Source organism: Deinococcus aquaedulcis (assembly GCF_019693445.1).
Lineage (GTDB): Bacteria > Deinococcota > Deinococci > Deinococcales > Deinococcaceae > Deinococcus > Deinococcus aquaedulcis.
Map to the genome: position 1 here is coordinate 56,710 of NZ_JAHRBL010000012.1, position 55,761 is coordinate 112,470.

Annotated in this window: 51 protein-coding genes (2 of these 51 cut by a window edge); 22 read left to right on the forward strand and 29 right to left on the reverse strand. The window is 66.5% G+C overall.

Annotated features, from left to right (window positions below; genetic code table 11):
- The 4 genes in view from KMW22_RS13760 to KMW22_RS13775 are tightly spaced (at most 45 nt apart) and all read right to left on the reverse strand, a layout consistent with a single transcriptional unit that may run on beyond the window.
- Positions 1–1,015: the 5' portion of a PASTA domain-containing protein gene (locus KMW22_RS13760; protein ID WP_221090618.1), read on the reverse strand. 614 nt of this gene lie to the left of the window's left edge; only the first 1,015 of its 1,629 coding nucleotides appear in the window; it begins with the start codon at positions 1,013–1,015; the stop codon falls past the left edge of the window.
- 45 nt (positions 1,016–1,060) lie between these two features.
- Positions 1,061–1,357, reverse strand: coding sequence for an AzlD domain-containing protein (locus KMW22_RS13765; protein WP_221090619.1), 297 nt, complete (start codon positions 1,355–1,357; stop codon positions 1,061–1,063).
- The gene (locus KMW22_RS13770) at positions 1,354–2,055 is read right to left on the reverse strand and encodes an AzlC family ABC transporter permease (protein WP_221090620.1); all 702 of its coding nucleotides are present in this window, start codon (positions 2,053–2,055) and stop codon (positions 1,354–1,356) included. The genes KMW22_RS13765 and KMW22_RS13770 overlap by 4 nt, the downstream gene beginning before the upstream one ends.
- 10 nt (positions 2,056–2,065) lie before the next feature.
- Positions 2,066–2,905 (reverse strand): AraC family transcriptional regulator, encoded by an 840-nt coding sequence (locus tag KMW22_RS13775; RefSeq protein WP_221090621.1) that lies wholly within the window; start codon positions 2,903–2,905, stop codon positions 2,066–2,068.
- Positions 2,906–3,074: 169 nt separating this feature from the next.
- Here KMW22_RS13775 and KMW22_RS13780 point away from each other — a divergent pair, with 169 nt between their 5' ends.
- Positions 3,075–3,824, forward strand: coding sequence for a MerR family transcriptional regulator (locus tag KMW22_RS13780; protein WP_221090622.1), 750 nt, complete (start codon positions 3,075–3,077; stop codon positions 3,822–3,824).
- A gap of 65 nt (positions 3,825–3,889) precedes the next feature.
- On the opposite strand, the gene KMW22_RS13785 is transcribed toward KMW22_RS13780, so the two are convergent.
- Together KMW22_RS13785 and KMW22_RS13790 are read right to left on the reverse strand one after the other, a co-directional pair.
- Positions 3,890–4,852 (reverse strand): helix-turn-helix transcriptional regulator, encoded by a 963-nt coding sequence (locus KMW22_RS13785; protein WP_221090623.1) that lies wholly within the window; start codon positions 4,850–4,852, stop codon positions 3,890–3,892.
- Between the two features lie 67 nt (positions 4,853–4,919).
- Positions 4,920–5,564 carry a hypothetical protein gene (locus tag KMW22_RS13790; protein ID WP_221090624.1) on the reverse strand — a complete coding sequence of 215 codons (645 nt, stop codon included), beginning with the start codon at positions 5,562–5,564 and terminating at the stop codon, positions 4,920–4,922.
- 1,499 nt (positions 5,565–7,063) lie between these two features.
- On the opposite strand from KMW22_RS13790, the gene KMW22_RS13795 reads away from it, so the two are divergent.
- A complete protein-coding gene (locus KMW22_RS13795) occupies positions 7,064–7,516 on the forward strand; it encodes a TlpA family protein disulfide reductase (protein WP_221090625.1) in 453 nt (150 codons plus the stop codon).
- Here KMW22_RS13795 and KMW22_RS13800 read toward each other — a convergent pair.
- Together KMW22_RS13800 and KMW22_RS13805 are read right to left on the reverse strand one after the other, a co-directional pair.
- Complete coding sequence (locus KMW22_RS13800; protein ID WP_221090626.1) at positions 7,513–8,679, reverse strand: permease prefix domain 1-containing protein; 1,167 nt, start codon at positions 8,677–8,679, stop codon at positions 7,513–7,515. The genes KMW22_RS13795 and KMW22_RS13800 overlap by 4 nt on opposite strands.
- The gene (locus KMW22_RS13805; RefSeq protein ID WP_221090627.1) at positions 8,676–9,005 is read right to left on the reverse strand and encodes a PadR family transcriptional regulator; all 330 of its coding nucleotides are present in this window, start codon (positions 9,003–9,005) and stop codon (positions 8,676–8,678) included. The genes KMW22_RS13800 and KMW22_RS13805 overlap by 4 nt, the downstream gene beginning before the upstream one ends.
- Before the next feature lie 189 nt (positions 9,006–9,194).
- Between KMW22_RS13805 and KMW22_RS13810 the strand changes: the two genes are divergently transcribed.
- Entirely contained in the window at positions 9,195–9,869 is a 675-nt protein-coding gene (locus KMW22_RS13810) for a hypothetical protein (RefSeq protein WP_221090628.1), read from the forward strand.
- A 218-nt stretch (positions 9,870–10,087) separates the two neighbouring features.
- Here KMW22_RS13810 and KMW22_RS13815 read toward each other — a convergent pair whose 3' ends face one another.
- Together KMW22_RS13815 and KMW22_RS13820 are read right to left on the reverse strand one after the other, a co-directional pair.
- The gene (locus tag KMW22_RS13815; protein WP_221090629.1) at positions 10,088–10,564 is read right to left on the reverse strand and encodes a hypothetical protein; all 477 of its coding nucleotides are present in this window, start codon (positions 10,562–10,564) and stop codon (positions 10,088–10,090) included.
- Between the two features lie 126 nt (positions 10,565–10,690).
- Positions 10,691–11,830, reverse strand: coding sequence for an NAD(P)/FAD-dependent oxidoreductase (locus tag KMW22_RS13820; RefSeq protein ID WP_221090630.1), 1,140 nt, complete (start codon positions 11,828–11,830; stop codon positions 10,691–10,693).
- 317 nt (positions 11,831–12,147) lie between these two features.
- Here KMW22_RS13820 and KMW22_RS13825 point away from each other — a divergent pair, with 317 nt between their 5' ends.
- Positions 12,148–12,528 carry an MliC family protein gene (locus tag KMW22_RS13825; protein WP_221090631.1) on the forward strand — a complete coding sequence of 127 codons (381 nt, stop codon included), beginning with the start codon at positions 12,148–12,150 and terminating at the stop codon, positions 12,526–12,528.
- Positions 12,529–12,618: 90 nt separating this feature from the next.
- On the opposite strand, the gene KMW22_RS13830 is transcribed toward KMW22_RS13825, so the two are convergent.
- Positions 12,619–13,512 (reverse strand): C39 family peptidase, encoded by an 894-nt coding sequence (locus KMW22_RS13830; RefSeq protein WP_221090632.1) that lies wholly within the window; start codon positions 13,510–13,512, stop codon positions 12,619–12,621.
- A gap of 259 nt (positions 13,513–13,771) precedes the next feature.
- On the opposite strand from KMW22_RS13830, the gene KMW22_RS13835 reads away from it, so the two are divergent.
- Entirely contained in the window at positions 13,772–16,900 is a 3,129-nt protein-coding gene (locus KMW22_RS13835; RefSeq protein ID WP_221090633.1) for a DEAD/DEAH box helicase, read from the forward strand.
- Between the two features lie 39 nt (positions 16,901–16,939).
- On the opposite strand, the gene KMW22_RS13840 is transcribed toward KMW22_RS13835, so the two are convergent.
- Positions 16,940–17,473 (reverse strand): hypothetical protein, encoded by a 534-nt coding sequence (locus KMW22_RS13840; RefSeq protein WP_221090634.1) that lies wholly within the window; start codon positions 17,471–17,473, stop codon positions 16,940–16,942.
- A 115-nt stretch (positions 17,474–17,588) separates the two neighbouring features.
- Between KMW22_RS13840 and KMW22_RS13845 the strand changes: the two genes are divergently transcribed.
- The gene (locus tag KMW22_RS13845; protein WP_221090635.1) at positions 17,589–18,638 is read left to right on the forward strand and encodes a hypothetical protein; all 1,050 of its coding nucleotides are present in this window, start codon (positions 17,589–17,591) and stop codon (positions 18,636–18,638) included.
- Between the two features lie 7 nt (positions 18,639–18,645).
- Here the strand turns inward: KMW22_RS13845 and KMW22_RS13850 are convergent, their stop codons facing one another.
- Complete coding sequence (locus tag KMW22_RS13850) at positions 18,646–19,239, reverse strand: DUF305 domain-containing protein (protein WP_221090636.1); 594 nt, start codon at positions 19,237–19,239, stop codon at positions 18,646–18,648.
- Positions 19,236–20,129, reverse strand: coding sequence for an oxygen-dependent tRNA uridine(34) hydroxylase TrhO (gene trhO, locus KMW22_RS13855; RefSeq protein ID WP_221090637.1), 894 nt, complete (start codon positions 20,127–20,129; stop codon positions 19,236–19,238). Before trhO ends, KMW22_RS13850 begins: the two co-directional genes overlap by 4 nt.
- 71 nt (positions 20,130–20,200) lie before the next feature.
- Between trhO and KMW22_RS13860 the strand changes: the two genes are divergently transcribed.
- Entirely contained in the window at positions 20,201–21,772 is a 1,572-nt protein-coding gene (locus KMW22_RS13860) for a choice-of-anchor I family protein (protein ID WP_328774707.1), read from the forward strand.
- A 129-nt stretch (positions 21,773–21,901) separates the two neighbouring features.
- Here KMW22_RS13860 and KMW22_RS13865 read toward each other — a convergent pair whose 3' ends face one another.
- Positions 21,902–22,246 (reverse strand): hypothetical protein, encoded by a 345-nt coding sequence (locus KMW22_RS13865; RefSeq protein ID WP_221090639.1) that lies wholly within the window; start codon positions 22,244–22,246, stop codon positions 21,902–21,904.
- A gap of 93 nt (positions 22,247–22,339) precedes the next feature.
- Here KMW22_RS13865 and KMW22_RS13870 point away from each other — a divergent pair, with 93 nt between their 5' ends.
- The 4 genes from KMW22_RS13870 to KMW22_RS13885 all read left to right on the forward strand — a co-directional run bounded on the left by KMW22_RS13870 (position 22,340) and on the right by KMW22_RS13885 (position 26,106).
- Entirely contained in the window at positions 22,340–24,448 is a 2,109-nt protein-coding gene (locus tag KMW22_RS13870) for an ABC-F family ATP-binding cassette domain-containing protein (protein ID WP_221090640.1), read from the forward strand.
- A 150-nt stretch (positions 24,449–24,598) separates the two neighbouring features.
- A complete protein-coding gene (locus KMW22_RS13875; RefSeq protein WP_221090641.1) occupies positions 24,599–25,054 on the forward strand; it encodes a hypothetical protein in 456 nt (151 codons plus the stop codon).
- A gap of 129 nt (positions 25,055–25,183) precedes the next feature.
- On the forward strand, positions 25,184–25,591 hold the full coding sequence (locus tag KMW22_RS13880) for an ArsR/SmtB family transcription factor (protein ID WP_221090642.1): 408 nt from the start codon (positions 25,184–25,186) through the stop codon (positions 25,589–25,591).
- Positions 25,588–26,106 carry an SRPBCC domain-containing protein gene (locus KMW22_RS13885; protein WP_221090643.1) on the forward strand — a complete coding sequence of 173 codons (519 nt, stop codon included), beginning with the start codon at positions 25,588–25,590 and terminating at the stop codon, positions 26,104–26,106. The genes KMW22_RS13880 and KMW22_RS13885 overlap by 4 nt, the downstream gene beginning before the upstream one ends.
- Before the next feature lie 124 nt (positions 26,107–26,230).
- On the opposite strand, the gene KMW22_RS13890 is transcribed toward KMW22_RS13885, so the two are convergent.
- Entirely contained in the window at positions 26,231–26,725 is a 495-nt protein-coding gene (locus tag KMW22_RS13890) for a hypothetical protein (protein WP_221090644.1), read from the reverse strand.
- Between the two features lie 93 nt (positions 26,726–26,818).
- The gene (gene clpB, locus KMW22_RS13895) at positions 26,819–29,377 is read right to left on the reverse strand and encodes an ATP-dependent chaperone ClpB (RefSeq protein WP_221090645.1); all 2,559 of its coding nucleotides are present in this window, start codon (positions 29,375–29,377) and stop codon (positions 26,819–26,821) included.
- A gap of 240 nt (positions 29,378–29,617) precedes the next feature.
- Between clpB and KMW22_RS13900 the strand changes: the two genes are divergently transcribed.
- The gene (locus KMW22_RS13900; RefSeq protein ID WP_221090646.1) at positions 29,618–30,292 is read left to right on the forward strand and encodes a hypothetical protein; all 675 of its coding nucleotides are present in this window, start codon (positions 29,618–29,620) and stop codon (positions 30,290–30,292) included.
- A gap of 66 nt (positions 30,293–30,358) precedes the next feature.
- Here KMW22_RS13900 and KMW22_RS13905 read toward each other — a convergent pair whose 3' ends face one another.
- The 8 genes from KMW22_RS13905 to glnA all read right to left on the reverse strand — a co-directional run bounded on the left by KMW22_RS13905 (position 30,359) and on the right by glnA (position 41,037).
- The gene (locus KMW22_RS13905; protein WP_221090647.1) at positions 30,359–31,795 is read right to left on the reverse strand and encodes a hypothetical protein; all 1,437 of its coding nucleotides are present in this window, start codon (positions 31,793–31,795) and stop codon (positions 30,359–30,361) included.
- Positions 31,796–32,068: 273 nt separating this feature from the next.
- Positions 32,069–33,037, reverse strand: coding sequence for a lipocalin family protein (locus KMW22_RS13910; RefSeq protein ID WP_221090648.1), 969 nt, complete (start codon positions 33,035–33,037; stop codon positions 32,069–32,071).
- Positions 33,038–33,130: 93 nt separating this feature from the next.
- Positions 33,131–33,853 (reverse strand): ABC transporter ATP-binding protein, encoded by a 723-nt coding sequence (locus tag KMW22_RS13915; protein WP_235692954.1) that lies wholly within the window; start codon positions 33,851–33,853, stop codon positions 33,131–33,133.
- Positions 33,846–34,655 carry an ABC transporter ATP-binding protein gene (locus KMW22_RS13920; protein WP_328774708.1) on the reverse strand — a complete coding sequence of 270 codons (810 nt, stop codon included), beginning with the start codon at positions 34,653–34,655 and terminating at the stop codon, positions 33,846–33,848. The genes KMW22_RS13915 and KMW22_RS13920 overlap by 8 nt, the downstream gene beginning before the upstream one ends.
- Positions 34,652–36,469 (reverse strand): branched-chain amino acid ABC transporter permease, encoded by a 1,818-nt coding sequence (locus tag KMW22_RS13925; protein WP_221090649.1) that lies wholly within the window; start codon positions 36,467–36,469, stop codon positions 34,652–34,654. The genes KMW22_RS13920 and KMW22_RS13925 overlap by 4 nt, the downstream gene beginning before the upstream one ends.
- A complete protein-coding gene (locus KMW22_RS13930; protein WP_221090650.1) occupies positions 36,466–37,479 on the reverse strand; it encodes a branched-chain amino acid ABC transporter permease in 1,014 nt (337 codons plus the stop codon). The genes KMW22_RS13925 and KMW22_RS13930 overlap by 4 nt, the downstream gene beginning before the upstream one ends.
- 357 nt (positions 37,480–37,836) lie before the next feature.
- Complete coding sequence (locus tag KMW22_RS13935; protein ID WP_221090651.1) at positions 37,837–38,994, reverse strand: branched-chain amino acid ABC transporter substrate-binding protein; 1,158 nt, start codon at positions 38,992–38,994, stop codon at positions 37,837–37,839.
- Positions 38,995–39,681: 687 nt separating this feature from the next.
- Complete coding sequence (gene glnA / locus KMW22_RS13940) at positions 39,682–41,037, reverse strand: type I glutamate--ammonia ligase (RefSeq protein WP_221090652.1); 1,356 nt, start codon at positions 41,035–41,037, stop codon at positions 39,682–39,684.
- Between the two features lie 325 nt (positions 41,038–41,362).
- Between glnA and KMW22_RS13945 the strand changes: the two genes are divergently transcribed.
- Both KMW22_RS13945 and KMW22_RS13950 read left to right on the forward strand, forming a co-directional pair.
- Positions 41,363–43,519, forward strand: coding sequence for a glutamine synthetase III family protein (locus KMW22_RS13945; protein ID WP_221090653.1), 2,157 nt, complete (start codon positions 41,363–41,365; stop codon positions 43,517–43,519).
- 194 nt (positions 43,520–43,713) lie between these two features.
- The gene (locus tag KMW22_RS13950; protein WP_221090654.1) at positions 43,714–44,526 is read left to right on the forward strand and encodes an AAC(3) family N-acetyltransferase; all 813 of its coding nucleotides are present in this window, start codon (positions 43,714–43,716) and stop codon (positions 44,524–44,526) included.
- A 143-nt stretch (positions 44,527–44,669) separates the two neighbouring features.
- Here KMW22_RS13950 and KMW22_RS13955 read toward each other — a convergent pair whose 3' ends face one another.
- Complete coding sequence (locus KMW22_RS13955) at positions 44,670–45,650, reverse strand: NAD(P)/FAD-dependent oxidoreductase (protein WP_221090655.1); 981 nt, start codon at positions 45,648–45,650, stop codon at positions 44,670–44,672.
- Between the two features lie 74 nt (positions 45,651–45,724).
- Entirely contained in the window at positions 45,725–47,086 is a 1,362-nt protein-coding gene (locus tag KMW22_RS13960) for an FAD-dependent oxidoreductase (protein ID WP_221090656.1), read from the reverse strand.
- Positions 47,087–47,395: 309 nt separating this feature from the next.
- On the opposite strand from KMW22_RS13960, the gene KMW22_RS13965 reads away from it, so the two are divergent.
- Positions 47,396–47,938 (forward strand): M66 family metalloprotease, encoded by a 543-nt coding sequence (locus tag KMW22_RS13965; protein WP_221090657.1) that lies wholly within the window; start codon positions 47,396–47,398, stop codon positions 47,936–47,938.
- A gap of 13 nt (positions 47,939–47,951) precedes the next feature.
- The gene (locus KMW22_RS13970; protein ID WP_221090658.1) at positions 47,952–48,677 is read left to right on the forward strand and encodes a hypothetical protein; all 726 of its coding nucleotides are present in this window, start codon (positions 47,952–47,954) and stop codon (positions 48,675–48,677) included.
- Positions 48,678–48,869: 192 nt separating this feature from the next.
- On the opposite strand, the gene KMW22_RS13975 is transcribed toward KMW22_RS13970, so the two are convergent.
- Both KMW22_RS13975 and gyrA read right to left on the reverse strand, forming a co-directional pair.
- Positions 48,870–49,475, reverse strand: a complete 606-nt coding sequence (locus tag KMW22_RS13975) for a helix-turn-helix domain-containing protein (protein ID WP_221090659.1) — start codon at positions 49,473–49,475, stop codon at positions 48,870–48,872.
- A gap of 273 nt (positions 49,476–49,748) precedes the next feature.
- Positions 49,749–52,184 carry a DNA gyrase subunit A gene (gene gyrA / locus KMW22_RS13980; RefSeq protein ID WP_221090660.1) on the reverse strand — a complete coding sequence of 812 codons (2,436 nt, stop codon included), beginning with the start codon at positions 52,182–52,184 and terminating at the stop codon, positions 49,749–49,751.
- Between the two features lie 220 nt (positions 52,185–52,404).
- Between gyrA and KMW22_RS13985 the strand changes: the two genes are divergently transcribed.
- The 6 genes from KMW22_RS13985 to KMW22_RS14010 all read left to right on the forward strand — a co-directional run.
- Positions 52,405–53,085 (forward strand): tyrosine-protein phosphatase, encoded by a 681-nt coding sequence (locus tag KMW22_RS13985; RefSeq protein WP_221090661.1) that lies wholly within the window; start codon positions 52,405–52,407, stop codon positions 53,083–53,085.
- Positions 53,086–53,170: 85 nt separating this feature from the next.
- Entirely contained in the window at positions 53,171–53,521 is a 351-nt protein-coding gene (locus tag KMW22_RS13990; RefSeq protein ID WP_221090662.1) for a roadblock/LC7 domain-containing protein, read from the forward strand.
- Complete coding sequence (locus KMW22_RS13995; RefSeq protein ID WP_221090663.1) at positions 53,518–53,859, forward strand: roadblock/LC7 domain-containing protein; 342 nt, start codon at positions 53,518–53,520, stop codon at positions 53,857–53,859. Before KMW22_RS13990 ends, KMW22_RS13995 begins: the two co-directional genes overlap by 4 nt.
- Positions 53,856–54,176, forward strand: a complete 321-nt coding sequence (locus tag KMW22_RS14000) for a roadblock/LC7 domain-containing protein (protein WP_221090664.1) — start codon at positions 53,856–53,858, stop codon at positions 54,174–54,176. Before KMW22_RS13995 ends, KMW22_RS14000 begins: the two co-directional genes overlap by 4 nt.
- 89 nt (positions 54,177–54,265) lie before the next feature.
- Positions 54,266–55,270: a porphobilinogen synthase gene (hemB, locus tag KMW22_RS14005; RefSeq protein ID WP_221090665.1), complete on the forward strand. Its 1,005-nt coding sequence runs from the start codon at positions 54,266–54,268 to the stop codon at positions 55,268–55,270.
- A 211-nt stretch (positions 55,271–55,481) separates the two neighbouring features.
- Positions 55,482–55,761, forward strand: partial view of a cyclin-dependent kinase inhibitor 3 family protein gene (locus KMW22_RS14010; protein ID WP_221090666.1) — the 5' portion only. It continues 260 nt past the right edge of the window; the window shows 280 of its 540 coding nt (coding positions 1–280); its start codon is at positions 55,482–55,484; the stop codon falls past the right edge of the window.

The following is a 55,761-nucleotide window of genomic DNA, read 5'->3' on the forward strand; positions in this document are numbered from 1 at the left end:
TGCCAGTGCTGACCATCAGCTGTACCGGCTGGCCCTGCTGGGCGCTGGACCCCGCTTCGGGCAACTGCGCCACGATGCGGCCCTCGGGGGTGCTGGTCAGGGTGCCGTCCACCTTGACCACCTTGCCGACCGTCATGGCGCGGTCTTTCAGGGCGTCGCGGGCCTGCGCCAGATTCATTTCCTCCAGGCGCGGCACCTCGATGGCCGGGGGGTTATTGATGGTCAGGGTCACCAAGCGCCCCACCGGCAGGTTGGTGCCCGCCGGCGGGTCTTGCCGGATGATGGAACCAATGGGCCGTCCCCCGGCCTGCCCCTCGTTAAAGTGCACGCGGAAGCCGGCCCCCACGAGCATCTTGGCCGCCGCCCGCGCTTCCTGGCCCGTGACACCCAGCACCTCACGCAGAGGGGGATTCAGGTAGATCTGGACCGCCTGCGCGCCCAGGTACGCGGCGCCGCCCAGCAGCAGCAGGCCCGGCACAAAGGTGAGCCAGCCGCCCGGTTCACGCGGGCGCTTGACCCGCACGCCCTTCAGCGGGGCCAGGGTGCGGGCATTGCGCGCCGAGATGTCCTCGGGGGTGCGCGGGGTGGCCAGCGGGGTCAGGTAAGCCACGCGGGCTTCCGTGCCGTCCACGACCACCGTGGCGTCGTCCAGGGCGTAGCCCTGCGCGGCCAGCGCCGTGGCCAGCGCCTGCACCCCCTCCACCAGTTCCTGCGCCGGACCTTTCTGGGCCAGCGCCGCTTCCAGCGGTTGCCCGGCCACGGGTTGCCACACCGCGTAGTAGGCCCCGGGCCGCGCCACCACATCGGTCAGCCCGGCCGGGGCCAGGGCGCGCAGGGCGGCGCGGTAGGTATGAAACGCCTGGCGGTCGGCGGGCGAGGCCACCGTAAACCACGCCACCTGCCGGGTGACCCCCTCGGCGGCGCGCACCTCGGACAGCGTGACTGGCCCCTGCACGGTTAATTCGCGCAGGACCTCGTATTTTCCATCAATGACCTTGCCGCCTTGAGCCGTCATGCGTTGCCCAGCATAGCGCGGGCGCCGCTGTGGACAGGGACGCGGCTACAGCCCGGCCAGCCGCGCGGCCCAGTAGGCCCCGAAGCCTGCCAGCAGCCCCGGGGCCAGCCCCACCCCGCGTGCATACAGCAGCCCCGCTGTGCCCACGCCCACCAGTCGTCGCGCCCACTCGGGACTGCCCAGCACCTCGGGCACGATCAGCGCGGCAAACACGCTGACGGGCACAAAGCGCAGAAAGGCCTGCCAGAAGGGCGGCAACTGCACGCGGCCCAGCATGAGGCCCAGCAGGCGCGGCGGGTAGGTCACGGCCCACATCAGCAGGATGACGGCCCAGGCGCTCATGCGGTGGCCCCGTCCGCGCGGCGGGTGGTCAGCCACGCCCCCAGCAGCGCCCCGCCCACCCCCACTGCCAGAATCAGCACGCCCCCCGGCACCCGCCCCGAGAGCGCCCAGGCCCCCAGCCCGGCGGCCAGCGCCACCACGCCCGCGTGTCGGCTGCCCAGCAGCGGCACCAGCAGCCCCAGAAAGGCCAGCGGGAAAATCACGCCCACCCCCAGCGCGGCCGGCGAGGGAAGCACCTGCCCGGCCAGCGCGCCGAGCAGCGTTGAGGCGTTCCACACCACGTACAGGCTCAGCTCGGCGCCCAGCAGGAAGGCAAACCCCAGCGCGGCGCCCTGCTGGCCCGCCACCGTGACCATGCCGAACGCTTCATCGGTCAGGAACTGGGCGGCCACGGCGCGCTGGGCCCCGCGCAGGGGCAGGGTGCGCGACAGGCTCAGGCCGTACAGCAGGTGCCGCACGTTCAGCAAGAAGGTGGTCCCCACCAGCGCCAGGGCGGGCGCCAGCGGCAACTGGCCCCCCACGAACTGCCCGGCCGCCGCAAACTGACTGGCCCCGGCAAACACGGTCAGGCTCATGAGGCAGGTGTCCCACAGGCTCAGGCCCGCGCCGCGCGCCGTGACCGCATAGGCCACCGCAAAGGGAATCATCCCCGGCCACAGCGGAAGAAGAAGGCGAAAGCCTTGCCAGAACGCGGTCATGCGCGTGACACTAGCGCCTGCCAGGGTCTCTGTCTTGAACAATGCTGCTGTGGCGCGGCGCGCGCAGGTAGGCCCCAGGGGGCACCCCCATGACCCGGCGAAATACCCGGGTCAGGTGGGCCTGATCGGCAAATCCCAGTTCAAGGGCGACGGCGCTGATCGCCTGCCCGGCGCGCAGCAGGTCGCGGGCCCGCGCGGCCCGGACCCCCAGCAGGTAGGCGTGGGGCGGCGCGCCCACCACCTCGCGGAAGGACCGCGATAGGTGCGAGGGGCTCAGGCCCACCCGCGCGGCCAGCGCCGAAAGGTTCAGGTTGGTATCCGGGTGGGCGTCCAGATAGGCGCGGGTGTCGCGCACGGCGGCAGGGTCGGCGCGCAGGGGTTGCCAGTTGGCCCCACCCCAGCGCGTCAATAGCAGGTCCAGGGCCCCGCGCAGCAGCGTTTCGCGGCCCAGGGACGTGGCGCTAGGGGCAGTCAGCGCCGCGTGGGCGGTCTGCCACGCGGCCCTCAGTTCGGGGTCGCTGAGCACGGGGGCGCGAAAGCCGTGGGTGTATACCTCGGGCGGCAGCCACGCGGCGTCCAGGTAGGCCACGCGGTAGCGCCAGCCTTCGGGGGTAGCGGCTGCGCCGGTATGCACCTCGCCGGGCACCACCACCGCCACCTGTCCGGCGGTGGCGATCAGCGCCTCGCCCCGGTAGCGGTATCGCTCGGCGCCCTGATCAATAAGGGCCACGGCCAGCGTGTCGTGGGCGTGCGGCAGGTACGCGTGGGTGATGAAGTGCGCCCGCAGCACCTCCACGCCCACGAGGCCAGCGGGTCGCAGAAATTCGGCGTGCTCTCTGGGGGCGGTCATGCCTGCCCCTCCAGGCGTGGGCCGGGCGCCGGAGACAGACCACTCACCATGCCCCTCACTGTGCCACTTTTGTCCGGCCCCCCTTGACCCTCACGCGGCGTCAGGGCCTACGCTGCCCACAGAAAGGAGGTGAGGGCCACTGGACCCCACACAAAACCCCCGCTGGACCGTGGGCGAGGTTTCGGGGCTGACCCGCATCAGCGTGCGCACCCTGCACCACTACGACGAGATTGGGCTGCTGCGCCCCAGCGAGCGCAGCGAGGGCAATTACCGCCTGTATACCCCCGCCGATCTGGCCCGGCTGCGCGCCGCGCTGACCTACCGCCAGCTGGGCTTTCCCCTGGCCGAGGTCACGCGCCTGCTGGACGCCCCACCCGCCGAGCAGCGCCGCGCCCTGGAGACGCAACTGCTGCTGCTGCAAGAAGGGCAGCGGCGCACCCAGGCCACCATTGACGCCGTTCAGGCGATGCTGAACACCCCAGGAGCACCCATGAGCAACGAAGACGTGAAGGCCGTGTTTGACGGCTTCGATCCCGAACAGTACGAACCCGAGGTCCAGGCCCGCTGGGGCGAGACCGACGCCTACCGCCAGAGCAAGGCCCGCACGGGCCGCTACACCCGGGCCGACTGGGAAGTGATCAAGGCCGAGATGCAGGGCATCAATGACCAGTACGTGGCCCTGATGGACGCGGGCGCGGCGCCCCAGAGCCCGCAGGCGCAGGCGGTGGCCGCCCAGCACCACGCTCATATCCACAGTCGCTACTACGACGCCCCCCCCGCCATGATGCGCGGCCTGGCCCAGATGTGGGTGCAGGACGAGCGCTTTACCCGCACCATTGATCAGGCCCGTCCGGGGCTGGCCGCCTACCAGAGCGCGGCTGTGACCGCCTGGGCCGACGCGCAGGAGGCCCAGGACTAAAGCCAGTCAGGAAGGCCCGCACGGATAGATGCTGTGCGGGCCCCTTTGGCCTGACGGGTGGCCTCTCAGGCAGCCCCAGCGTCGGCTGTCGGCACAGCTTCGGCAGCGGCCAGCGCGGCACGCAGCTCGGTCTGCCACTGCTCGCGCAGGGGCGCGGGGCCCAGCACCTGCACACCAGCGCCCCAGCTCAGCAGCCAGGGCAGCACGCTGCGGCTGCCGGCCGGCGCCTGCAGGGTAACCTCCACGCTGCCGTCGGGGTGAATCAGAGGCTCACTCAGGTGGGCAAAGCGGCCTTCGAGCACCTGCAGACGGGCCCGCCCCACAAAACGCAGCTGCGCGGTGAGGCCTGGGCCCTGCAGGGTGGGCGGGGCCGGTACAGGCGCCGAAGCGGGGGCAGCCTCCAGCACCGTCACCCCCAGCATGCGGCCCAGGCGAAAGGTGCGCTGCGCGCGGCGCCCGGTGGTCTCGCGGCCCGTCAGAAGCGGCTCCAGCGTGACCGGGTGCGCATGCACCAGCACGGGTTGCAGCGTAACGCGCCGCCGCGAGTGGGCGCGGCCCGGCCGCAGGTAGTCAAAGCGCAGGCCCCGGCCGTCTAGCCATGCCTGGGTGACCAGCGGCAGCACCTCGGCCAGGTGCAGAGGCTGCTGGGCGGGAGCGGCCAGCGGGGGCAGCGCCGCCTGTACGTGGGCGGGCAGCGGGGCACTCAGGCGCGCGGCCAGCTCGCGCAGCGGCGCGGTGGGTTCAGCGCCGCGTTCGGCCAGGGCGCCCAGGCCCCGGCGCAGGGTCAGGCGCTCGGCGGCCGTCCAGTCCCCGGTGATCACGTACAGCGGCGGCGTGCCCGGCAGTACCTGCAGGGTGGGTTCCAGGGTCTGCAGCACTTCTAGCTGGGCTTGCGTGGTCTCGGGCGATTGGCCGGTGGCGACCGCCAGGTCTTCAACCGACCTGGGGGCTGTGCGCAGCCGCCGCGAAAGGTAGAACAGCTGCTCGGTGAGCGGCAATGCATCGTGTGGCGAGAGGGGCACCGACATACCTTCACTGTGCCCAGCCGGTGTCCACAAAACGTCCGTGTTTTTGAGAAACGATTCTCCTGTCGTCTTAGTTGAGTACCAGGCGCTCAGATCGCCACTCCAGCACCCAGGGGTCGTAGCGGCCCTCGCAGAACAGGTCCTCGCGCCCTGGAGCCGGGTAGTCCGGCTCCAGCCACACCGGTTCTTCGCTGAGGGCCAGCACGCCCCCCTGCACGGCCACCGATTCCGGCCAGCCCAGCACCTCGCGCAGTTCGGCCACAGCGGCGCTGAGGGCCTTGCGGCGGGCATCCGGCGTGCGCCCGGGCAGGTCCAGGGCGTCCAGCGCCCGCTCGCGCGAGACCCGGCCGCCGTGCGTGACCAGCAGCGCTAGCAACCCGGCAGCGGGGCGGGTGGAGCGGAGCTGCAACTCGATGTCGTACATCCAGATGCGCACGGGCCCGGCCAGGCTGCAGCGCACGGTCCACGGCGGCGTTTCGATCGCCACGCCGCGCAGGGCGTAGACCTCGGGGAACAGGCGGCCCAACGTGCGCATGTGCCGCATCAGCTCACCGTTGACCTGATCCATGGCCTGCTGCGCCCCGGCCACGTCCCCGGCCCGGCGGTCCAGTTCAGCGCGCACGACGTGCCAGCGCAGGCGGTCAACATCGTTGTAAATAGGTGCTTGAGCCAGCGCTTCTTCAGCGCCGAGCACGTCGCCGTTAAGCAGGCGCATAGCGGCCAGGATCGAGAGACATGGCTGGGGCTCCGTAGCTGCCTCAGTCACCTCAGCGGCCATTAGGGTGGCTTCCTCCAGTGCTTCTGCCCGCAAACCCATCGCCGCCAGCGTCGACGTGATAGAGATCCGCATCTCGTAGTGCTGGCTGATGCTGGCGCCTTGGCCTAGGCCTTTCCTGAATTGATGAAGGGCACGGGGATAAGCGCCCAGCGCACTGAAGACAGTGCCCATACCGACATAGATAACCCCGTCGGATCGCCGTTCCTTCTGACGTAAAGAAGCTTCCAGCGCGCGATCAAAGGCGTGGGCTGCGTCTTTGTACTGTCCGGCGTGAAGATCGATATACGCGACGCGGTTCCAGATCTCGCTGATGCTGTAATGGTCACTGCGTAAATCTGGTAATGCCCTGATGTACTCCGACTTGGCGCGGCCAGGGAGCCTACTTAGAGCACCTGCATAGCGGCACCGTGCAATACCCCGGTCGCGTCCTATCGCCCCTTCAATCGCGCGGTGGAAGGCTGCTTCCCAATCTGAATCCTGACGCTCCCAAGCGGCCACAGCAGTGAGTTGTAGAGCGATAGCGCGAAGTGTGGGATCCTGCCCAGAACACTCTGCTGCTGCCAATTCGGCAGCACGTTGAGTTTCACTGCGTCGCCCAGCCAAGACGCCATGGAAGAAATCTACATGTGCATCAAGGCCATTGGCCAGCGCTTCTTGAATCAAACTGGAGTCAACCGCTCTAAGTCCAACCCAGGCCAGAGCAAGCGGCCATGTCCCCTCCGTGCGCCAGTTGTGGGGCACATCTGAGACAAACTTACGCAGTACAAGCGTCTCGTCTTTGGAGACGACGACTCTGCAGCGCTGGATAAGTTGACAGGCCAGAAACTCCTTTTCGCCTTGAGCGAGGAGAGTTCGAAGATAGGCAATGTCAGGCGTGGACACAGCGTGAGGATAAATGACTGAGCAACGGCCGTTCCAAAGGGAATCGGCAAGCTTCAGGTCGGTTCCCAGTTACCTGGCTCACCATCCGCAACTTCGGGCGCGAACCATAACTTTACCAATTGAGCAAAATACGTAAATAACATAATAACCTCTACTGGTGGAGAGGCTGCCCATAGGTTGGGCAGAACAGGGGAGGTCGTCACGCCCACATGGCAGGCGCCCTCGTCAGTGGCGACGATGTGGGCGTCAGCGCACGCTGGAACGCTGGTTCTGGGTGGAGCTGTTCAGAAGTGCCAGGAAAGAGAGCCCAACTCGGGCACGCGGCACAGGCCCGCCGATCCATAGATCGCGGATATGTAAATTATAGAACAATGTTACCTATTACGCAAATGACAGAATTAGCTTAGAGGTGCGGCTGGCCATCTGCACAGGGGGCTAAGCCGGAAGGAGCAAGTGAAGTTGACGCGAACCTGCGCCAGGTGGCTCAGTTCAGGATTGCGCCGGCTGCCTTGGCGTTCATGCCTTCAGAGCGTCGTACGCGGTAGGGTTCGGGTATGGACTGGCCCGCTCCGCTCGACTTCGTACATGGCCACGCCGTGCCCGCACCGGTCGAGTGGACCCGGCCGGGCCTCGTGATGACATTCAATCTGGAATGCCCGGGCTGCGTCTCACGCGGTATTCCGTTCCTGAAGCGCCTGCACACCGAGTTCGGGGCGCAGGTGCAGTTGCTGGCGGTGCACACCAGCTTTGGCCACCGCCTGCTGCCGCGTGAGGCGGTTGAGCCCACGCTGGTCAAATTCGCACGCGATTTCGCCAAATTGCCCTTTCCAGTGGCCCTGGACCTCAGCGGCGACCTCGCCCGCGCATGGCAGACCGAAGGCACGCCGCACTGGCTGGCCTTTGCGCCGGGAGGCGAACTGCTGCGCAGCGTGTACGGCAGCCAGGAAAACGCCCAGACCAGACTCCAGTACCTGCTGGAAGAATGGTCCGGGCGCGAAGGGGGTTAGCGGGCGCTGCTGGTCGTCTGCTTGGGCAGAAAGATGGCCGAGGGCAGCTCGTTCAGCGGCGTGTTGCTCAGGCGGAGCAGTAAGGCATTGATATGGCCCCCACTCGCGTACGGCCCCAGTTGAGCCGGATCAGTCACGAAGCGGAGGTTTTCAGCTTCGCTTTTCAGGCTGACGCTCCCCCCAGCCTTGACCTCGGCGGTATCCGCCATGAAGGTATTCCCGGCTTGCTTGGTCACGAGCATCACGACTTCGCCTTCAGGAAGTCCTGTCTGAATGGTGTGGGCAGGGCCCTGCGGGGTTTCTCCTGGCGCTGCCGCGAACCACCCACCTGAAACCATCCTGAGTGGTGTCGCCTGCTCCCGAGGGAGCAACCGGCTGACGAGATGAAGTGCCAGCGGATTGTAAAACGCCCGGCCCACGTTGGTGCCCGGTTGTCCCAGTTGCAGCTTGAGATTGCCAATCTGAACCTGCGGCGCCTTGAAACCCTTGAGCGTGATGGTCAGAGGCGTGCTGAGGGTTCCGACGACCATAGCCGCATCGTAATAGGGCGTACCGTCCTTGGTGAACATGGCGTTGAGATCGCCGCCGCCCGTGGTTAGGCCAGGCAGGTCAATGGACAGGCGCGCACCTTGCAGGGTCGCCTTGCCCCCCTGAGCGTTGATGGCTTGCTGCAGGTCAGTGCCGCTCAGGAACACGCCCTTGTAGGCATTGGCGTCATTGAAGGTGTAGCACGTCACCCCACCCTGTTGGCTAACGATGGTGAGGCCGGTCGATGTGGGCACTGTCCCCCGAACACAGGAGGGTTTTACCGGCTGCTGGGTCAGAACGGGCAGTGTAAAGGTCATTTCACGCCCACCCGCCAGGGCGTACAGCGTGGCGCTCAGGCCCAGGGCGGCGGTGGTGGCGGCAAGAAAGAGTTTAGGCATGGAATACACCTTGGCCATGCCCAGGGTCACGCGGCTGGGGGCACCCAGTTCGCGCAGGGCCTGGGTCAGGGCGTCTTGAGGAGAAAGGCCAGAAAGCAGCAGGTGGTCGGTGCGGGTCAGGACATGTTCTTCCAACTCGTCCCACAGTTCCTGGCGGCGCTGTTCAGGCAGCCCCCAGGTGGCGCGGCGCAGGTAGGCGTCCAGGGCCGGGGCGCACGTGTAGGCGGAGGCGGTCACGTACCGCTCCGGCCCAGGCGGGCCACCGCGTCGGTAAAGGCACTGAATTCCTGGCGCTTGGCCTGCAGCACCTGCCGCCCCTTATCGGTGACGGCGTAGTACTTGCGCGGTTTGCCGTTGCGGCCTACCTCACCGGGCTGCGCGGCCAGCAGGCCCTCGGCCTCCAGGCGGTGCAGGGCCGGATACAGGCTCCCTTCCTTGAAATCAAAGTACCCCTCGGTGCGCTCCCGGGCCGCCTGGATGATGGCAAAGCCGTACAGCGGCTGGGGCTCCAGCAGGGTCAGCAGAATCAGGTCAAGGTTGCCGCGCAGCAGATCGGGGTTCATGGGCGCTCCAGGAAAAGGGGAGAGTGGGGGAGGGGTGGACGTTGACCGTGTGGCGTCCCACACGGCTGCCGTCCCAACAAAGCCTTGTCTGCCTACATAGTCCGCCTGGGTAGGAGGATTGTCAAGCCCAGTCTGTCTATGGAGTAGACGGCGGATGTGTGGGCGGTTCAGCTGTGGCAGGCTGCACCCATGCTGCCCGCATTTTCCCTCGCGCCACAGGCTCCTTTGTCGGCCTCGGCCTATGCGGCGTTCGAGGCGGCCTGGGCCGCCCGCGACCCAGACCTGTTGCCTGCCGGGGTCGCGCGCTGGCTCTTCCTGCAGTGGCTGGCCGGCCAGGGTTTCCTGCTGCATGGCTCTTCGCAGCCGAACATCACCCACTTTGAGCCCCGAACGCCCCACGACCTCAGTGCCGATGAGTTCAGCAAACGCACGGGCGTGTTTGCGGCCTCGGATGGGTTGTGGGCCATGATGTACGCCCTACGCGACCGGGTGCGCACGGCACGCATGCTGAACATGGCGGTGCAGGTGCGGCAGGGCGGCGACTGGTCGCCCACCGGGTATTTTCTGTCGCTGGCGCCGCGCAGGCCGCTGCAGTTCTGCGGGCCCGGGTTGCTGGTGCCCGGCTGGGTGTACGTATTGCCCCGCACCGGCTTTGAGCCCATGCCGCCTTACGACTGGCCGGGCCTGGGGCGCGTGCGCGAACCCCACTGGGTCAGCCCGCAGGGCACCGCGCCCCTGCTGCGGGTGCCAGTGGGCCCGGGGGACTTTCCCCTGCCAGTGCGCACCCACGACGCCGCCACCGTGGACGCCCGCGCCCACGCCGCCCCCTGGGGCTTTCCGTGGGGCGTAGGAGAGGAAGCTTAAAGCGGTGATGTGTTCTTGGAGAAGCAGGTTTTGGTTCGCAGAGGCAATGGGCCGAAGGTGGACGGCCACCCATCCCTCTGACGCGGCGGCCGGTTCCACGCTGCGGCCACGGTTGTCTTTTCACCCTCACCGTGCCGCCTCCATCCTTCGTTTGCTTGAGAGACCTGAGGGCCACCCGGGGTTCTCCCCTGAGCAGCCCTCAAGTGGACTCTCTCCAGTTACGGGCTCGTTTCGTCTACGGTGGGGTCGCTGGCCTCGCCCGCCTCGGCGGGGGTGACCACGTCTGCCGGGTTCACCTCAAAGGTGCCGGCCTGCTCCGCCGCCGCTTCGGCGTCGCCCCGGTCCACGTAGTCGTAGGTCTGGCCACTGAGACTGGTCACCACCAGCGTGTAGTCGCTGAGGCGCTGCGGGTCCAGGGTGATGCGGCTGGTCTTGACGGTGGACGTCAGCTCGGCGCCCAGCGCGTAGTCGCCCAGCAGCGGCGAGGCGCAGGTCTGGCCGTTCAGCCCGGCCGGCAGGGCCTGTGTGGCGGAAACGGCGCGGGTGCGTTCCAGGGCTTCAATGCACTGGGTGCGGTAATACAGGGCGTTGTCCTGCTTCAGTTTCTCGGCGCGGCGCGCGTTGTGGGCGTCGAACGTGCCCTGGCAGCTGCACAGCAGCGCACTCAGGGCCAAAAGCATCCAGGGTCGGAACATGCCCCAAGTGTAGGGAGCGGTCAGTGGCGCTGGGGCCGCAGATGCGCGCCGCTAGGCCACATGGCTCAGGGGAGGGATCAAAAAAACCCCCGCCGGAGGGCAGGGGTCTAAAGGCGCATGCAGGCGTTAATCAATGCTGGCGCGCCAGCGCCACTCGCTGGCCCGCTTCATCACGTGGGCAATCCCGCCCGTAATGGCCAGCTTCTGGTTCCAGGGCAGCTTCATCCAGCCCACAGCCATCAGGCCGCCCAGGCTGACGAACTCGCCCAGGGTGGTGGGCTCATAGGGCTCCAGCTCCTCGCCGCGCACCATACGCAGGATGTTCTTGCCAGTCAGGCGGCCCTGCTGCCCGGCGTGCTGGGCGGTGGTGGGCACCGGCTTGCCGTCCTGGTTCAGCGCGAGGCCCATGTCGCCAATCACGAACACCTCGGGGTAGCCCTTGGCGCGCAACTTGTCGTCCACGGCGATGCGGCCACCGGGGCCCTTCTCCAGCTTGCTGCCGCTCACGATGTCGCGCGCCTGAATCCCGCCGGTCCAGATGATCTTGCCCGCTTCGATGATCTTCTGCTCGCCGCTGGCGGTCTGGACGGTCACGGTGTCGGCGGTGGCCTGCATCAGGCGGTGGCCCACCAGGATGTGAATGCCGTACTCCTCGAGCGTTTTCTGCGCCTTGGCCCGCAGGCCCTCGTCCAGAATGGGCAGAATCTTGGGCCCGGCTTCCACGAGGTAGATGTTGAAGGGCGGTAGGCCGCGCTCCTTGCTCAGCAGCTGGGCGCGCTGGGCCAGTTCGGTCACCAGTTCCACGCCGGTCAGGCCAGCGCCGCCCACCACGATGTCGCGGTTGCCCTGGTAGTCGCTGGAAAACGCGCGGTTGACGAAGTTAAAGATCTCGTCGGCGTCGCTGAGCTGCTTGAGCTCGGCGGCGTTTTCCGCCAGACCCGGAATGCGGTAGAAGTTCGTGACCGAACCCAGCGCCACCACCAGGGTGTCGTAGGTGAGCACGCGGCCGTCTTTCAGGCGCACTTCCTTGTCGTCTAGGGCCACGTGTTCCACCTGGGCCTGTTCCAGCGCCACGCCGGTGCCGCGCAGCAGCGGGGTCAGGGGCAGGGTCACGCGGGTGTTGTGGGCCGCCGCCTCGTGCAGGCGGGTTTCAAAGGTGTGGTAGGCATTTTGCTCCACCATCAGGGCTTCCAGGCCAGGGGTGGGCTTCAGTTTGGTGGCAACGGCCAGGCCGGCGTAACCAGCTCCGAGGATGAGGGTCTTCATGTCTTTGCTCCTGTGAACGAATTCACGAGTTCTGTGGCATTCATGGGCCACGCCCTCGCAAACGCCGCTGGAAGCCACTGGCTTTCACACGGCAACAGTGTCCATGCTACACCAAATCGGTCATCTGCAGTGCGCCTGCCAGGGCTCTTGCCTATAGCAATGGTTCACCTCCTGCCCGCACCTGTCGGTGGGCCGCGCCACACATCACCGCGCTCCGCACGCAGGGCTGGCCAGCCATCATGGATTCACGCTACCACTGCGCGCCGGCTCACGGCACCCTTGCCCAGCCTTCATGGGGGCTGGGTAGGGTGGCCCCCATGAAAGCCTTGCTGGCCCGCCTCCTCGCTACTCTCGGTCTGCTGACGCCTGCCCTGGCAGCCACGCCGCCCGTACAGGTGACTTACCGCGTGCTGCACTACACGTGCGACGGCGGCAAGAAGCTCAGCGTGTCATACGTGAACTACGGCGAGCAGCCCATGTTCGCGGTGCTGGACTGGAATGGGGCGCGCCACGGGCTGGCCCAGGCCCTCAGCGCCAGCGGGGCGCGTTACGCCAGCCTCTCGGGCCCGGCGGGGGCGCGCGGCGGGCTGCAGTGGTGGGAACACCAGGGTCAGGCCACCCTCAGCACCTTTACGGGCAACAGCACTGTGAATACCAAGACGCTGTTGACCGGCTGCAAGACCCCCACCGCGCGGTAAAGCCCAGCTCCCTCCGAGCTGCCAAGAGGCGCCCCAGGGAGCTTGGGGCGCCTCTTCGTGGCGTTGACCATTACCGTGTGCTGCTCCCGGTTAGTTCGCGTCAGCCGCCGCCAGCAGCGCTTCGACCTCCTTGATGCCCGGCTGCTTTGCCAGGATGCGCTGCCCAATCTCACGTGTTTTCTCTGCCTGCCCGGTGCGGTTCCAGGCGAGCATGGCGCCCTGCCGGTACCAGTGGTACTGCAGCGGCACCCCAATCTGCACCGCGCGGTCAAACGCCTGCGCGGCCTCCTGCGCCTGCCCCAGGGCCAGCCGGGCCTGGCCCAGGCCCCACCAGTCGAACGCAGTGGCCGTGCCTTTCTGCGTGCGGGCTGTCATCTCATCGCGCAGCCGGGCCCAGTTGGCCGCTTCATCCCAGTCCCGGCCCAGAATGGCTTTCACTTCCGCTTCGCGCTGCGGAGGGTAGGCCACCAGGTACTCGCCGTTGTAGTAGTCCCACAGCTCCAGAAAACGGCCTTCGCTCAGCGACAGTTTGGGCCCCAGCAGGGAATCGCTGCTGACAAAGCCCTGCGGCGTGTAACCGTACACCGTGCGGAAGTGCGCGGTATTGTCGCCCACCTTCAGCCGCTGCTGCACCACCACGGGGATTTTGGCCGCCAGCAGCGCACGCACCTGCCCAGGCGTGCCTGCGTACCGGATCAGGGTCTTCAGGCCGTTGCGCTCCAGATAGGCAGCCACCTCCTGCGTGGAGACCTCCACGTCCTTGCTGTGGTCTTTAAGGGCCGCTGCTGCCTGCGCCTGGGTGACCTTGCGGCCGTAGTAGCCCAGCACAATGCTGGCCGTGACGGGGCCGCAGTTGTTCAGGCTCTGCGCGTCGTGCCCTACTCCAGTCAGGGTGAGGCTGGCCGGCAGGACGGCTTTAGCCTCTGAGGAACAGGCTGACAGGGAAGCGCCCACCAGTGCCGTTGCCAGAACAAGCCGTTTCATATTAAGGAGTGTGGCGAATGGCGTGCCAGTCTGCCTTCAGGTGCGCTGAAGCGTGCCTGCGGCGGATCTTGAGCCGTTTCCCAGATTGCAGTTCGGCGCGCGGTTTTAACCGGAGGCAGGCGGGGTGTGGGGGCGTGATTCAACCGTGATCACTTCGCGTGACGGCGCCCCTGCCCGCCGTTGTGCCCTGCGCTCACGCCCCCTTCCGTAAGTCTTTTGGCTCGCGTCCGGCATTTGCTGCGCCGCGTACAATCCCCCCGTGACTGTCGCTGCACCCAATCTGGCCAAACTGCTGCCCGCCGCCCCGCCCGGAAACCTGCTGCTGTTGCCGCAGGTGGCGCGGGCGGCGCTGTTTGCAGCGTTTCCTGGCCCAGCGGTGCTGCTGACCACCCCGGATCGATTGGGCAGCTATGTGACCGCTGGGGTGCTGGGCGCCCCCATCACCGTGAACCCGGGCCTGCGCGACTGGGACGCCCGCCACGAGCACGTGGTGCTGGACGTGAACACGGCGCTGGACCTGTTTCCCTCGCGCCCCGAGGACCACGCCCTGACCCTGAAAGTGGGCAGCAGCTACCCGCGCGAAAGTCTGCTGGACCGCCTGGAGCGCCTGGGCTACGAACGCGGCGAAGAACCCGGCTTTGAAATCAAGGGCGATACGCTGGAACTGCGCCTGGCCGCAGGCTCTGGCCTGCCCGCCGAGGCCGAAGAAGGGCTGTGGGTGCGTGCCGAGTTCTTTGGCGACGAACTGGACACCCTGCGCCTGATGAAGCCCGGCGAGCTGACCGGCGAAAAAGCCCAGAGCTTCACCCTGGAACCCACCGCCGACTACCTGACAGAAGTGAAATGGGACGCCACCCGCCTGGAACTGCTGCCTGGGCGCGTGTTTCTGGACTCGCCGGAGTTCTACGCCTCGGCGCTGGGGGTGTTGACCGACACCCTGTGGCCGAAACTGGCCGGGCGCGAGGTCACCAGTTTTGGCCGCTCGCCCCTGGACCTGCCGGACCTGGACACCGGCCTGCTGACCCTGCCCTTTTACCGCGCCCGCTTGAAGGACCTGGAACGCGACGTGGACGAGTGGCGCGCGGCAGGCTACCGGGTGCTGATTCTGGTGCGCCACGACCGCACCGCCTCGTACCTGGCCGACAAGCTGCTGAACACCCACGAGATTCCCTGGCTGAAGATCGCCCGCGTGGCCGAAGGTGGCCTGGGGTTCCTGCGCGCTGGGGGCGAGGGCGGCTTCGTCATTCCCGAGCACAAGACGGTGGTGCTCACCGAGGACCTGATTTACGGGTTCCAGGGCGGCAGCGCGCTGCGCGGCAAGCGCCTGAGCGGCAAGCCCGTCACCGACGCCCTGGGCCTGCACGTGGGTGACTACCTGATTCATCCCGAACACGGCATCGGGCAGTTTGAGGGGCTGGAGACGCGCAAGGTGCTGGGGGTCACACGCGATTACCTGAACCTTACCTACCGGGGCGGTGCCCGCCTGAGCGTGCCTATTGAGCAGCTGCCCGTGCTGCGCCGCCACCCCGGTACCACGGATGACCCGCCCACCCTAAGCTCCTTTGACAAGAAAGACTGGGCCAAGGCCAAGGAAAAGGCCCGCAAGAACGCCGAGGAGGTGGCGGCCAAGCTGCTGGTGCAGTACGCCGCGCGGCAGGTCACGCCCGGTAACGCCTTCCCCGCGCAGCCCGAATGGGACGAGCAGGTGGAAGCCAACTTCAAGTTCGAGCTGACCGCCGACCAGAAAACCGCGCTGAAAGAAACCATGCGCGATCTGGAAAAGCCTAACCCCGCCGACCGCCTGATTTCGGGCGATGTGGGCTTCGGCAAGACCGAGGTGGCCCTGCGCGCCGCGCACCGCGTGGTGGGGCACGGCAAACAGGTGGCGGTGCTGGTGCCCACAACCCTGCTGGCCGAGCAGCACACCTCCACCTTCGTGGAGCGGTTCAAGGGCCTGCCGGTGCGGGTGGAGGGCCTGTCGCGCTTTACCAGCCCCCAGCAGGCGAGGAGCATCCTGGCCGACACGGCCAAGGGCAAGGTGGACATTCTGATCGGCACCCACCGCCTGCTGAGCGGCGACGTGCAATTTCGCGACCTGGGCCTGATTATCGTGGACGAGGAACACCGCTTTGGCGTGGGCCAGAAGGAAAAACTGCGGGCTCTGCGCGGCCTGCCGGAAACCGCCAAGGACGGCAAGATCGAGATTCCTGAGGACGTAAAGGCCGTGGACACGCTGGCCCTGTCCGCCACGCCCATTCCGCGCACCCTGTACATGAGCATGGTGGGCCTGCGCGACATGAGCTCCATTCAGACGCCGCCCAAGGGCCGCAAGCCCATTCAGACGGTGCTGGCACCCTTTGACCCGATCACGGTGCGTGACGCGATCCTCAGCGAGATTGAACGGGGCGGCAAGGTCTTTTACATCCATGACCGCATTGCCAGCATCGGCGCACGCAGCCTGTACCTGCGCAACCTCGTGCCCGAAGCGCGCATTGGCGTGGCGCACGGGCGCATGAACGAGGAAGAGCTGGAAGAGATCATGCTGGGCTTTGAGCAGGGCGCCTTTGACGTGCTGCTAGCGACCACCATTGTGGAAACCGGCCTGGACATCCCCGAGGCCAACACGATTCTGATTGAGCGCAGTGACCGCCTGGGTCTGGCCCAGCTGTACCAGCTGCGTGGCCGCGTGGGCCGCCGCGCCCAGACCGCCTACGCCTACCTGTTCTATCCGCCCCGCATGACCGAAAACGCCCAGCGCCGCCTGTGGGCCATTGCGGACCTGCAAGACCTCGGATCCGGGCACCTGCTGGCCGAAAAGGACATGGAAATTCGCGGCGTGGGCAACATTCTGGGCGAGGAGCAGCACGGGCATGTGCAGGCCGTCAGCATCGACGTGTACACCGAACTGCTGGCCGAAGCGGTGGCCAAGCTCAAGGGCGAGAAGATGGAAGCGCCCGTCAACATTGCCATCGACCTGCCCATCGACGCCCGCCTGAGCCCCGAGTATTTCGACGGCGACGAGGAAGCGCGCATTGCCACCTATGGCCGCCTGAGCGAGAGCCGCACCCTCCAGGCCATTTCCCGTGTGGAGCGCGACCTGCGCAAAAAGTACGGCCCGCCCAGCCCCGAAGTGCAGAACTTTATTGACCTCGCCAAGTTGAGGCTGACGGCCGCCGCCAAGCGCGTGCTGACCATTGGCGAAACCATGACGCACCTGCAGGTCACCTTTGCCTACAAGAGCCTGGATTACGACGCGCCCGGCTTGAGGCGCTACCCGCACAAGACCGAGGTGCAGACCTTTCCGCCCAGCGTGAAGCTGGAGAAGCGGGGCATCAAGCCGGACGATTACGCAAGGACCTTGATCGACCTGCTGGGCTACTTTGGCTGAAAAAAGCCCGCACAGGGCGGGCCGGGAAAAGCAGGCGCCTTACTTTGTGGGCGTCAGGGTGGCGGTGCAGACGTAGTTCTGCCCCTGAAGCTGGCAATTACTCAGGTTGAGCGAAAAGCCGCTGATGGCGGAGGCGTTGGGCAGGGTGGCTGGCGTGGTGGGGCGGTTGGTGTCGCCGCGAATAGCAACATTTTCAGCGCGCTTGCCGCCGATTTCGAGTGCTCTGAAGCTGGTTGTGGAGCTGGGAATGTTGAAGTAAGCCTGTACTTTGACAGGAATCCCGGCAAAGATTTCGTGGGTGCTGCTCCAGTTTGAACCGAACTTACCGTCAATAAAGGCGACCTTGTCCGCATCCTGAGCGGTGCCATCCATCTTGAAGATTTTGAAAGTCTCTGGTCGCCAGTCGAACTGGGCTGTCTGCTTTTTGGTCAGCGTGAAATTAAAATCGCAGTACACACCGTCCTGCTTGCCATAGCACCCCGTAAGTTGTAACTGTCCTGTTTCCGTGTCCCAGGTTTGCGCCCCCGCCAGACCTGAGAGACCAATCGCTGCGAGTACGAACATTCTTTTCATGGCCTTTCCTCCTGCCCATGTGGGCCCGGCGACCATAGCTGCTGAATCAGGTGCCGTGGGACGAACTTGACCGGGGCAGACTGGATGAACCGCTTTCGCCCCTTACACTCTCCCTATGACCACCGTCCCCCCCTCTGTGCCGGTGACGGCAGCGGCCCCTGCCCCCGCCGTGTACCGCGCCACCACGCGGCAGAACCTGCTGACCATCCTGCTGGGGTGGTGGCTGCTGGGCGGTGTGTTCACCGACGGCTGGGCGCACAACCGGTTTGGGGAATCGCTGGAAACCTTCTTCACGCCCTGGCACGCGGCGTTTTACAGCGGGTTTGCGGCGGTGGCGGGCTGGTGTCTGTGGCTGGCCTCGCGCGGGTGGCGTCAGGGGCGCCGGGGGCTGGCCGCCTTTCCCGAGGGTTACCATCTGGCCGCGCTGGGCGTGCCCATCTTCGCGCTGGGCGGTGTGGGCGACCTGACATGGCACAGCGTCCTGGGCATTGAGGTGGGGATTGAAGCCCTGCTGTCGCCCACCCACCTGCTGCTCTTTCTGGGCGCCATGCTGATTGTGGCCTCGCCCCTGAACGCGGCGTGGCGCTCACCGGCCAGTCGCACGGCGGCGGGTGGGGTGCGGTGGGTGGCGGCCATGTCGGCCACCTCGCTGCTGGCCATGACCGCCTTTATGCACATGTACATGTGGGGCCTGCTGACCATGCCGCAGGGCCTGGGCTTTGTGCAGACCCGGGGCGAACTCAGCGCGGTGCTGCTGACAGCGGTCATCATGGCCGCGCCCGTGCTGCTGGTGCTGCGGCGGTTTGCCCTGCCGTTTGGCGCCGTGGCGATCATGTACGGCCTGACCAACCTGGGCATGAGTATCATGCTCAGCCCCGGCGAGTGGCGCACGCCCCTGCTGGCGCTGGGCTGCGGGCTGGCGGTGGACGCCCTGCACGCGCTGCTGCGGCCTTCGGCGACGCGGGTGTGGGCGCTGCGGGCCTTCGCCTTTCTGCTGCCGTTTGTCGTCTGGGGGCCGTATCTGGGCGAGGGGGTGCGCCAGGGCGCCAGCAACCTGAGCCTGGAACTGTGGCTGGGTGTGGCGGTTATGGCGGGGCTGGGCGGCGTGGCCCTGAGCGCCCTGATCTTCCCCGCGCCGTTGCCACCAGAGGCAGCGGAAGGCTGAGCCGCCTTCAGTGCTGATGCCCCGGTGCAGCCTGCGCTGGGGCCATTTTCTGGACCTCGCCCCTTGCCCGGAGCAGGCTCTGCATCGTGGCGATCTCGCCCTGTTGCGTAGCCAACACCTGCCGGGCCAGACGGCGCACATTGGGCTGCGGGCTGTCTTGCAGGGCTTCACTCATGCCCACCGCGCCCTGGTGGTGGCGAATCATCAGCCGCAGGAACGAGGCTTCGGCCTGGGGCAGCGGGAGGAAAGACAGCGCCTCTATGTCGTCTACGGAGGCCATGCCCATGCCGCGCGCCTGCGCTGGGGTGGGGCGCGGCCGGGGGGAGAGGCCCCAGCCCGCCAGCCACGCCCGCATCTGGCGCAACTGTTCTTGCTGCCCCAGCGTGATATCCAGTGCCACCGAGCGGAGCGAACGGTCCCCCGAACGCCTCAGCATGGGCGCGCTCAGCCCCAGCGCCTGCTCGTGGTGGACAATCATGTGGCGCACAAACTGGGCTTCCGGGCTGTCGGTGGTGGGCGCGGCGGGTCTGGGCTGGGCGAGTAGCAGGCCGCCGCTTCCCAGCAGCAGTGCCAGCACCCCCAGCGCCACGCGCCGCTTCATGTCGCTTGCGCGTCGTACAAGCGCTGACGGTCACGGAAGGCCGCCTTCTGCGCGGCGGTGGTCTGCTCAAAGCAGTGCTCGCAGCTCACGCCCTCTTCGTAGTGGCCATGCTCGCGTTCCTCGGGGGTCAGGGGCCAGCCGCAGGAGTGGCACATGGTGGTGTCGCCTTCCTTCAGGCCGTGGCCCACCGTCACGCGGCCGTCGAACACAAAGCATTCGCCCTGCCAGCGGCTGTCGGCTTCGGGCACGTCCTCCAGATACTTCAGGATGCCGCCCTGCAAGTGAAACACGTCGCTGTAGCCGCGCGCCCGCAGCAGGCTGGTGCTTTTCTCGCAGCGAATGCCGCCCGTGCAGAACATCGCCACGCGTTTGCCCGCCAACTCGTGCGCGTGGGCGTCCAGCCACGCCGGGAACTCACGGAAGGAGTCAATGTCAGGATTCACCGCGCCTTCAAAGGTGCCGGCCTTCACCTCGTAGCGGTTGCGGGTGTCAATCACCACCACGTCCGGCGCGGCAATCAGGGCGTTCCAGTCCTGGGGCGCCACGTACTGCCCGGCCTGCGAGGTGGGTTCCACCGGCACGCCCATCGTTACGATTTCCGCTTTCAGGCGCACCTTGAAGCGTTTAAAGGGCCGCTCGGTGGCCTGGGATTCCTTGTCTTCCAGCCGGTCAAACCCCTCGGCGTGCAAGAAGGCGCGCAGGCGGTCAATCCCCTTACGGCTGCCCGCCACGGTGCCATTCAGGCCCTCGTGGGCTACGATCAGCGTGCCGCACAGCCCTTCTTCCTGGCCCAGCGCCAGCAGCCGCCCCTGCAGCGCGGCCGGGTCGGGCACGGTGCGGAACTGGTACAGGGCGGCAACAACAAAGGGCGCGGCAGGAACAGCAGACATCGAAGACCCATGATACCGGGGCCTGCCTCGCGCTGACAGCGCCCTGATGCCCACTCCTCATGCTCGGGGGCGTGACCCGACTTGCCGCGCTGCCTGCCGCCCTTGCCCTCACGGCCCTGCTGTCCGCCTGCGTGCCGCCCGCCGCGCCCGAGCTGCCGCTGCTGACCACCCTGAACTTCACCGCTTACGATGCCCAGCAGGCCACGTTGGGATTGCGCGCCGGTAAGAGCCAGAAGCTCTCGCTGGACGCCGAACCCGAATACATTGCGGTGAGTGCCGACAGCCGCCGGGCGTATGTGACCCTGCAGGAAAGCAATGCAGTTGCCACCGTGGACCTGACGCGCGGCGAAATCGTGGCCCTGAAATCGCTGGGGTACAAGAACCACACCCTGGCCGCCAACGCTTTTGACGCCAGCGACAGGGACGGCGGCGTCAACCTGAAGACCTGGCCGGTGCTGGGTGCGTACATGCCCGATGCCATCGCCAGTCTCTCGGTGGGGGGCCGCACCTACCTGCTCACCGCCAACGAGGGCGACACCCGTGATTACGGCGCAGCCTATCTGGACGAGGTGAAGGTCTCGGGCCTGACATTGGACGCGGCGGCGTTTCCCAACGGGGCCGCGCTGAAAGCCGACGCCGCGCTGGGTCGCCTGGTGGTCAGCAAGCCCGACGCCGACACCGATGGGGACGGCGACGCCGACCGCCTGGTGGCTTTTGGTGCCCGCAGCCTGAGCGTCTGGAATGCCGACCTGGGGCTGGTGGCCGACACCGGCAACCTCTTTGAAGCCAAAACCGCCGAGCTGAGTGCTTCCAGCTTTAACAGCAACGGCACCGCCAGCACCTTCGACACCCGCAGCGACAACAAGGGCCCAGAGCCTGAAGGCGTGGCCACGGGTGTGGTGGCCGGCCGCACGCTGGCCTTTGTGGGCCTGGAGCGTACGGGCGGCCTCATGGTGCTGGACGTGAGTACGCCCGCCGCCCCAGCGTTCGTGGATTACCGCCACACGGTGACGCCGGCCGCCGACCCGAAAAGCGGCCTGGCGGGCGACCTCGCCCCCGAAGGGCTGCTGTTCATTCCTGCTGCCGACAGCCCCAGCGGCAAAGCCCTGCTGGTGGCCAGCCACGAGGTCAGCGGCAGCGTGACCGTGTACGCCGTGGAAGACAGCGGCAAGCTGACCCTGGCGGGCCGGTATCAGGCGAACCCCTATGCCTACGACCAGGGTGTGGCCGAAATCAGCGCCTACGACAAGGGAAGCAAGCAGCTGTTCGTGGTGAATGGGGGCACAGGCAGCCTGGACATACTGAACCTGGCCGACGTGGCCCAGCCCCGGTTCGTGAAGTCGGTCAGTCTGAGTGCTTACGGCCGCAGTGCCAACAGCGTGGCGGTGTCGGGTGGCGTGGTGGCGGTGGCCGTGGAGGCATCCACCAAGACCGACCCGGGCAAGGTGGCCTTCCTCAACCCTGACGGCACCGAGCGCGCCCCCGCCATTGCTGTGGGTGCCCAGCCCGACATGCTGACCTTCTCGCCCGACGGCAAGCTCCTGCTGGTGGCGAACGAGGGCGAACCCAGCGCCGATTACAGCGTGGACCCAGCCGGCAGCGTGAGCCTGATCAATGTAAATATGGCGCTGACGGCGCGCTAAACGTCAGCAAGGAGGGGCCGGGGCGGGATGCCTCGGCCCTTTTTCAAAGGTGCAGGACGTGAACATGACGGCGGGAACGAGGCTTTTTCCTCCTCTGCCTTGGCCTGAGGCTTTCACCCCTGCTCCGGCTTACTGTTGCGCGGCGTAGTCCATGTAGGCATTCACCTGCGGCGTAAAGAAAAGTGCCAGCCCCAGCAAAAACGAACATGCTCCCCAGACGGGTAAACCGCTGAGCGCCAGCTCAATGGCCCCTGTTCCCCAGAGAAGACACAGCTCAATGCGCGCCCAGAGCTTTCCCTGATATACCGGCCAGACCAGCAATGCGGTGGCCACAAAAAGCCCGGCGCTGAGGTAATCCGTCTGTCCCGAGGTCACACCCAGCGCCACATTGAGTGCCAGAGAGCCCAACTCCAGGCACAGAATAAGAACAGTCAACCGCCAGCCCAACATGATGGTGGCGGCCTCGCTGGTCATGCCTGAAGTCTAGAGGCCGCTCAGTGGTGCCGCTGCCGCATCTGCGCGTTTCGGCGCATTTCCGGCTTGCGCGGCTCTGTTAGCCTGACCGTCGTGCCCACGCTGCTCACCGCGTCCAACCTCACGCTGCGCTACGGCGAGCGGGCCGTGCTGGACGGCGTATCGCTGACCGTGGCAGACGGCGAGCGGCTGGCCCTGCTGGGGCGCAACGGGGCCGGAAAAACCACGCTGCTGCGCGTGCTGACCGGCGAACTGGTCCCCGAGGACGGCGAGGTCTGGCAAGAGGAAGGGCTGCGGCTGGCGGTGCTGGCCCAGCACCACATCCACCCCAGCGGTCTGACGGTGCGGGCGCTGCTGGAAGCCGCGCACCCGTACCGCGACCTGGAAACCGAAGCCCTGGCCCTGGAAGCCAACCTGGGCGACCCCGAAACGCTCGCTGCCTGGAGCGCGCTGCATGCCCGCCTGCAGGCCGCCGACGCCTACCGCTGGCCGGCGCGGGCCGCCCGCGTGCTGGGCATGCTGGACCTCACGCGCTTTCTGGGCCGCGAGGCCGCCACGCTGTCGGGCGGAGAAAAGACCCGTTTGGCGCTGGCCCTGGCCCTGGCCAGCGAGCCCGACCTGCTGCTGCTCGACGAGCCCACCAACCACCTCGACATCCGCATGCGCGAGTGGCTGGAGGGGTACTTGCGCGACTTCCGGGGCGGCGTGGTGCTCACCAGCCACGACCGCGATTTTCTGGATGCGGTAGCCACGCGCAGTCTGTGGCTGGAAGACGGGGAGGCCGCGCCCTACCCGGGCGGCTATTCACGGGCGCGGGCCGTGCGCGACCTGGAACGGCGCACCCAGACCCGCGCGGCCCGACTGGGCGAGCAGGAAGCGGCGCGGCTGGCGGGCAGTGTGGACACCCTGGACCGCTGGGGCCGGCGCTCGCGCGCCCTGAAAACCCGTGCCGAACGGGTGGCGGTCCCCGAAGCCCCGCTGCCCGAACGACAGATTCGCATGCGGCTGCTCTCGGGTACGGCCCGCGCGCCGCTGGTGGCCTGGGGGCAGCACCTGTCCAAGACCTATGGCGAGCGCGCCGTGCTGCGGGGCGCCGCCTTTCGCCTGCGCCAGGGGGACCGCGTGGCCCTGATGGGCGCCAACGGCACCGGCAAAACGACCCTGATGCGCCTGCTCTCGGGTGAACTGCACCCCGACCCGCCCACAGCCGACCCCCTGACCGGCGAGCGCGGCCCCGAACCGCTGTTGCGGGTGGCGAATGGCGTGACCGTGGCCAGCCTGGACCAGACATGGCATGGCCTGACCCCCGGCGAGGGCCTGCACGCGCAGTTCGAGCGCCGCTTTGGCCGGCAGGCCAACGCCCTGCTGGGCCGCGCCGGCTTTGGGGCGGCCGATTGGCCCAAATTCCCCGAGGAACTCTCGGGCGGCGAACGGGCGCGCGCCGGGCTGGCGCTGGTCAGTGGTCTGCGCGCCGACCTGCTGCTACTGGACGAACCCACCAATCACCTAGACGTGGAGGCGCTGCAGGCCCTGGAAGGCGCGGTGCAGGGCTACGGCGGCGCCGTGGTGATCGTGACCCACGACCGCCGCTTTGCCCGCGAGGTCGCCACTCGGCTGTGGCTGATCGAGGACGGAACGCTGCGCGAGGTGGGAGGTTGGGGCAGCCGCGAGTATCTGGACCCAGCAGCCACCTTGCAGGGCGACCCGCCGCCGCTCCCACCACCCCCCACGCCCCGACAGCGCCTGCCTGTCCTGGAAGCGCAACTGGGGACCATCCGCGCCGAACTGGACCGCCCCCCCGGTACCCTGACGGGCCGCGAGGAAGCCCGCCTGCGCGCCCAGGCCCACGCGCTGCAGCAGACGCTGTATAGCCTGTATGCCCAGGTCTGGGAAGCCCCCCAGTACGACGCCCAGGTGCGCGAGCCCCCGCTGACTGTGCGGGCGCAGCGCTTTGGCGAGGAGGGTGGGATGTTCTGGGCTGCGCACAACGAGGGCTGCGCGCACCTTGCCTGGGACGGCTACACCCTGCGCTGGAACGGCGAGCCGCCCGCTTGGTACGGCGCCGCCCTGCTGGGCGGGACGCTGCGCATTCTGTTTGAGCACTGGAATGTGGGCCGCGTGGAACTGGGTGATGACGGTTTGCGGCTGACCCGCCGCGCGTATTTCGAGCGGCTGGGGTTGGTCCCGGTGCGCCGCCCTTGAGTGCCCTCGCCGCTGAGCTTCAGATCAACCGGGCGAAGCAGGAAATCGAAAAAAGGACGTTGCCCTGAGAAGGGAAGTTGTTCGGCGCCCTTCTGCCTGTTCGGAAGGGCAAGGGCGACGTCCTGAGCTCTCTCCGCTATACTTCCGCGCATGGAAGATCTCATCAAGGGCCGCCTCGGCGGAGCGGATGGCTACAGCATCCGCTGCGCCATTGACGGCGACACCATCAAGGGCCGCGCGGGCGGCAAGCTGCATGGCAAGGACATTGCCCTGGAAATCACCGAGCGCGGCGTGCAGGGCACCGTAGGCAGCGAGAGCGTGAAAATTGAGCTGGAAGACGGCGAACTGCGTGGCAACGTGGGCAGCCAGAAGCTGACCCTGCGCGGCGTGGACCGCGTGACTGGCTTCATGGGCGAGCCCATCGTGGGCTGGAACGTGGTGGCGCAGCAGAGCGGCGAGAAGCTGGTGGGCCAGCTGGGCAGCACGGTGCTGGGCCGCCCCTTCGAGCTGGATCTGGGCAGCGCGCCCGGCTGGGTGGGCACCCTGGTCGCCGTGGTGGCCTTTTACGCCCTGGAACCCCGCGCCAACGTGAGCGTCAGCCGCTAAGCCGCGCTCTTTCTGGGCCGCCCGCTTCGACTGGGCGGCTTTTTTTTGGGTTGAGAAGGTGGAGACGGGGCGGGGGAGAGCATTCAGCTGATAAGATCTCGCACATGCCTTGACAGGAATATTCCAAATATGGCATACTTGGTTCAGCAGAAGGAGGTGAGTGCAGTCAAGGTCAATCCGCATACCTTTCAGGCCCTCGCTGATCCGCACCGGCTGCAGATGGTGGAACTGCTCCGGCATGCCCCGCTGACCGTGGGCGAACTGGCCGGGCGGCTTGGCCTGCGGCAACCCCAGGCTTCCAAGCACCTGAAGGTCCTGAGTGACGCCGGACTGGTGGAACTGCGCCCACAGGCCAACCGCCGTATCTGTCACCTGCGCCCCGAACCGTTTCAGGCCCTGGACGACTGGCTGGGCACCTTCCAGCAGCTCTGGGAAGACCGCTTCGACCGACTGGACGCCTACCTTCAGCAGCTGCAGGCCTCATCTACCGACGCCCCCCAGTCCACCACCCAGGACCCCAAAGGAGAGACCCCATGACCAGCGCTGCCCCCACCCTGACCCACCGGATTGAACAAGACAAGGAACTTGTGCTGGAGCGCACCTTCCAGGCTCCGCGTGACCTGGTGTTCCAGGCCTTCACCACGCCCGAGCACCTGCGCCAGTGGTGGGGCCCGCGTGGCTGGACCCTCATCCACAACGATCTGGACCTGCGCCCCGGGGGCCGCTGGCACTACTGCATGAAGTGTGAGGACAAGAACCAGGGCGACTTCTACGGCATGGAATCCTGGGGGCTGGCCGTTTACGACGAAATTCGCGCGCCCGAAGAGCTGGTCTACACCGACTATTTCTCGGACGCTGAGGGCACCATCAACGACGCCCTGCCCGCCACCCGCAGCGTGGTGACCTTTGAAGACCTGGGCGGCGCCACCCGCGTGGTCAGCCGCTCTGCCTACGCCACCCCCGAAGCCCTGAAGGCCGTGCTGGACATGGGCATGCTCCAGGGCATCTCGGAGACCTGGGACCGCCTGGCCGAACATCTGGCAGAAAGGTAAGCCCAAGGTTTGGGTCAAGGAAAGAGCCGCTTCTGGTGCATGGAAGTGGCTCTTGCGGTTGCTCTTCAGATGGACCAAGCGGAGGGAGGTCTTTCATTCAGCCCGCTGGGTACAGAATCAGATGTCAGGACCCACGACGAGCGAGCGCAGAGAAGCCGCCATACGTATATTCGTCGAGAATTTCTATGGCCAGTGCTTCAGAGACAGTGCAGGGCCACCCCAGCAACATCAGAACAGCCGCCGCTCGTTCCTGGCATTCGCTGGCATTCGTTTGCAGCTCGCGCCACGTCAGGGTTTGAAGCCGAGCTTGCAGATCGTCAATCAACCTAATCGCTTGCTCCACCTGTTCTCTTGGCTCTAGCGAGAGGAAGGTAAACTCTGGATCGTTCTCCCACTGCTCCGGCAACCTGATGTGATCCTGCAAGTAGAACAGCATCAACTGCATCGGATCTTCGCATTCAATCAGATAGCCGTTATCCAGAGTGATTGAACCGTCGAACGTGTACGGGAGGGATGTTCTTCGCTCAGGCGCGGTGAGCGCCAGAAACTGAAGAGCAAACCTTGCGTAAGGCGTCCTCCACTGAGCCGTGGAAAAACCTGAATCATTGGAGCTGGTCATTCTGGTGCCAACATCCTACGTCTCTTCAAACTGCTGCTGCTTTAGAGGGTGAAGCGTTCCAGACGCTTCACCCTCGCCCTTTCACCCTCCTTTTCAGTTCAGGGCGCCGGTCTGGAAGGTAAAGGCACTGCCGTCCCAGTCCACCGTCAGGCTGCTGCTGTCCGGCACGTGGCCCTGCAGAATCTCGCGCGCCAGCGGGGTTTCGATCTCGCGGCTGATCGCGCGGCGCAGGGGCCGGGCGCCAAAGGCCGGGTCGTAGCCCACCTCGGCCAGGCGGTCCTTGGCGGCGGGAGTCAGGTGCAGGCTGATGCGGCGCTCGGCGAGGCGTCTCAGCAGGCCGCGCATCTGAATGTCCACGATCTTGTGCAGGTCAGCCGCCGTCAGCGCGTCGAACACGATGATGTCGTCCACGCGATTCAGGAACTCGGGGCGGAAGTGGCCCTGCAGCTCGCCCATCACGGCGTCGCGGATGCTAGCGGCGGCCTCGCCCCGGTGCTGCATTTCCAGAATCAGGGGGCTGCCGATGTTGCTGGTCAGGATAATCAGCGTGTTACGGAAGTCCACCGTGCGGCCCTGGCCGTCAGTCAGGCGGCCGTCGTCCAGCACCTGCAGCAGCACATTGAACACGTCGGGGTGCGCTTTTTCAATCTCGTCGAACAGCAGCACGGCGTAGGGGCGGCGGCGCACAGCCTCGGTCAGCTGGCCGCCTTCCTCAAAGCCCACGTATCCGGGAGGGGCCCCGATCAGGCGCGCCACCGTGTGCTTTTCCATGTACTCGGACATGTCAATGCGCACCATGGCGTCCTGGCTGTCGAACAGGAACTCGGCCAGGGCCTTGGCCAGCTCGGTCTTGCCCACGCCCGTGGGGCCCAGGAACATGAAGCTGCCCAGCGGTCGGTTGGGGTCGCTCAGGCCCGCGCGGCTGCGGCGAATCGCGTCGGCCACGCTGACAATCGCGCGGTCTTGGCCGATCACGCGGTGGTGCAGCTGCTCTTCGAGCTTCAGCAGCTTCTCTCGCTCGCCTTCCATGAGCTTGTTCACGGGAATACCAGTCCAGCGGCTGACCACGGAAGCAATGTCTTCCTCGGTCACCTGGGTGTGCGCGAACTCGGCGCCCTTGAGCTTCCCCTCCAGGTCGTGCACTTCCTTTTCCAGCTGCGGCAGCTGGCCGTATTCCAGTTCGGCGGCGCGCTGCAGGTCGTAGTCACGCTTGGCTTTCTCAATGTCGGTGCGCACCTGATCCAGCGCCTCACGCTTCTCGCGCAGGGCCGCGACCTCCTGCCGCTCGCCTTCCCAGCGCGCGCGGACCTCGCCCAACTCGTCGGTAATGCCTTTGAGGGCCCCCTCAATGTCCAGCAGGCGGTTCTGGCTGTCCTGGTCCTTTTCGCGCTTCAGGGCCTCGCGCTCGATTTCCAGTTGCAGCTTGCGGCGCTCCAGCTGGTCAATGCGCTCGGGGCTGCTTTCCAGCGCCATACGCAGGCGGGCCGCCGACTCGTCAATCAGGTCAATGGCCTTGTCCGGCAGCTGCCGGTCGGTGATGTAGCGGTGAGAGAGGCTGGCCGCCGCCACCAGCGCGGGGTCGGTGATCTCCACGTTGTGGTGCACCTGATACCGCTCCTTGATGCCGCGCAGGATGGAAATGGTGTCTTCCACGCTGGGCTCGTCCACGAATACCGGCTGGAAACGGCGTTCCAGGGCCGGGTCCTTCTCGATTTCGCGGTATTCGCTCAGCGTTGTGGCGCCGATCAGGTGCAGCTCGCCGCGCGCCAGGGCCGGCTTGAGCATGTTCCCGGCATCGGGGCTGCCTTCGGTCTTGCCCGCGCCCACAATAGTGTGGATCTCGTCCACGAACAGGATGATCTCGCCCTCAGACGCGATCACCTCGTCGATCACGCCCTTGAGGCGTTCCTCGAACTCGCCCCGGAACTTGGCGCCGGCCAGCAGGCTGCCCATTTCCAGGCTCACGATGCGCTTGTTCTTCAGGCCGTCGGGCACGTCGCCCTTGACAATGCGGATGGCCAGCCCCTCGGCAATGGCGGTCTTGCCCACGCCGGGCTCGCCGATCAGCACGGGGTTGTTCTTGGTGCGGCGCAGCAGAATCTGCATGGCGCGGCGAATTTCCTCGTCGCGGCCAATCACCGGGTCAAATTTGCCGTCCTTGGCGCGCTGGGTCAGGTCGGTGCCGTACTTCGCCAGGGCGTCGAATTGCTGTTCACTGGTCTTGTTGGTCACGGTTTTTCCTTTGCGCTGCTCGGTCACAGCGCGGTTCAGGTCAGTTTCTGACGGCAGGCCCTTGCCCCGGTACTCACCGCGCAGGGCCAGCAGCAGGGTGTCGGCGGCCACGAAGGCGTCGCCCATCTGGCCGGCCAGGGTGTCGGCTTTGCCAAAGGCGCGGGCCAGCGCGGGGTCCAGATACAGGTTCTCGCCGCCGCCCTGCACGCGCGGCAGTTTGGCCAGTTCGGCGTCCAGCGCCTGACGGATGGTGCTCAGATGGCCGCCCGCCAGCGTCAGGGCGCGGGCGGCGGTGTCGTTGTCGGTCAGGGCGCGCAACAGGTGCGCGGGGGTCAGGTTCTGGTGCTGGCTGTTCTGGGCCAGTTGCTGCGCGGCCTGAAGGGCCTGCAGGCTGGCTTCGGTGAAACGTTCGGGATTCAAAGGGGAACCTCCGGGAAAGGTAGGTGGTAGGTCAACTGTCCCCTATTCTGAAACTTGAGCGAGGTTGTGTCAAGTTTATTGCGGCTTGAAAAACGTGGCTGAGGTTGCAAGGCCAGGGACCCACCCATGCCGCTGGGCGCAACGGCCACGCAACGCCCCCAGCGGCATGGTGAAGGTGTTCGATCACGCCCCGGTCACGCCCGGCGGCTTACCGTGGCCCCACCCCAGGAGGTTTTCGCCATGACTCACACCCGCACGCTCCTTCCTCTGCTGACCCTCTCCCTGCTGGGCCTCTCGGCCCCCGCCGCCGCCCAGAAAACCACCGTCACCATTGGCGGCCAGCCAGTCAGCCTGGACACCGTGAAGGTGGGCGGGCGCACCTATGTGGCCCTGGACCAGTTGCAAAAGGCTCTGACAGCGGGGGGGGGTGCCAACCAGCTTGGCGCCGCCGAAGGCTGCCTGAACGAATGGCTGTTCAACGGCACCTGGCGCCTGCGCGCCACCGCCGTCAAGTACGTGCCCGACGCGGGCAACGGCAACTACTACGGCTGGGTGGTAACCACCGAGATTCGCAATGGGGGGAAACAACTGCTGAACCTCGCCAATACCGGCATTGAGTTCGGCGTCAGCCTCGCCCTGAAAAACGGCAACACCAAAGCTCTGGGCCTGAACGGCATCGCCTCCGCTTTCAAAACGGGAACGGACCTGCCGCCCGGCGCCGGCCTCGTGATGGACCTGCCCTTCTCCTGGCAGGGCGGGAAGCCCACCAACGCCGAACTGCAGGCCAACCCGCCCGTGAAGCTGATTGTGCCGGTGGACGTGAGCGCCCTGCGCCGGGGCGGCAGCACCCTGTACAAAACCGTGAACTATGCCAAGGACCCCAATTTCCGCGTGAACCTGACCTGCAAGAAATAGAGGGAAAGAAGGTGCGCGCGGCCTGTTTCCCAGCAGGCCGCGCGCATTTTTCACCCTCCTACCCGCTTAACGCGAGAGGATGTAGTTCAGGCCGGTGGCGGGGTCCAGCACGTGCAGGGCGCCGTCGAAGCCCACGATCAGCTGGCTGCTGCCGGGAATGGCGTACAGGGTGGCGCTGCTGGCGCGGCCCTTGCTCAGCGGCGTGCCCTTGGGCGGCTCAATCAGGGTGCGGTCGCCCGTGGCCGGGTCAATACGTACCAGGGCAAAGGGCTCGGCCGACACCTGCGCCTGGGTGGTGTACAGGGCGCCGCCGCTGTAGACCAGCGCGCTGCCAATGTGCGCCGCGCCCTGGCCCTTCTTGAACACCTGCGCGCCCCCCTGGTCGGTCTGGCCAGAAATCAGACGGCGCTCGCCCGTCTTCATGTCCACGCTGACCACGATGTAGTTGGGGTTGGGCCCACCCGAGGCGTACAGGGTGGTGCCGTTCACCGCAAAGTCCCCGAAGATGGGCCCGGTGCCGGCGAGGCTGCTGGTCCAGGGGATGCCGCTGCCCTGCACGTTGTCGCCGCTGACATCAAAGCGCGAGACCGAGGTGCAGCGGTAGTCGTTTTTGGCCTCCAGCTTGAACAGCGCAAAGCCCGAGCCGATGGGGCTGTTGCTGCCCATCATGTACACGTTGCCCTCGGCGTCGGTGGCCATGTAGGTGTGCGGCAGGGCCGGATTGACCGCCTTGGGGTCCAGCTGGGTGCAGAAGTAGCCGTTGCCAGGGGCAGTGGGCTGCGGGGCCGGGGCGGGGGCAGGCGCCGCTGGCTTGGGGCCGCCCAGCAGCCCGCCCAGCAGGCCCCCCACGTTCACGTTGCCAATGGGTGTGGACACAGTGGTGTTGGGCACGGACACCCCAGGCGCGCTGGGGGCGTTTCCGCCGGTCTGGGCGGGGCGGCGGGGGTCGGCGTACTTGAGCTCCACCGTGTCGCGCACGCGGGTGTCGCCAGCGGTCGTGGGGGTCCACAGCAGAGTGCGGTCCCCGGTGCGGGGGTCAATGCGGATCAGTTGCCCCGTATGGGCCAGCAGCGAGCCGTCGGGCAGCGGCTGCACGTCGTAAATGTTGCCCAGGGTGTACAGGTCCAGCATGTCGCGGTCGCCCTGCACTTTCACGCCCTTGCCTACTTTCTCAATGGTGTTCAGGTAGCCGCTCACCACGCGGCGGTTGCCGGTGTTCAGGTCTACCGCCATCACCACGCCGAAGGGGTCCGTGTTGCGCAGCGTTTCCAGGGCGAGGTACAGGGTCTGGCCGTCCGGGGTCACAAAGCCGCCCCGGAACTGCTCGGCGCCGCCCTGGTAAAAGGTGGAGCCGCTGCCAATGGCGCCCACGCCGTCGGGGGCGCTTTTGGCCACGCAGCGCATGTTGGCGCTGTCCTTGGTGCAGTCAATCATGGCAGGCAGGGCGTGGGCCTGGGGGGCCAGCAGGCCCAGGGCAGCGGTCAGGGCAAACAGTCGCTTCATGGTGGGGGTCCTCCGGGACGGTGGGGATGGCAAGGGTCAAGACGCCAGGCGGGTCTGGGGGCCGCTGGCTAGGGGCAAAGCTGGACCCGCACGGGCCCGCTTCAGCGCAGCCCGGAGTGTAGAGCGTGAACTTTTCCGCGCTCACCGCATCTGCTCTTGACTTGGCGCGGGCAGGTCTGTAGGCCCGCGCTGGTTCACGCTGCAAAAGGCCGCCGCAGAGGCTTCCCTCGGCGGCAGTGCGGTCGTGATTCTCTGGCTGGGGCGCCTTCCCACTTACCGCTGAACGCCACCCACAAGTTCCATCATGCCGGTGCCCTTTGCGGGTTGCCCGGCCCAGGTGCCCTGCACTTCAATGGGCCCTTCCCAGTAGTCAATGCGGGTGCTGCGGCTGCGCAACTCCTGCTCGCGGCGCACGGCGCGCACGGTCAGGTCAAAGTCGTCGGCCTGCAGGCGCCAGCCCAGGGTGTAGGTGTGGCCTGCCGGACTGGTCCAGGTGTCGCCCGGGGTGGCGCGCAGGCCCGTGACGGGGCGCACCTGTCCGCCGGGGCCCACCACACTGCCGATCAATTGCGCCACCTCACCGTCCGGGCGGCGCACGCGGTACACCATCAGGTCGTCGCCGCTTTGCAGATGCACGCTGAACCAGTCCCATAGGGCCGTCTGCCCAGGAATCTGGTTGCCCCACTGGTGGTCCAGCCACGCCTGCCCCTGCACCGTCCGGCCCCCCACCATCCCTTTAAGCGCCAGGCGCGTTACCCCCTGGTAGTACAGCGCCCCCACACCGGGGCCCCCGCTGTAACCGGGCGGATGAATCACCGGGGCTTTCAGCGGCGTCAGGGTCAGGTTCAGCGGCCCCGCCTTCAGCTCGAAGGGTGCCGCAGGGCTGTTCCCCTGCTGCCGGAAGGTCCATTCGCCCTGGGCAAGTTGCAGGGGTGGAAAGGCCGCGTCACCCGAACCCGCCGGTTGCTCCAGAAAGCTCAGGGTGCCGCTGCGCAGATCGGTCACCGCCACATGCGAGATCATCAGCGGCACGGGCAGGCGGCTGTCGCGCACCCGGAACTGCGCCCAGTGCAGGGCCAGCGCCTCTTCGGGCAGGTAGGCGCTCACGTACCACCATTCCATCGGGAAGTTGTGCGGGCCGTAGTCCGTGGCGTGGGGCAGCGCGGCGGGATCCACCGTCGTCTGAACCGGCGCGCACGCGCCCAGCAGCGCAGCGGTCAGGAGGGGCAGCAGGCGTTTCATGGGGCCAGCCTAGCGCTGCAGCTGCCCGCCAGCCAGCAAAAGTGGGGCCGACCTTCCGCGCAGAAGGTCGGCCCCAGCGGGTGCGTTTCCGGTTTAGTCTTCGCCCAGGTAGGCCTTGCGCACGCTTTCGTCCTGCGCGATGTCGGCGGCGTTGCCACTGAGCTTGATCTCGCCGGTCTGCAGCACGTAGGCGCGGTGGGCAATGCTCAGGGCCATGTTCGCGTTCTGCTCCACCAGCAGCACGGTGGTCCCGCGCTCCTTGTTCAGCTTCACGATGATGTCGAAAATGGCTTCCACGAACAGGGGCGAGAGGCCCATGCTGGGCTCGTCCAGCAGCAGCAGCTTGGGCGCCACCATCAGGGCGCGGGCAATGGCCAGCATCTGCTGTTCGCCGCCGGACATGGTGCCGCCCAGCTGGTTCTCGCGCTCCTTCAGGCGGGGAAAGAAGGTAAAGCCCTCCTGAATGCGCTGCTCAATCACGGCGCGGTCGGTGACCGTGTAGGCGCCCACATCCAGGTTCTCGCGCACGGACAGGTCCTTGAAGATGCGCCGCCCTTCAGGCACATGGCTCATGCCCATCTGCAGGATGTGGTGGGCGGGAATCCCGGCAATGCTCACGCCGTTCATGGTGACGGTGCCGCGCTTGGGCTTCATCATGCCGCTGACCGTGCGCAGCGTGGTGGTCTTGCCAGCCCCGTTGCCGCCGATCAGGGCCACGATCTCGCCCTCGTTCACGGTCATGGAAATGCCCTTGAGGGCGTGAATGTGGTCGTAGTAGGTGTGAACGTCGTTCAGTTCCAGCATCGCTTCAGGCATGGGGACGCTCTTCCTTCCCGTATTCGCCGGCAGCGGCGCCCCGGCCCAGATACGCTTCCATCACGCGGGGGTCGTTGCGCACCTGGTGGGGCAGCCCCTCGGCAATCTTGGTGCCGTAGTCCAGCACGGTGATGTGCTCGGACAGGGTCATCACCAGCCGCATGTCGTGTTCAATCAGGCAGACCGTCACGCCCAGTTCGTCGCGGATGCGCCGGATCAGGGCCTTCAGGTCCTCGGTTTCGCGTGGGTTCATGCCGGCCGCCGGCTCATCCAGCAGGATCAGCTTGGGCGTGGTGGCCAGCGCGCGGGCAATTTCGAGCTTGCGCTGATCGCCGTAGGGGAGGTTGGTGGCCAGTTCCTTGCGCCACTTGCCCAGGCCCACGAAGTCCAGCATCACGCGCGCGGCGTCCCTGGCTTCCTGCTCGGAGGCGTGGAACTTCTTGGTGCGCAGCACCGCGTCTACAAAGCCGCTTTTCAGGCGCGAGTGGCGCCCCACCATGATGTTTTCCTCGCTGGTCATGGTGGAAAACAGGCGGATGTTCTGAAAGGTGCGCGCAATGCCCGCCGCTGTGACCTGATCCGGCTGCAGCCCCACCAGATTCTCGCCGGCCAGCTGGATGCTGCCCCGGGTGGGCTGGTAGATGCCGGTGACCATGTTAAAGAAGGTGGTCTTGCCTGCCCCGTTGGGCCCGATCACGCTCACGATGCTGCGTTCGGGCACGTTCATGGTCACGTCGTTCACGGCTGTCAGGCCGCCGAAGACCTTGGTAACCCCTGCGACTTCCAGAATATTGCCGCTCACTTCGCGCCTCCGCTGCGGTCATTTTCCTTGATGGGCGCCAGACCGGGGCTGTACACGTCGCCGGCGTTGCCCTTGCCCAGCGCGCCGGCATTGCCGTGCCCGCTGTCGTCTTCCTGATTGTCGTCGTGGTGCAGTTCCAGCTGGCGCCGTCTGCTGGGCAGCAGCCCTTCGGGGCGCAGCAGCATCATGGCCACCAGGATGGCGCCGAAAATCAGCTTCTGCAGCTGGCTGGGGTTCACCTGCTGGGGAATCCACTCCACGTTGGCGCTGGCTTCGCCCAGGCCCGGCAGCACGCGGAAGCGCAGCAGCGCCACCACGGCGGCCCCCAGGACCACACCAGGAATCGAGCCCATGCCGCCTAGAATCACCATCGCCAGCACCATGATGCTTTCGTTGAGCACAAAGCTTTCCGGGCTGATAAAGGTCTGCTTGGCGGCGAAGATCATGCCCATGACCCCGGCGAACGAGGCGCCCGTGGCAAAGGCGATCAGCTTGGTCTGCAGCAGCGGCACGCCCATGGCCTGCGCGGCCACTTCATCGTCGCGAATGGCAATCCAGGCGCGGCCAATGCGGCTCTTGTCCAGGCGCGTGTTGACCAGCATGATCAGCACGATCACCACCAGCACCAGCAGGTACAGGAACAGCAGGTTGTACTGCGATTCCTCGAAGCCCAGGGCGCCGGCCAGGGCGTTAAAGCCGGGCACTGAAGCGCTACCCACGGGGGTAATCCCCTGTGAGCCGGCCGAGTACAGGTCCAGGTTCAGCGCCAGCACGCGAATCACTTCGCCCAGGCCCAGGGTAATGATGGCCAGATAGTCGCCCTTGAGTTTCAGCACCGGCAGGCCGATCAGCACGCCCACCACGGCAGCCGTGAAGATGGACAGCGCCAGGAACAGCCAGAAGAAGGCCGGGTTGATGCCGCCCGAGAGCCCTTCGGCCTGGCCCGACATCATCACCAGAGCAGCGCGGGTGACCAGAAATACACCGGCGACGCCCAGCAGGGCCGTGATCACGCGGCTAAAGCTCAGCAGGACGCCGCGCACGTCGCGTCCGCGTGCCTGCGCCAGGGCCTGACCCACCAGCACAGCGCCGCTGATGAGCAGCAGTGCGGCCAGGGCCACCAGGCTCCAGGGCTGCTCGCCCAGGGTAAAGACACTGCGGCCCAGGAAGAACCACGCCACCAGGGCCACGATCATGCCCAGGGCCACGGTCCAGGCAGCGCCAGGGCGGACCTGTTCGGCGCGGCGTTTCTGCAGGGCAAGGTAGCCCCCCAGGCCGCCCACCAGCGACACGGCGCCCAGCGCCAGGGTGCCCATGGCGTTGGCCCCCGGGTTTTCCCCGAAGTAGCCCAGAATTTCCGAGAAGCGCGGGCTGGCAAAGATAGACCATGTGTAGGCCCCCACCGCAAAGAAAGCGATGTAGCCCAGGTCCAGCAGGCCCGCCAAACCCACCACGATGTTCAGGCCCAGGGCCAACGCGGCGAAGATCATGACCTGAATGCTCAGGTCCAGCAGGCTGGTGTCCGCGCGGCCTGCCAGCGGGAGTACGAACAGCAGACTGCCCAGCGCCACAACGGCCTTGACGACGGGGTGCGCCCGCCAGAGATAGGCAAACAGGATGTTGGCCAGGAAGAGGCTGACCAGCACCGCTTCGACAATGGGGTTTTTCAGGACCGCGCCCAGCTGGCCCATCTGCTGGATCAGATCACTGTTGTGCGACACCAGCAGTGCGGCGCTGGTGATCAGGAAAAACAGCAGCAGCAGCACCGATTGCTCGGCCTGTGACGCCCGCGCCGGCTTTCTCGCGGCGGTCATACTTTCTCCACGTTGCTCTTGCCGAGCAGGCCGGTGGGCTTAAAGATCAGAATGAGCACCAGCACGATAAAGGCCCCAATCCGCTGGTACGAGGCGTCTACCGCTTCCAGGTTGGCGATGCCCGTCACCCCGCCCAGCACGCTCATGGCACCGATGAGGTTCTGAATGACGCCCAGGGTCAGGCCGCCCAGTACCGCGCCCGGAATCGAGCCGATGCCGCCCAGCACGGCCGCCGTAAAGGCGATGATGCCCGGGTCAAAGCCGCTGTAGGCGTTCACGGTGCCGAACTTCATGCCGAACAGCACGCCGCTGATGCCGCCCAGCGCCCCGCCGATGAGGAAGGTGGCGCTGATCATGCGGTTGGCGTCAATGCCCATCAGGCCGGCCGTCACGCGGTCCTGGGCCACGGCGCGGATGGCCTTGCCCATGCGGGTGCGGTTCACCAGATAGTTCAGGGCCGCGAGGCTGACCAGCGACACCACAATCACGATGATGTCGGTCACCTTGACCCGCACGCCAATGGTATTCAGGAAGCTGCCCACGCCCGCGCAGGAGCTTTCGGGACCGCAGAAGGGGCCAGCAAAGCCTTGGGGCAGGGTGTAGGTCAGGTCAAAGCGGCCCTGGAAGCCTTCGATGATGCGCAGCACGTCCTGCAGAATCAGCGACACCCCAATGGCCGTAATCAGCGGCACCAGCTTGGGCGCGTTGCGCAGCGGGCGGTAAGCGAGGCGCTCAATCAAGACGTTCAGGGCGCCGGCGATCACCATGGCGGCCAGCAGCGCGATCAGCAGCTTCAGGTAGCCGTTCATGTTCACGCCAGCCAGCACACGGAAAACCTCAAAGCCCACCACGGCGCCGGTCACGAACACTTCGCTGTGCGCAAAGTTGATCAGCTGCAGCACGCCATACACCATGGTGTAGCCCAGCGCGATGATCGCGTAGACGAAGCCCAGCACGAGCCCGCCCACAATCACCTCCACCAGGAACGGCGACAAAGTGGCGAAATCCAAAGAACTCAACTCCTTTCAACAGAGGGGAGGGCGCAGCCCAGCATGGGAGCGGCGCCGCAGGAAGCGGAAGGGAAGCGGGCAGGCGGGCAAGACGTGGGCTGTGGGAGGTTGTCAGAGGAACCGGTCACGGGCCGCGCCGCTTCTGAAGCCTGGGTCTGTGTGCATGGTACTGCGCGGGTGCATCGCACGGGCAGATCGCTCACCCTGCCGTCCAGCCTTTCTGACCGAAAACTGATAAGGCTGCTCCGCTATACACATGCAAAGGGCCGGGCCGCGTGGCCCGGCCCCAGGATGGTACGGGGGTCTGCTCGGTGGTGGGTCCAGGGTGTCTAGCCGCTGGACCCACCCAGAAAAGGATTACTGCTTGGCGGGCTTGACGGGAATGCTGGTGCTGAGCTTGAACTGGCCGTTCGTCACGTTCATCACGTACAGGGTGGCGGCCTTGCGGTCACCAGCCGAGTTGAAGCTGACGTTGCCGGAGAGCAGGCCGGTGTAGTTGCCCTTGCGAATGGCGCTTTCCACCTGCGCGCGGCTGGGCAGCTTGTTGCCGTTGGCCCGCACCGCATTCAGCACGCCCTGCACCACGACCTTCGCCGCGTCATACCCGAACGCGCCGAAACCCTGGGCGTCGTCGTTGAAGGTCTTCTTGTAGTTGGCCGCGAACACCTTGGAGGCGGGCAGCGCGCTGATGGGGGCAGCCACAGTGGTGAAGTAGATGTTGTTGGCGTTGGCCTGACCGACGATGACGGGCAGTTCGCCGCTGTCCAGACCGTCGCCGCCCACCACGGGGGTGGCGATGCCGGCTTCACGCAGCTGCTTGATGAACACGCCCACCTGGTTGTAGATGCCGCCGAAGTAGATCGCGTCGGGCCGCTGCAGACGGATCTTCGAGATGATGGTCGAGAAGTCGCTCTTCTCTTCCGTCCCTTCGTTTGCCACCACGCTAACGCCCTTGGCCTTCAGCGCCTTTTCCACTTCCTTGGCCAGACCTTCGCCGTAAGCGGTTTTGTCGTTGAGGACGTAGACCTTCTTGGCCTTCAGGTTGCCCGAGATGAAGTTGGCGCCAGCGGGGCCCTGGGCGTCGTCGCGGGCCACGATGCGGTTCATGTTGCTCAGGCCACGGTCGGTCACGCCGTTGGCGGTGTTGGCGGGCGAGACCATCGCCACGCGGCTCTTGACCAGCACGGCGCTGGCGGGGATGGCCACGCCGCTGTTCAGGGTGCCCACCACAGCCAGAATCTGGCGGTCAGCGGCGATCTTGTTGGCGGCGGAGGTGCCGGTGGCGGGGTCGGCCTGGTCGTCGTAGGGGACCAGGACGAGGTCGAAGCCGAGCTTTTTGAACGCGGCCTTGTACTCGTTGACGGCGAGCTGGGCGCCGTTGCGGATCTGGGAACCCAGGTCGCTCTGGCCGCCGGACAGCGGGCTGAGGCTGGCGATCTTGATGGTGGTCTGGGCGGAGGCGGTGCCCAGCGCCAGGGCGGCCAGGACGGTCAGCGTAAACGCGGTCTTCTTCATGAATCCTCCGAATATAAATGCACGTCGGGCCTGAGAAGTTGCCCGGGTGCGGTGTAGAGATGCGGCAATTTTAGAAGCGGCTTTAGGGTCTGTCAATGCGCTATTCATGAGTCAGCTTGAAATGTTTCAGTCATATTGGCAGTGCTGCGCATCATCTGTTGCGAATTTTGAACTTGGTTCGGCAATAGTTGTGCGTCAACTTGCACATCGTCTCAAAGTTAGAGCCGCCTGAGCAGGTCTGTGCGCAAGTCTGCGCTGGGTTAGGGGTGGATTGCGCCGCGCCTGCAAGAGCCAAAACGCAATCCAATGCCCCGGTTGTCTAAAGAGGAAAGGGCGAACAATCGCAATCGCAGCCCGCAGAGGTGGAGGTCCTGGCGAGGCCCGCTTGGCAGGTGACTGGTCATGGAGAATGCAGGCAGGGCGGTGTCAGACCTGTTTTTGGAGTAGGCAGGCTGTACGCAAGCAGGGGTGAGAGTCATTGTGCGGCTGGGCCATGGAACAAGGCCCCAGGACGCTCCACCCTCTCGCTTTATTTGTCGGCGCTGCTGGCCTTTTTCTTCCCCTTCGGCAGCTGCCAGTTCCTTAAGAAAGAGGTGGCCCACTTCTGCAGCTGCCTCTTGCGGGACTCGCTCTGTTCGCCCCAGGGCCCTGAAAGGTACACACCCTCAGGAACCCTGGGTGTTGCTGTCAGATCAGGTCCAGGTACCGTTCCAGTTCCCAGGCGTGGACCGCTGCGCTGTACTCGCGCCACTCGGCCCGCTTGGCGGCCACGAAATGGTCCAGCACATGGTCGCCCAGCGCGCGGGCCATCACCTCGTCTTTTTGCAACTCGTCCACGGCTTCGCGCAGATCGGTGGGCAGTTCGCGCACGCGGTGGTGGCGCTTTTCGCGCACAGTCATCTTGAAGATGTTGCGCTGAATGGCGGGGGGCGGCTCCATCTCCTGCTCAATGCCGTCCAGGCCGGCGGCCAGCATCACCGCCAGCGCCAGATAGGGATTGCAGCTGGGGTCCGGCATGCGCATCTCCGCGCGGGTGGAATGGCCGCGCTTGGCTGGAATGCGGATCAGCGCCGAGCGGTTGCTGGTGCTCCAGGCCACGTTCACGGGAGCCTCAAAGCCCGGCACCAGCCGCTTGTAGCTGTTGACCAGCGGGTTGGTGATCGCCACCATGCCGCCCGCATGGTCCAGCAGCCCGGCGATGAACTGCAGCGCAGTGCGCGACAGGCCGTATTCGCCGTCCGGGTCGGCAAAGGCGTTGGCGCCGCCTTTGAAGAGGCTCAGGTGGCAGTGCATCCCCGAGCCGTTCACGCCCGGCATCGGCTTGGGTAGAAAGCTGGCTAGCAGGCCGTATTCCAGCGCCACCCGCTTGACCACAAACTTGAAGGTGGCGATGCGGTCGGCGGTCTCCAGCGCCGGGGCGTAGCGGAAGTCAATCTCGTGCTGGCCGGGCGCGACCTCGTGGTGGGCGGCTTCGATTTCAAAGCCCATCTCGACGAGCTTGTTGGTGATCTCGCGGCGAATGCGCTCGCCCTTGTCAATGGGCGCCAGATCAAAGTAGCCGGCCTTGTCGTGGGTGACGGTGCTGCCCCGGCCATCGGGGGTGCGCTCGAACAGAAAGAACTCGGGCTCGGTGCCCACGAACATCTCGAAGCCCATTGCCGCCGCGCGGGCCATCTGGCGCTGCAGCACCTGCCGGGGGTCGCCCTCAAAGGGGGTGCCGTCGGGCAGGGTCACGTCGCAAATCAGGCGGGCCACCTTGCCGCGCTCGCCTTCCTCGCGGGAAAACTGCGGATAGATCAGAAAGGTACCCAGGTCCGGGCGCAGCAGCATGTCGGACTCTTCCACGCGGGTAAAGCCTTCCACGGCGCTGCCATCAAAGGTCACGTCGCCGCTCAGGGCTTTGGCGAACTGGGATTTGGGGACCTCCACGTTCTTGGTGGTGCCCAGAATGTCAGTGAATTGCAGGCGCAGAAATTTGACTTCGGCGTCCTGAAGCTCGGTCAGGATCTGCTCGCGGGTGGGGGTGGCGGGGCGGGGCGTCATGACAGCGGTCCTCCGGGGGCGCGGGAAATGCCGACATGCTACGGCCTGGACAGAGCAGGGCCAACTGTTTCCAAAACGTCGACCCAAAGAAGGACACTCTGCCAGATCTGGCTAAACAAATTGCACGCTGTGGCCCGAGAACCCGGACGACCACGCTTCGTTGCCGCATCTTGTTCAGAAGTTTGCGTTGACCCTGCCCAGGGCTGCCTCCTATACTCGCGCAGAAGGAAGCCCGGCAGGGGGACACAGGCACAGCGGCGTGCACTTTCACGGGATGCGTCCGGCACGCCCGCTCCGCGCCCCCCGCCCGCGCACAGGGAGCGACATGAACCATGATTTCGATGTGATCTCGGCGGCCCGCAACTGGCGAACCGACGCCTCGACCAGCGCCACCCCCCACGACATCGTGTCCGGGGTGTACGCCAGCGACGTGCTGACACTGGAAGGGCTGAAAACCCGCCTGAGCAAGCCGACGTTCAAAAGCCTGCAGGCCACCCTGGAGCGCGGCGCCACCCTGGATCCCAGCATTGCCGACACCGTGGCTCTGGCCATGAAGACCTGGGCGATGGAAAAGGGCGCCACGCACTACACCCACTGGTTCCACCCCCTGACCGGGTCTACCGCCGAGAAGCACGATTCCTTTGTGTCGCCGGATGGCGACGGCGCGGCCATTGCGGCCTTCAGCGGCAAGGAACTGATTCAGGCCGAGCCTGACGCCTCGTCTTTCCCCTCGGGCGGCCTGCGCGCCACCTTTGAAGCGCGTGGCTACACCGCGTGGGACGCCTCGTCACCCGCTTTCATCATGCGTCACGCCAACGGCGCGACCCTGTGCATTCCCACGGCCTTTGCGTCCTGGACCGGTGAGGCGCTGGACAACAAGACGCCGCTGCTGCGCTCGGTGGAAGCGCTGAACAAGGCCGTGACCCCCGCCCTGAAACTCTTTGGGGCCAGCGAGGGCACCCGCGTGAGCAGCACCCTGGGCGCCGAGCAGGAATACTTCCTGATTGCCGAGGAATACTTTTACCGCCGCCCCGACCTCGTGATGACCGGGCGCACCCTGTTCGGCGCGCAGCCCCCGCGCGGCCAGGAGCTGGAAGACCACTATTTCGGCGCCATTCCTGACCGCGTGCTGAGCTTTATGACCGACGCCGAAACCCAGCTGTACGCCCTGGGGATTCCGGTCAAGACCCGGCACAACGAGGTGGCCCCCGGGCAGTTTGAAATTGCCCCGATTTTCGAAGACAGCAACATTGCCGCTGACCACCAGCAGCTCACCATGCAGGTGCTGCGCAACACCGCGCGCAAGTACGGCCTCGTGGCCCTGCTGCACGAGAAGCCCTTTGCCGGCGTGAACGGCTCGGGCAAGCACTGCAACTGGAGCATGGCGACCAACAAGGGCGAGAACCTGCTGGAGCCCGGCGACACCCCGCACGAGAACCTGCAGTTCCTGTTCTTCACCTCGGCGGTCATTAAGGCGGTGGACGACCACCAGGACCTGCTGCGCATCAGCGTGGCCAGCGCCAGCAACGACCACCGCCTGGGGGCCAACGAGGCGCCGCCCGCCATTCTGTCCATTTTCCTGGGCAGCGAACTGACCGAGATCTTCGACCGTCTGGAATCCGGTCAGGGTGGGCGCGGCAGCGAGGCCGGGCTGCTGGGCCTGGGCACCAACGTGCTGCCCCCGCTGCCCCGCCACGCCGGGGACCGCAACCGCACCAGCCCCTTTGCCTTTACCGGCAACAAGTTCGAGTTCCGCGCAGCGGGCAGCAGCCAGAGCATCTCCTTCCCCATCACGGTGCTGAACACCATCGTGGCCGACGCCGTGAGCCAGCTGGCTGCCGAACTGGAAGCCAAGCTGAGCGCGGGCGAAGACCTGAACGCGGCCGTGGCCGATATCGTCAAGGCCACCTACGCCAAGCACAAGCGCATCGTGTTTAACGGCGACGGCTACAGCGAGGAATGGCACAAGGAAGCTGAGCACGAGCGCGGCCTGCTGAACCTGCGCACCACGCTGGACGCGGTCAAGCACCTGACCGATGAGAAGAACGCGGGGCTGTTCAGCAAATTTGGTGTCCTGAGTGACCGCGAACTCGCCGCGCGCCAGGAAATCATGTACGACATCTACTTCAAGACGGTGAATATTGAGGGCGAGACCACCGAATACATGGCCCGCACCATGATTCTGCCTGCCGCCGTGAAGTACCTGGGCGACCTGCACGCCGCTGGACAGGGCCGCGCCGTGAAGGCCATCGCCACTGAAGTGGAAGCTGCCGCCGACGCCCTGTACGACGCCACCCAGACCCTCAGTGCGCACAACGCAGCTCTGGGCGGCGACGAGGTGCACGAAAAGGCCCACCACATGCGCGACCATGTGCTGCCCGCCATGCAGGACGTGCGCACGGCCGCTGACCGCCTGGAGAAACTGGTGGCCGAGGCCCACTGGCCCCTGCCCACCTACCGCCAGATGCTGTTTGTGAAGTAAGGCGGGTAGGCATCAAGCGCCCTGGAACGGAGGTTCCGGGGTGCTTTTTTGGGATGTCGGGAAACAGGGACAGGCAGGCGTGGGCTTGACACGCCAATCAGTTCAGCGTAGGTCGCCCCACAGCCCACAGCCCACAGCCCACAGCCCACAGCCCACAGCCCACAGCCCACAGCCCACAGCGGTACACTAAATCCGTGCTGAACCTGCTGCGCCGACCTGCTGTGACCCCTGCCGAACTGGACGAGGGACTGGCGGCGCTGGGGCTGGATGGCTCGCAGCATGTGATCGTGCATGCCAGCCTGAAATCGTTCGGCACGCTGGACGGCGGGGCCAAGGCGGTGGTGGACGCCCTGGCTGCCCGCACGGCCACGGTGGTGGCCCCAGCCTTTACCTACAGCACGCTGCTCACACGGCCTACCTCGGTCACGCACGCGCGTTTTCACCGGACCTCGCGGGTCAGCCGGGATATTGGGCGGGTGCCGCAGGAACTGGTGGACCGTCCCGAAGCCCAGCGGTCTTTCCACCCTACCCTCAGCTTTATCGCGCTGGGCCAGGAAGCCGGGCGGATTACTCAGGCGCAGACCCTGCAAAGCCCCTACCAGCCCATCGGCGCCCTGTACGACCTGGACGGCTACGCCCTGCTGATGGGCGTGGATTTTGGCAGCAACACCAGCGTGCATTACGGCGAGCATCTGGCCGGGATGCCGCTGCTGACCCGGTATGTGCCGCTGGGCGGGCAGGTGGTGCCCACCGCCTTCCCCAACTGCTCGGCCGATTTCGACAACCTTGCCCCGCAGGTGCACCTGGGCCTGCGCAGCGTGCAGGTGGGCAGCGCCACGCTGCGGCTGTACCGGGTGCGGCGGCTGGTAGACACCACCGTGCGCCTCCTGCAGCAGGACCCGGAAGCCCTGCTGTGCACCTACCGCTCCTGCCGCTGCCAGGAGGTGCGCGCTCTGGTGCGCGAGCAGGGCCTGATCCCGCGCCGCCACGTGGGTCTGGTCAGCTGAGAGCGGCACGCGGATCACTTGAGGGGCAGGCACCCAGCGTCGCCGGGGAAACGAAGTGAGACGCCGGGAAAGGCAGCGGCGCGGGTGGCCTGGAGGCGCCACAGGTTGATCCTGCAGTGAAGCTGTCCCCGGCTGTGCTCCTCTTACCCCAGCCGTTTTTCGCTGCTGTGGCCGGGGCGCACCTTCAGCTCGGGGCGCACGTGGTGGGCTGCGTGGTTGGCCGCCACCGCCGCCTGCGCCAGTCCCACGGAAATCAGCTTGAAGTCCCCGCCAGACTGCGCGGCGTCCCCAGCCACGAACACGCCCGCCAGCGCGGTGGTCCCGCCCGGCCCATCGGGGACATACTCGCCCTGCCAGTCCAGCGGCCAGCCCAGGGTGGGGGAGAGGTCAGGCAGGTAACCATTCAGAACCAGCACCGTGTCGGCGGGGACGGTCTGGGCCTCGCCATTCACCGTCAGGTGCGCGGCGCCTGGACTCAAGGCATTCAGGGTGGCAGGGGCCAGGATCCGCAGGCGGCCCCCGGCCTGCGCGGCCCCCAGAGCTTCCAGCTCGGCCGGCCGGCCCCGGAATCCGGCGCGGCGGTGAGTCAGGGTGACCAGGGCGCCGGCCTCGCTCAGCTCCAGCGCGGCGCGGGTGGTCTGTGGCACGCCACCCACCACCAGCACGCGGCGGCCCCGCAGGGTGGCGGGATCGGGCAGGTCAGTGCGCACGTCGGGGTGCTCGCCGGGCACGCGGGCCTCGCGGGGCAGCAGTGCGCCCATACCGGGGGCCAGAACCACCGCCTTGGCCGTGAAGGTGCCGAGGCCAGCCGGGGTCTGGGCCTGCACCTGCCAGCTCCCGTCCACCCGGCTGAGGCCCTGGGCCAGCGTGTGCAGGTGCCACGCCACGGGCAGTCCGTCCAGTTGCCGCACCAGCCCGGCCACCACCTCGGCGGCGGGGGTGGCCGGCAGGCCCGGCACGTCGTACACGCGCTTGTCGGGGTACAGGGCACTCAGCTGGCCGCCGGGTTCGCCCCGGGCGTCCAGCAGCCGCACCTGCAGCCCGCGCCACGCCGCGTAGAACGCTGCGTGCAGCCCGGCCGGGCCAGCCCCGATCACCACCACATCTGCGTGCAGGTCCGTCATGGCCGCGAGTATGCCAGAGAGGCGGCACAGAAAACGTCCCCGGCGCGGCAGGCCAGGGACGGGAAAGGGTGGGGTCAGCTCTTGCGAATGCCCAGCATCAGTTCGCGGTGCACCACCTTGGCGCGGGGACGGCCCAGGGCCTTGCCCTGCTCCAGCTCGTGGGCGTCCAGCGCCTGCCAGTCTTCAAAGGAGTACACATGCACGCCCTTGCCGCGCAGCAGGGCCTCCACGGCGTCCCGGTCCGGCTGCGCCGCTGGGGGCAGCGCGCCGGCCTGGGCGTCGGCCAGCAGGCCCGCCACGGTGTCGGTGGCGTCCTTGCGGTTGGTGCCTACCACGCCGCTGGGCCCGCGCTTGATCCAGCCGGCGGTGTACTCACCGGGGCGGCCGTCCACGCGACCCTCTGTGTTGGGAATCACGCCGCGTTTTTCGTCGAAGGGAACCCCACTCAGGGCCACACCCCGGTAGCCCACGCTGCGCAGCACCATCTGCACGGGCAGCACCTCGTATTCGCCGGTGCCCACCGCGTTGCCGCCCTCGTCCAGGCGGTTGCGTTCTACCTTCAGGCCGCCCACGCGCCCCTGGCCGTCGTCCAGAATTTCCACGGGCGACACCAGAAAGCGCAGGTGCACGCGCCGGGGCTTGCCTTCAGCCTCGCGCGCCGCAAAGTCGCGCAGCACTTCCACATTCTTCTTCTTGGTGTTGTCCGTGATGGCCGCTTCCTCGGCGTCGGTCAAGGCAATCTCAGCCGGGTTCACCACCGGCTCGGCGTCGCTGAGCTCGCCAAACTCGCGCAGTTCCTTGGTGGTAAAGGCCGCCTGGGCAGGCCCCCGGCGCCCCAGAATCCAGATGTCGCGCACGTGGCTGTGTTCCAGGGCGTCCAGCGCGTGGGCGGCGATGTCGCTCTCGTGCAGCTCCTGGGTGGTCTTGGCCAGAATGCGGCTCACGTCCAGCGCCACGTTGCCCACACCCACCACGGCCACGCCGCTGGCGTGCAGGACCATCTCGCGCGCCGCCGCGTCGGGGTGGCCGTTGTACCACGCTACGAATTCGGTGGCGCTCATGCTGCCGGCCAGATCCTCGCCGGGAATGCCCAGGCGGCGGTCGCTGCTCGCCCCCACCGCGTACAGCAGGGCGTCGTAGTGGGCGCGGGCGTCCTCGTAGGTGAGATCCGTGCCGAATTCCACGTTGCCGAAAAAGCGCACGCGGGGGTCGGCCAGTGTCTTTTCAAAGCCCCGGGTCACGCTCTTGATGGTCAGGTGGTCCGGCGCCACCCCGTAGCGCACCAGGCCATACGGCGTGGGCAGGCGGTCGTAGACATCCACCTGCACGGGCACGGCGGTCTGTTTCAGCAGCGCTTCGGCGGCAAAAACGCCGCTGGGGCCGCTGCCAATCACGGCCACGCGCAGGGGACGGGCTTCGGTGTAGGTCACGTTCACCGGCTGAGTGTACGCACACCCGGGGCGCGCTGGGAATGCCAACTGTCCAGCGATGACGGTTTGAGGGTGTCACTGTTCTAGGCAGAGGGGGGTGTTCAACGTGCCGCTGTCTGCCTAGGCACACGCGTTTCTTAAGAACCCTTCAGCACTCTCTCTTCTCCAGTGAGAAAAAGTGTGCAAGATGAAGAACGTTCGGGGCGGGGTGTCTTCACCTGCGTCCCCGTGAAAATCGGCCCGTCGCCTTGGCCTTGTGTGTCTCTGGCGCAGCCCTGGGAGGGGGTGCGGGGCAGGAAAAAAGGGGGAAACAACATGCGCAGCCGCCGCGTGCGGGCGGCCCAGATTTTGCTGGGCGCCCTGATTGTGCTGAACGTGCAGCAGGCGTGGGCCCACAACTGGTGGTTCTGGCACTGGGACCAGAGCACCCTGGGCGTGGGCATCTGGAACGATCTGGCCGAGGCCGAGGCGGTGCGCGCCGAGTGGGACAGCCGCACGGACCTGAGCCTGCCCCGGCGCAGCAGCCACACCGACCTGAGTGTGTTTGGCGGCAACTTTGGCGACACCGGCTGGTGGGGGCTGGCCAGCATTGAGGGCTGGGGCCTGGACTGGCCCTGGCACTGCCCCACCATCGTGGCCTGCCGGGTCACCCACGGCCACGCCCGCTTCAACTCCTTCTACGGTGGCACCACGGGCACGGGCTCGGGCAGCGACAAGCGCGGGGTCTACTGCCAGGAAGTAGGGCACCTGTTTGGCCTGGACCACAGCAACACTGGCGACTGCATGGGCAAGGGCTACTTCAACAACGTCAACCTCACCGGCCCGCACAACTGGTCGGATATCAACAGCCGGTACTGAGAGGGGGCCTGCCATGAAACTTCCTATCGTTCTGGCGCTTCTGAGTGGCCTGCTGGTGACGCAGTGGCTGGTGCCCGTGCGGCCCCGGGGCCTGCAGACCCCGCCCGGCATGCACGCCAGCTGGGTCCATTTCGCCCGCTCACTGGACGAGGCGGTCAAGCTCTCGCAGGTCGTGGTGGTGGCGCGCGTGGTGGGCGTCAAGCGCGCCAGCGACCTGACGGTGAAGGCTGAGGGCGAACCCGGCGGCGTGGACCGCGTGCCCGCCGAGCGGGTGCTGCTGGACGTGCAGGCGCTGTACGGCACGGCCCCGGCGCAGCTCACCCTCTTTCATACGGGCACGAGCACCGGGCAGCTGACCGACAAAACGCCACCTGAAAAAGCCAGGGACCAGAAGCCTATGGATCATCACGCGCCCACCCAGACCACCTCGCGCACCACGCTCCTGGAGGACGACCCGGAATACAAGGAGGGCCAGCAGTATGTGCTCTTCCTGCGCCCGGGCCCCACCCTGGACGGCACCAGGACCCTGCGCGTCATTGCCCCCGAAGGCCGCTACGAACTGCAGGGGAGCCGCCTCGTGCCTGTGACCACGCGCGGCGCGGCCAAGGAAATCGCCAGCCTCAGCTTGCCCCAGCTGGCTGAGCGCCTGAAGGCCATGTCCAGAACTCGGTTCCCGAACGTGGATATCCGTCCGCTGCCGAACTTCCCGCTGACGCCCACCCTGCCCACACCTCCCTGAGAGCGGTCACCACAAGCCCTGAGGGTGAACCCTTCGGGGTATGTGAGGCGAGCGGCACGAATGACCGTGACAGACAGCGGTTGGGGTGGCGTTAAGGGGGGGGCGTTCTTCCCCTCAGCGGAACGGAGCACTGCTGTGACAGCACAACAAAGCCCCCCGTGCAGATGACGGGGGGCTGGCGGGTGGGCTGGTTTAAGCAGCCGCGATCTGCTGCAGGGCAGATTCGTTTTTCAGGGTGATCTTGCCGTAGCCGGCGCTGATCACGCCTTCGCGGCTCAGCTCGCCCACGACCTTGGTGACGGTCTCGCGCACGCTGCCGACCGCAGCGGCCAGCTCGTCGTGGGTGGCGTAGATCATGGTCTCGCCGCTGTCAAGCTGGGTGGCCAGCGCGGTGTCCTTCAGCTCCAGCAGCTCACCGGCGATGCGGGCGCGTAGGCGCTTGCCCACCAGGCGGTAGATGCTCTCGTAGGCACGCTCCAGGGTGCGCACGAGGTGGGTGGTCACCACGAGGTTGTCCTCGGCGCTCATCAGGGCGGGGTTGATCACGTCAATGGCGCTGTCGGTCACCGCTTCGGCAAAGTAGGCACGGTTGACGCCAGCCAGGGCTTCTTCGCCGAAGTATTCACCGGGCTTGACATAGCGCAGGGTCAGGCCGTTGCCATCGTCATCCATGGTGTGCACACGCACCAGACCGGTCGAGACGCGGTAGAGCATGTCGCTCTTGCCAGGGTAGAGGATGACGGCGCCGGGGCGGTAGGTCACGGTGTCAACGAAGGTGCGGGTATTCGCAGTAGTCATTGTGTCGCCTCCTGAGGCGGAAGTGGTGGGAACTGTGGGCCGGGACCATTCCCGACGTGCTCACAGTGTAACCCAAAATCACTTTTTTGTAAACAGTTTTGTTTCTTTAATCCGTATTGAGCTTACAGACTGGCCGACAGGTCATGTGGCAGCCGAGGTGCGCTGGGTGGGCATTTCTGGCAGGGTGCCCCGCCGCTCGTCTCTCATCAGTGGCCCATGAAGGTGCAAAAAAAACCGGGGCGCAGGAGCCCCGGCTTTCGGTCACGCTGACGCTTACAGCTCGTCCTCGCGGCGGATGGGGAAGGCGCTGATCACGCTGTCCTTCTCGGCAATGTTGATGACCTTCACACCCTGGGCGTTGCGGCCGGTCACGCGCACCTCTTCCACGCGGGTGCGGATCACGGTGCCCTTCTCGGTCAGGACCATCAGCTCCTCGTTGCCTGCCACGCGCGCCAGGGTCACCAGCTTGCCGGTCTTGTCGGTCACGTCCAGGGTGATCACGCCCATGCCGCCGCGCCCCTTGGCGGGGTAGTCGGCCACTGGGGTGCGCTTGCCCAGGCCGCATTCACTGACGGCCAGCAGTTCGCTGTCGGCATCGCTGCCAGGGACCAGCGCCATGCTGACCACGGCGTCGTCCTCTCCGTCGCGCAGGCGGATGCCGATCACGCCCTGGGTGGCGCGGCCGGTGTCGCGCACCTCGCTGCTCTCAAAGCGCATGGCCTTGCCGTTGCGGGTGGCCAGCACCACATGGTCGCCGTCCTGCACTATCCCGACCCCGATCAGCTCGTCGCCGCTCTGCAGGTTGATGGCAATCAGGCCCGCCGAGGTGATGTTGCCGTAGTCGGTGATCATCGTCTTTTTCACGATGCCGTTCTTGGTGGCAAAGATGAAGCAGCCCGTCTCGTCAAAGCCCTTCACGCTCAGCACGCTGGCAATGCTCTCGTCCTCGCGCAGGCTGGGCAGCAGGTTGCGGATGTGCGTGCCCTTGGCGTCGCGCCCGGCTTCGGGCAGGTCGTAGATCTTCTCGTGGAACACGCGGCCCTGATCCGTAAAGAACAGCAGGTAGTCGTGCGTGGAGCCCACGAACACGCGGGTGTTCACGTCTTCCTCGCGCAGCTTGCCGCCACTGGCACCGCGTCCGCCCCGGCTCTGGGCGCGGTAGGCGTCCAGCTTGGTGCGCTTCAGGTACCCAGCCTTGGTCATGGTGATGACCATGTCCTCGACGGCAATCAGGTCTTCCTTGGAGATGTCCTCTTCCAGCAGGGTGATGGTGCTGCGCCGCTCGTCGCCGTAGGCGTCGCGCACATGGCGGATTTCCTTCTTGATCTCGCGCCACAGCAGCTTCTCGTCGCCCAGAATGGACTGCAGGAAGGCGATGGTCTTCTGCAGTTCGTCGTACTCGCCCTGCAGCTTCTCGCGCTCCAGGCCCACCAGTCGCTGCAGGCGCATGTCGAGAATCGCCTGCGACTGTACCTCGGTCAGGCCAAAGCGGGCCATCAGGGCGTCACGCGCCTCGGCGCCGGTGTTGCTGGCGCGGATCAGGCTGATGACCTCATCAATGTGGTCCAGCGCCTTCAGCAGCCCTTCCAGGATGTGGGCGCGTTCCAGGGCCTTATCCAGGTCGTACTGGGTGCGGCGGGTCACCACATCCTTGCGGTGGGCCAGGAAGTACCCCATCGTGTCGATCAGCGGCAGCACGCGCGGCTCGCCGTTCACGATGCTGAGGTTGATGACCGTGAAGGTGCCCTGCAGCTGGGTGTACTTGTACAGCTGGTTGAGCACCAGCGTGGGAATCGCGCCGCGCTTCAGGTCAATCACGATGCGCACGGGGTCCTTGCGGTCCGACTCGTCCCGCAGGGCGGCGATGTCCGGAATCTTGCCCGCCTTGTACATTGCCGAGATCGTCTGGATCAGGTTGGTCTTGTTCACCTGATACGGAATCTCGGAGATGATGATCTGGGTGCGGCCGTTCTTCTCGTCAATGCGGGCCTTGCCGCGCACCTTCAGGCCGCCGTGGCCGGTGGCGTACGCCTCGCGGATGCCGGCCTTGGAGATGCGCCCGCCGGTGGGGAAGTCCGGGCCATGCACGTGGTTCATCATCTCGTCCAGGCCAATGTTGGGGTTTTCAATCAGCGCCAGCAGGCCGTTGCAGATTTCGGTGAGGTTGTGCGGCGGAATGTTCGTCGCCATGCCCACGGCAATCCCCGAGGCCCCGTTGATCAGCAGGTTCGGCACCGCGCTGGGCAGCACCGAGGGCTCTTCGGTGGTCTCGTCGTAGTTGGGCTTGAGGTCCACCGTCTTTTTTTCCAGGTCGGCCAGCACTTCTTCGGCCACCTTGGTCATGCGCGCTTCGGTGTAGCGCATGGCGGCGGGCGGGTCACCGTCAATGGACCCGAAGTTGCCCTGCGGGTGCACCATCGGGTAGCGCATGTTCCACCACTGGCCCAGACGCACCATCGCGTCGTAAATTGACGAGTCGCCGTGCGGGTGGTACTTCTTCATGACCTCGCCTACCACCGACGCACTCTTGGCGTGCTTCTGGTTGGCGTACAGGCCTTCCAGCAGCATGGCGTACATGATGCGGCGCTGCACCGGTTTCAGACCGTCGCGCACGTCGGGCAGCGCGCGGTCCACGATCACGTTCATGGCGTAGTTGATGAAGTTGGTCTTGACTTCGCTGGTGATGTCAACAGGATGAATTCCAGTCATGTGGCTCCAGTCAGGGGGCTGCGCGGCGCAGAGGTGGCCGCCGCAGTCCAGAATGTCGAGGCCCGGCCTTTCCGGGAATGGAGAGATTCTATCACGAAATTCTGTTTAAGGCGTAATAGAGTCCGCTCCCTCAGTGTACCTATTGTAGCCCAAAAGCCGCGCGGAGAACGCGATTCCGCCCACCCCGCCGGGTGGGGCCTGGGCCTCACACTGGCCCTCCATGACCTTCTCTCCAGACGGCGCCCTGAACTTTCGCCAGACCCTGCCCGGCCTGTTCCGCAGCGGCAATCTCAGCCGTCTAAGTGAACCGGGGAAACAGGCCATTCAGAACGGCAACTTTGCCCGCATTCTTGATCTTCGCACCCGGGCAGAGCGTGTCTCTGACGCGCCGCCCTTCCTGGGTACCGCTGGGTACCTCAACCTTTCTGTGTTGCCCTACCGCCACCGCGCACTGAATGAGGCCACCGCCGCTGCGACCTGCAATGCCGATATTGGCCGGGCCCTGCTGGAACACGGCGCCAATCAGGTGGTGGCGGTGCTGGGGGCCATTCTGGATGCGCCCCGGGGGCCGGTGCTGATTCACTGTCACGCGGGTAAGGACCGCACGGGCCTGATCAGCGCCCTGTGCGGGGAACTGGCCGGGCAGTCCCGGGAACAGATTGGCGCGGATTACGCGGCCTCTGGGCCTGCACTCACTGCGTTCTACGCCGAGCAGCGGCGCAGGAAGACGCCGGAACAATGGGCCCGCCTGGAGCCTTTTGTGCCCAGCCAGCCCCAGGACGTCCTGCGGCCCCTGGCGTTTCTGGACGAAGCCTGGGGGGGCACAGAGGCCTACCTGAATGCGCACGGCTTTGGCCCGGACGATTCACGCGCCCTGGCCCAGCGCCTGCTGGGCGTGTAATCCCTGGTGCCCCCAATTGCCCCCACCGCGCCGCGTCCCGGTCTTTCGTCCCTGCGTCGCCACTGGCCCTTATGATGTTCTCAGCATGCTCGATCACCTCTCCCAACTTGTTAAAGACGTGGACGGCGCGTGGGCTGCGGCCATCGCCGGGCTGGACGGCCTGCTGATTGAAGGCCACAGCACCACCGACACCGATCTGAGCCTTCTGGTGGCCGAGCACGCGGGCCTGTTCCGGGTGGCCAGGTCCGCCTACGACATGACGCTGGGCGGCGGCCAGACGCGCGAACTGTACGTGCGCGGCGAGCGGCTGGCGGTGTATCTGCACCCGGTCAAGACCGATTACTTTCTGCTGCTGGCCATTGACGGCCGCAGCAACCTGGGCCAGGCCCGGCTGTATGGCCGCGACGCCGCCCGCAAACTGGAGGCCACGCTGTGATTCTTGATCCTCTGCGCACCCTGCCCGGCGTGGTGGCCGCCGCGCTGGTGGGTCCCGACGGCCTGACCATTGAAGGCCACGGCGACGGCGGCGACGCCCTGGCGGCCGAACTCAGCGCCCTGCGGGTGGGCATGGACCGCACCTGCCGCCGTTTGGGGGCGGGCGAGGTGACCCGCATCGCCTTTACCAGCGAGCGCATTGAAGTGGTGGCTGTAACCATCGCCGATTTTATTCTGGGCGCCGCCATGGCGCGCGGCACCGACACCCGCACCGCCCAGCAGACTTTGGCGCGCATTGTGCTGGACCTGCCCAACCTGCCCCGCACGGAGGGCGCGTGATCGCAGAGCTGCTGTCGGTACGGGGCGTGCGCCACGCCGCGCTGGTCTCGGCCGACGGTCAGGTGGTGGCCAAGGCCGGCCTGAGCGACGAGCAGACGGCCGCCGAACTGACCCTGGTGGCCGCCGGGCGCGCGGTAATCGGCAGCCTGCAGACCAACCTGAAAAGCGCCAGTTGGCAGGAACTGCTGCTGGACGTGGACGGCGGCCCCGTGCTGCTGACCCCCCACGGCGACCAGATTCTGCTGACCGCCTTTGATGAAGTGGGGAGCCTGGGCCGCGTGCGCTTCGCCGTGCGGCGCCTGCTGGGCAACGCCTGACCAGCGCGTCCACTTCCCTTGAGCCGGCCCAGGCCCTTTGGCGTGGGCCGCGTTCATTTGCCCCGGCGGCCAGACGCTAGCGTGGGAACATGCAAAGCCGCCCCCGTCGCCTGCGCCGCACGCCCGCGCTGCGTGCCCTGACCCAGGAAGTGCAGCTGCACCCCAGCCACTTCATTCACCCTATCTTCGTGCACGAGCGGGCGGACGTGACGCCCATTGCCACCATGCCGGGCGTCTCTCGCCACTCGGTGGAGAGCGCCGTGGCGCAGGCCAGAGAGGCCCTGGCCCTGGGTGTGCCCAGCGTGATCCTCTTCGGCATTCCTGACCACAAGGATCCTCTGGGCACCCAGGCGTATGCCGAAGAAGGCATCATTCAGCGGGCGGCGCGGGCCATCAAGGCGGCGGTGCCGCAGATCACGGTGATCGCCGACACCTGCCTGTGCGAGTACACCGACCACGGCCACTGCGGCCCGCTGTGCGAGGTGCCGGGACTGGGCGGGGCCGAGGGCTGGACGGTGGACAACGACGCCAGCCTCGCGCTGCTGGCGCGCACGGCGGTCTCACAGGCGCGCTCGGGTGCGGATGTGGTGGCCCCCAGCGCCATGATGGACGGGCAGGTGGCGGCGATTCGCGCAGCGCTGGACGAGACGGGTTTCCCCCACGTGCCCATCATGAGTTACGCCGTGAAGTACGCCAGCGCCTACTACGGCCCCTTCCGCGATGCAGCCGGCAGTGCCCCCAGCGTGGGCAACCGCGCCACCTACCAGATGAATCCGGCGGGCGGCTACCGCGAGGCCCTGCGCGAAGCCCGCCTGGACGCCGAACAGGGCGCCGACACCCTGATGGTCAAGCCTGCCCTGGCCTACCTGGATGTGCTGAGCCTCTTGAGACGCGAGTTCGATCTGCCGGTGGTGGCCTACAACGTCAGCGGCGAATACGCGCTGGTCAAGGCCGCCGCGCAGGCCGGCTACATGGACGAGCGCCGCACCGTCCTGGAAACCCTGACCGGCATGCGCCGTGCCGGTGCCGACGCGATCATCACCTACCACGCGCTGGACGCGGCCCGTTGGCTCCAAGAGCAGGTGGGCCGATGAGGACAAATCAAGAAGGGCGAAGGGCCGCCCCTGAGCCTGGGGCCCCAGGAGCAGGTGAGCCTATGAGGACAAATCAAGAAAGGCGAAGGGCCGCCCCTGAGCCTGAGGCCCCAAGAGTAGGTGGGCCTATGAGGACAAATCAAGAAAGGCGAAGGGCCGTCCCTGAGCCTGTGGCCCCTTCTATGCCGCTGCCCCAGAGCTGGGTGCGCGCATGACCAGCGCCCAGAACCCCATTCGCGTGGACTGGGTGCCCACCAGCCTGTGGCCCGGCCAGCTGGGCCTGACCTTCGCCCCGGGCAAGAAGGGCAGCAGTGTGTACCAGCCCGGCGTGGTCCACGACCGCGAGCTGGCAGCCGACATGCAGACGCTGGCCCGCGAGGGCACCCAGGTGATTGCCCCGCTGCTGGAAGACTTTGAATTCGACCTGCTGGGCCTGGAGGGCTACCACGACGCCGCCGGGGCCCACGCGCTGGCGGTGGCGCCGTATCCCA

Bases quoted from the DNA above. Each gene is read 5' to 3' on its own strand.
- KMW22_RS13765 (WP_221090619.1), bottom strand. From the start codon at position 1,357: ATGAGCGCCTGGGCCGTCATCCTGCTGATGTGGGCCGTGACCTACCCG.
- KMW22_RS13770 (WP_221090620.1), bottom strand. From the start codon at position 2,055: ATGACCGCGTTCTGGCAAGGCTTTCGCCTTCTTCTTCCGCTGTGGCCG.
- KMW22_RS13775 (WP_221090621.1), bottom strand. From the start codon at position 2,905: ATGACCGCCCCCAGAGAGCACGCCGAATTTCTGCGACCCGCTGGCCTC.
- KMW22_RS13785 (WP_221090623.1), bottom strand. From the start codon at position 4,852: ATGTCGGTGCCCCTCTCGCCACACGATGCATTGCCGCTCACCGAGCAG.
- KMW22_RS13790 (WP_221090624.1), bottom strand. From the start codon at position 5,564: ATGCGCCTGCTTAACGGCGACGTGCTCGGCGCTGAAGAAGCGCTGGCT.
- KMW22_RS13795 (WP_221090625.1), top strand. From the start codon at position 7,064: ATGGACTGGCCCGCTCCGCTCGACTTCGTACATGGCCACGCCGTGCCC.
- KMW22_RS13805 (WP_221090627.1), bottom strand. From the start codon at position 9,005: ATGAACCCCGATCTGCTGCGCGGCAACCTTGACCTGATTCTGCTGACC.
- KMW22_RS13810 (WP_221090628.1), top strand. From the start codon at position 9,195: ATGCTGCCCGCATTTTCCCTCGCGCCACAGGCTCCTTTGTCGGCCTCG.
- KMW22_RS13815 (WP_221090629.1), bottom strand. From the start codon at position 10,564: ATGTTCCGACCCTGGATGCTTTTGGCCCTGAGTGCGCTGCTGTGCAGC.
- KMW22_RS13820 (WP_221090630.1), bottom strand. From the start codon at position 11,830: ATGAAGACCCTCATCCTCGGAGCTGGTTACGCCGGCCTGGCCGTTGCC.
- KMW22_RS13825 (WP_221090631.1), top strand. From the start codon at position 12,148: ATGAAAGCCTTGCTGGCCCGCCTCCTCGCTACTCTCGGTCTGCTGACG.
- KMW22_RS13830 (WP_221090632.1), bottom strand. From the start codon at position 13,512: ATGAAACGGCTTGTTCTGGCAACGGCACTGGTGGGCGCTTCCCTGTCA.
- KMW22_RS13840 (WP_221090634.1), bottom strand. From the start codon at position 17,473: ATGAAAAGAATGTTCGTACTCGCAGCGATTGGTCTCTCAGGTCTGGCG.
- KMW22_RS13845 (WP_221090635.1), top strand. From the start codon at position 17,589: ATGACCACCGTCCCCCCCTCTGTGCCGGTGACGGCAGCGGCCCCTGCC.
- KMW22_RS13850 (WP_221090636.1), bottom strand. From the start codon at position 19,239: ATGAAGCGGCGCGTGGCGCTGGGGGTGCTGGCACTGCTGCTGGGAAGC.
- trhO (WP_221090637.1), bottom strand. From the start codon at position 20,129: ATGTCTGCTGTTCCTGCCGCGCCCTTTGTTGTTGCCGCCCTGTACCAG.
- KMW22_RS13865 (WP_221090639.1), bottom strand. From the start codon at position 22,246: ATGACCAGCGAGGCCGCCACCATCATGTTGGGCTGGCGGTTGACTGTT.
- KMW22_RS13875 (WP_221090641.1), top strand. From the start codon at position 24,599: ATGGAAGATCTCATCAAGGGCCGCCTCGGCGGAGCGGATGGCTACAGC.
- KMW22_RS13880 (WP_221090642.1), top strand. From the start codon at position 25,184: ATGGCATACTTGGTTCAGCAGAAGGAGGTGAGTGCAGTCAAGGTCAAT.
- KMW22_RS13885 (WP_221090643.1), top strand. From the start codon at position 25,588: ATGACCAGCGCTGCCCCCACCCTGACCCACCGGATTGAACAAGACAAG.
- KMW22_RS13890 (WP_221090644.1), bottom strand. From the start codon at position 26,725: ATGACCAGCTCCAATGATTCAGGTTTTTCCACGGCTCAGTGGAGGACG.
- KMW22_RS13900 (WP_221090646.1), top strand. From the start codon at position 29,618: ATGACTCACACCCGCACGCTCCTTCCTCTGCTGACCCTCTCCCTGCTG.
- KMW22_RS13905 (WP_221090647.1), bottom strand. From the start codon at position 31,795: ATGAAGCGACTGTTTGCCCTGACCGCTGCCCTGGGCCTGCTGGCCCCC.
- KMW22_RS13910 (WP_221090648.1), bottom strand. From the start codon at position 33,037: ATGAAACGCCTGCTGCCCCTCCTGACCGCTGCGCTGCTGGGCGCGTGC.
- KMW22_RS13915 (WP_235692954.1), bottom strand. From the start codon at position 33,853: ATGCCTGAAGCGATGCTGGAACTGAACGACGTTCACACCTACTACGAC.
- KMW22_RS13925 (WP_221090649.1), bottom strand. From the start codon at position 36,469: ATGACCGCCGCGAGAAAGCCGGCGCGGGCGTCACAGGCCGAGCAATCG.
- KMW22_RS13935 (WP_221090651.1), bottom strand. From the start codon at position 38,994: ATGAAGAAGACCGCGTTTACGCTGACCGTCCTGGCCGCCCTGGCGCTG.
- glnA (WP_221090652.1), bottom strand. From the start codon at position 41,037: ATGACGCCCCGCCCCGCCACCCCCACCCGCGAGCAGATCCTGACCGAG.
- KMW22_RS13945 (WP_221090653.1), top strand. From the start codon at position 41,363: ATGAACCATGATTTCGATGTGATCTCGGCGGCCCGCAACTGGCGAACC.
- KMW22_RS13955 (WP_221090655.1), bottom strand. From the start codon at position 45,650: ATGACGGACCTGCACGCAGATGTGGTGGTGATCGGGGCTGGCCCGGCC.
- KMW22_RS13965 (WP_221090657.1), top strand. From the start codon at position 47,396: ATGCGCAGCCGCCGCGTGCGGGCGGCCCAGATTTTGCTGGGCGCCCTG.
- KMW22_RS13970 (WP_221090658.1), top strand. From the start codon at position 47,952: ATGAAACTTCCTATCGTTCTGGCGCTTCTGAGTGGCCTGCTGGTGACG.
- KMW22_RS13975 (WP_221090659.1), bottom strand. From the start codon at position 49,475: ATGACTACTGCGAATACCCGCACCTTCGTTGACACCGTGACCTACCGC.
- gyrA (WP_221090660.1), bottom strand. From the start codon at position 52,184: ATGACTGGAATTCATCCTGTTGACATCACCAGCGAAGTCAAGACCAAC.
- KMW22_RS13985 (WP_221090661.1), top strand. From the start codon at position 52,405: ATGACCTTCTCTCCAGACGGCGCCCTGAACTTTCGCCAGACCCTGCCC.
- KMW22_RS13990 (WP_221090662.1), top strand. From the start codon at position 53,171: ATGCTCGATCACCTCTCCCAACTTGTTAAAGACGTGGACGGCGCGTGG.
- hemB (WP_221090665.1), top strand. From the start codon at position 54,266: ATGCAAAGCCGCCCCCGTCGCCTGCGCCGCACGCCCGCGCTGCGTGCC.